The organism is Bacillus sp. AFS012607 (assembly GCF_002558005.1).
GTDB lineage: Bacteria > Bacillota > Bacilli > Bacillales > Bacillaceae_G > Bacillus_A > Bacillus_A thuringiensis_S.
The window spans coordinates 1-57,671 of sequence record NZ_NTVM01000022.1 but is presented as its reverse complement, the minus strand read 5'-3'; the positions used below and the strand labels follow the sequence as shown (position 1 = coordinate 57,671).

Sequence of the window (57,671 nt, the reverse complement as noted above, 5' to 3'; positions counted from 1 at the left end):
TTCATTAAATCCACTCGAGTTTCCAGGTTATGAAGAGAAACTAGAGAGCGATCGTAAGAAGACTGAATTAAACGAAGCGGTTGTAACTGGTGAAGGAACAATTGATGACATGCTTGTTGTTGTTGCAGTAATGGATTCTCGTTTTCGAATGGGGAGCATGGGCTCTGTGGTAGGAGAAAAAATCGCCCGTGCGGTTGAAAAGGCGTACGACTTACAAGTTCCATTTATTATCTTTACTGCTTCGGGTGGTGCCCGTATGCAAGAAGGGATATTAAGTTTAATGCAAATGGCAAAAACAAGCGTAGCTTTGAAAAAGCATAGTAATGCAGGAGGATTATTTATTTCTGTTATGACTCACCCAACGACGGGCGGGGTTTCAGCGAGTTTCGCTTCACTTGGTGATTATAATCTTGCAGAACCAGGTGCACTTATCGGATTTGCTGGTAGACGTGTAATTGAACAAACGGTGCGTGAGAAACTACCGGAAGATTTCCAAACGGCAGAATTCTTACTAGATCATGGTCAATTAGATGCGGTGGTGCATCGTGATGATATGAGAGAATCGCTTCGCAAGATTTTAGAAGTTCATCAAGGAGGGGGAATGGCTGTATGGCAGAGCTAGAATTTGAAAAACCAGTTGTTGAGCTAAGAAATAAGATTCGTGAACTGAAAGACTATACGAAAAACAGCCAGATGGACTTCAGTGAGGAGATTCGTATTTTGGAAGACAAGCTAGAAAATTTAGAGGAAGATATATACGGTAATCTGAAAGTATGGGACCGTGTTCAAATTGCTCGTCATGCAGAACGACCGACAACGCTCGATTATATTGAGCACTTATTTACTGATTTTTTCGAATGTCATGGAGATCGTCTATTTGGCGATGATGCAGCGATTGTCGGCGGCATTGCGAAATATAAAGGGATGCCTGTAACTGTAATTGGGCATCAGCGCGGAAAAGATACGAAAGAAAATATTCGCCGTAACTTTGGAATGCCTCATCCAGAAGGATATCGAAAAGCATTACGCTTAATGAAGCAGGCGGAAAAGTTCAATCGTCCTATTATTTGTTTCATTGATACGAAAGGGGCTTATCCTGGTAAAGCTGCTGAAGAACGTGGTCAAAGTGAAGCTATCGCCCGCAATTTATTTGAAATGGCAGGTTTAACTGTACCTGTTATTTGTATCGTTATTGGTGAAGGTGGTAGTGGCGGTGCGCTAGGCCTTGGAGTGGGAGATTACATTCATATGCTAGAAAATTCCACTTATTCTGTTATTACACCAGAGGGTGCAGCGGCAATTCTTTGGAAAGATGCAGGAAAAGCAAAGGAAGCTGCAGAGGCAATGAAAATTACAGCAGCAGATTTGAAAGAATTAGGTGTAATTGATGAAATTATTCCAGAGGCAAAAGGTGGAGCTCACCGTAATCTTTCAAAACAGTCAGAAAATATAGATTTAATGATTAGAAAAACTTTTGAACAATTAAACGGGATTTCGAAAGATGAATTAATCGAAAAACGTTATGAAAAATATATGAAAATTGGGCAAGTTTCGTTTTCAAACGCTTCCATTGGGATAAAATAAGAAAAGCGTGCGTTCCTCTTCGCGAATGCACGTTTTTATTATGAAAAGACACATCTTCTCCATTGTGTTTTTATATTTTTTCGTGTTATTTTATTATAAGGCAAATAATCTTTATGAGGTGAGTACAAATGAAACGTATTGGTGTATTAACAAGTGGTGGAGATTCACCTGGTATGAATGCTGCCATTCGTGCAGTTGTTCGTAAAGCGATTTTCCATGATATTGAAGTATATGGTATTTACCATGGATACGCTGGATTAATTTCTGGTCACATTGAAAAATTAGAACTTGGTTCTGTTGGCGATATTATCCACCGCGGTGGTACGAAATTATATACAGCAAGATGTCCTGAGTTTAAAGACCCAGAAGTACGACTAAAAGGTATCGAGCAATTAAAGAAACATGGTATCGAAGGACTTGTTGTTATTGGTGGAGATGGTTCTTACCAAGGCGCTAAAAAATTAACTGAACAAGGATTCCCGTGTGTTGGTGTACCAGGTACAATCGACAATGATATCCCTGGAACAGACTTCACAATTGGTTTCGATACAGCTTTAAACACTGTTATTGATGCAATTGATAAAATCCGTGACACAGCTACATCTCATGAACGTACATATGTTATCGAAGTAATGGGACGTCACGCTGGTGATATCGCATTATGGGCTGGTTTAGCTGATGGTGCAGAAACAATCTTAATTCCAGAAGAAGAGTATGACATGGATGATGTTATCGCTCGTCTGAAGCGTGGTAGTGAACGTGGTAAAAAACACAGTATTATCGTTGTAGCTGAAGGTGTTGGAAGTGCAATTGACATCGGTAAGCACATTGAAGAAGCAACAAACTTTGATACTCGTGTAACTGTATTAGGTCACGTACAACGTGGTGGATCACCAAGTGCACAAGACCGTGTATTAGCAAGTCGTCTTGGCGCAAGAGCAGTTGAATTATTAATTGCTGGTAAAGGTGGACGTTGTGTAGGTATTCAAGATAACAAACTTGTTGATCATGATATTATCGAAGCGTTAGCTCAAAAGCATACAATCGATAAAGATATGTATCAATTATCTAAAGAATTATCCATCTAATTGACGTAATGTCAGATATTTGGGAACGGTTTCATAATTTTCGGAGGTGCAATATGCGTAAAACTAAAATTGTATGTACTATAGGTCCTGCTAGTGAAAGTATTGAAAAATTAGAGCAATTAATCGAAGCAGGTATGAACGTTGCTCGTTTAAACTTCTCTCATGGTAGCCATGAAGAGCACGGAGCTCGTATTAAAAACATTCGTGAAGCTTCAAAGAAAACTGGTAAAACAGTTGGTATCTTACTTGATACAAAAGGTCCAGAAATCCGTACTCACGACTTCGTAGACGGACAAGCTGAGCTTGTAACAGGTGCAGAAGTAGTTCTTTCTACTGAGCAAGTATTAGGTACTGCAGAGAAGTTCTCTGTATCTTATGCTGGTCTTTATGACGATGTAGACCCAGGTTCTCGCATTCTAATCGATGACGGTCTTATCGAACTAGAAGTAATCGAAAAAGCTGATGGAAACATCCGTACAAAAGTTCTTAACAGCGGAACTGTAAAAAATAAAAAAGGTGTTAACGTACCAAACGTAAGCATTAAGCTTCCTGGTATCACTGAAAAAGACGTAAAAGATATCATCTTCGGTATCGAGCAAAAAGTTGATTTCATCGCAGCTTCATTCGTACGTAAAGCGTCTGACGTATTAGAAATCCGTGAATTATTAGAAGAGCATGGTGCTCAATACATCCAAATCGTACCGAAAATCGAAAACCAAGAAGGTATCGACAACATCGATTCAATCTTAGAAGTTTCTGACGGTTTAATGGTAGCTCGTGGTGATATGGGTGTAGAAATTCCACCAGAAGAAGTACCATTAGTACAAAAACGTCTAATCAAAAAATGTAACGTGTTAGGTAAACCAGTTATTACTGCGACACAAATGTTAGACTCTATGCAACGTAACCCACGTCCAACTCGTGCGGAAGCAAGTGACGTAGCTAACGCAATCTTCGATGGTACAGATGCAATCATGCTTTCAGGTGAAACAGCTGCTGGTCAATATCCGGTAGAAGCAGTAACAATGATGGCTAACATTGCAGTACGTGTTGAAAAATCATTACAATACGAAGATATGTTCAAAAAACGTATTAAAGAGTTCACTCCAACAATTACAGATGCAATTAGCCAATCTGTTGCGCATACAGCACTTGCTCTTGATGTAGCTGCAATCGTAGCTCCAACAGAAAGTGGACATACTGCGAAAATGATCTCTAAATACCGTCCAAAATCTCCAATTGTAGCTGTAACATCTGACGAGCAAGTAGGACGTCGTCTTGCGCTTGTTTGGGGTGTACAAGCGTTTATGGCTGAGAAGCGCGCAGCTTCAACTGACGAAATGTTAGATACAGCAATTCAAACAGGTATGGATGCAGGTCTAATCGGACTTGGAGATACTGTAGTAATTACTGCTGGTGTTCCAGTTGCTGAAACTGGAACAACAAACTTAATGAAAATCCACGTTGTTGGTGAAGAAGTTGCTAAAGGACAAGGAATCGGTCGTAAAGCTGCAAAAGGTAAAGTAGTTGTAGCAAAAACAGCTGCTGAAGCTGTAGCGAACGTAAACGAAGGTGATATCCTTGTTACAACAAGTACTGATAAAGATATGATTCCTGCAATCGAAAAAGCTGCTGCTTTAGTTGTAGAAGAAGGTGGCTTAACAAGCCATGCGGCTGTTGTAGGCGTATCAATCGGTATTCCTGTTATCGTTGGTGTAAACGGCGTAACAGCAACTTTAAAAAATGGCCAAGAAGTAACAGTTGATGCAGCACGCGGAATTGTTTATAATGGACATGCGGAAGTGCTATAAGTAATACGGAGAGAAGGATCGGAGTCCTTCTCTTTTTTTTACACAAAAACGAGATAGAATTAGTTTAAAGCGCCTAGAATTGCTTTTAAAAGCGGTTTGTTATGAGTTTTAGTATGAAAGGGTATCTATATTTCGTATGATGTATATAGGCGTTGTGAGGGTGTTAAAAGTGAGTTGTGAGAGGGGTGTAGAACTATGAAGTGGTTACTATTCTTGTTTATTTTAATACCGGCGATTGAGATTACGGTCTTAATTGGATCAAGTCATGTAATAGGTTTATGGTCTACGTTCGCTATGATTGTATTTACAGGTGTTGTAGGTGTGTATTTGGCGAAAAGACAAGGATTTAAAGTGCTTGGAGAGATTCAATCTAAGTTGAATAGAGGGGAAATGCCAGGTGAGGCAGTACTAGATGGTATTTTTGTATTTATAGGAGGTATTCTCTTGGTGCTTCCTGGGTATGTGACAGATGTGCTAGGGTTTATCTGCGTGATCCCTATTACGAGAGCTTTATTGAAGCCGCTTGTTATGAAGTGGATGGAATGGAAATTTAGAAAGAACTCTACTATTATCATTCAGAAGTAGCACTTAGATTATAACAATCTAAGTGCTATTTTTTTGTCTTGTAAGAGGAGAGGGGTTTTCTGATTGAGGCTTCGCTTTACTGCGCTATTTGTGGGGGATTTCTATCTCAAAGTTGGGTTGCTCGTAAGTGTCTGATGTGGGGGCGAATGATGAGTGGGGATGAACAAAACGTCCGCTTATTATATTTGCTATATAATTTTCGTTTGAACTCTTGTTGTGCTTCGATTAAACGTGTAATTTTTAAATGCTATTAATTTGGATGAATAAGATGGAGAGAAATGCAGCTAAATTAAAGTTTTGCTTTCATATAAAAGGTGGGGATTGTTAGTTGAAGCCTTATTCTATGTGGTTTTGTATATTTATTCATTTACATAAAAAGTAATAAATGTAAGTAATAAATACAGATAAAATAGAATAAAAATGTATTTTTGATTAGAAAATGTGTTTTTTATGCAAAAAAACAAGAGGATTATCCTTTTTCTGGGTAATGCTCTTGTTACATGTGAGTAGTGTGAAAAAATAAGTGAAAGGAATAATCAGTGGGAAATTCCCACTGATTACAGCTTGTTTTTTATATGAATTAGAAACTTTTATTTTGAAGGTGAACCTTTAATATATTTCCACAAGTCATGGAAGACATTAGCTTTGTGTAATGTATTAAGTAGTACTAAGGTGACTGGACCGATGATTAATCCTAAAAAGCCAAAAAGCTTAAAGCCGACAAATAGAGCGACGAGTGTTGCTAATGGATCGAGACCGATGTTAGATGAAAGTACTTTCGGTTCCATAATTTGTCTTTGGACAATCACGACGATGTATAAAATGAGAAGACCAATGGCGAATGCGGTATCGCCAGTGAAAAATACGTATATAACCCATGGAACGAAGACTGCGCCTGTTCCTAAATATGGTAGTAAATCTACAACTCCTGTAATAATCGCAATAGTAATGGCGTATGGTACGCGTAATATTAAAAGTCCGATCAGTACAATGACGGTTGTCATAGATACGAGTGTAAGTTGTGCTTTCACAAAACCAAATAAAGCTTTTTTTAAGTCGACAAAAATAGTTTTTCCGTAGCCATGTACACGATTTGGTAGTAATTTTCTTGTTTTTTGAGCAAGACGGTGCCAATCGTAACTAATGAAGAAAGTGGCTAATAAAATGAATACAAGGACAGTTAACGTTGTTGGCAGTGCACTAATGAAATTTGTTAATCCGCTTATAATGGCGGTTAAAAGTTCTTTCATTTGTGTTGTTGCTTCTGTTCCTAAGTTTTGAATGTTTTGTGTAATTGTATAGCGCTGTGGTTCTCCAAGATGATTAAATTTAGAGATTAAATCATCGTAGAGAGGCATAATATGATTAAGTGCAAATTGCTGAGCGAATGTAACGATATCCGGAAACTTTACTGTAACAAGTTGGAGTAAGTATGTTGTGGCAGATATTGCTTCAGTCACAAGATATGTAACAAGTCCAACGATAGCTCCAAATACGAGAATTAAGCTAACGAGTACTGCTAGTGCGCGAGGGAATTGTAGTTTTTGATTAAGGAAATTGACGACAGGATTAATCAAATAAGCAAATGCAAAAGCGATAATAAAAGGATAGATAAGCCCTGACATGTATAGTAATACATAGAACCCAGCTATCGTTGCTACAATGACAAATATGAGTCGCAATATCATATATAGTAAGTTTCGGTTCAAAGATGTATACCTCCCATTCCGATTTGGATTATCCTAATTCGTTCAACTTATAACTAGCGTGCTCTGCTGATTAAAGTCTTACTTTAGCGGCAGTAAATCTCCCGCCAAAGCCAAATTGATGAAGGCCAATAATCAGTGGAAGATGCCCAACTGATTAAAGTGTTACTTTATGTTATAGTGGAATGATGGATTTAGCCTGCTTTTTTCGGTATATGAATGGCTGTGAAAGCCTATTCGTGATGCTACTACTATATGGTAAAAACTTCATTTTCTCTTCTTTTTATTTTACCTGTTTCTTATTAGAAAAGAAAGAAGAGACGACTGTTTTCAAAAATGTATACATGCTTAAATTTTTTTGGTGAAAGTCTCTTTTTAGAATGTATAAAAAATTGAAGGTGTTATCGATAAATAGGCATCTGTATAGCATGTATAACGATAGGTTTAAAGGTATTTTTGTTTGGAAATGAGTTCATTATTTTCAGAAAGGAAGTGTAAACATGATTAGTCAGTCAACGTTATTTTTATTCATACTACTTATTATAGGACTTATTGCTAAAAACCAATCGCTTACTGTAGCTATTGGGGTGTTATTTCTATTAAAATTTACGTTTTTAGGAGATAAGGTCTTTCCTTATTTACAAACGAAAGGAATTAACCTAGGTGTAACGGTCATTACAATAGCGGTGCTAGTACCGATTGCGACGGGGGAAATAGGTTTTAAACAACTTGGAGAAGCGGCGAAATCGTATTATGCGTGGATTGCTTTAGCTTCAGGTGTAGCAGTCGCTTTGTTAGCGAAAGGCGGCGTGCAATTGTTGACAACGGATCCTCATATTACAACTGCGCTTGTTTTTGGGACAATTATAGCGGTTGCGTTATTTAATGGGGTTGCTGTTGGTCCGTTAATTGGGGCTGGAATTGCCTATGCGGTTATGAGTATTATACAAATGTTTAAATAAGGAATTTTATAGTAATATAAAATTTTTGAATTCTTTCTGTTCACAAAAGTCAGATAATTGTTTATAATAGGATTAGAAACTTTGAAAAGTTACATAACAGCAGAGACTTTACACCAGATAAAATAAAAACAACATAAAACAANNTTGTTTTATGTTGTTTTTATCATAAAACTCTTCGGAATGTATTTTCCTCACTAACTTGTTGTTTTGAGCGTGAGGATTCGGGGAGACATTCACGCTCATGCTTTCCATGTAAACCATGGACAATAAGAGGGGAACATCGCAACAAATTTGCATGATCGTGCATTTTGCTTGCCTAAAGAGTGAACGGGCGTTCATAATTCATAAGGGGAGCAAATAGATATAAGGAGCAAGGTTGGGAGAATTTTCAGGAAAAGGAGAGAATGTCATGACTGTTATTCGAGGTTTAGAAGGGGTAGTAGCAACAACATCATCTGTGAGCTCTATTATTGATGATACATTAACTTATGTTGGGTATAATATTGATGATTTAGCTGAGAATGCTACGTTTGAAGAAGTAGTGTACTTATTATGGCACCGCAAGCTTCCTAATGAAAAAGAACTAGCGGAATTTAATGAAATTGTATCTGAATACTATAAAGTTCCAGGTGAGATTTTAACATATTTGAAACAAGTAGATTTAAAAATTGCACATCCGATGTCTGTTTTACGAACTGCAATTTCCATGCTATCATTATACGATGAGAGCGCTGAAATTATGGATGAAAAGTCTAATTATTTGAAAGCGGTTAAATTACAGGCTCAAGTAGGAACTTTAGTTGCTGCTTACGCGAGAATCCGTAAAGGTTTAGATATTGTTGAGCCAAGAAAGGATTTATCATTAGCTGCAAACTTCTTGTACATGTTAAATGATCGCGAGCCAAATGAAGTTGAAATTGAAGCTTTTGATAAGGCACTTGTACTTCATGCAGATCATGAGTTAAACGCTTCTACATTTACTGCACGTGTTTGCGTAGCTACACTTTCAGATGTATATTCTGGTATTACAGCAGCAATTGGTGCATTAAAAGGTCCTCTTCACGGTGGGGCAAATGAAAATGTAATGAAGATGTTAACTGAAATTGGCGAAGAAGAAAATGTAGAATCATATATTCATAATGCTCTTCAAAATAAAGTGAAAATCATGGGCTTTGGCCACCGTGTGTATGAGCAGGGTGATCCACGTGCAAAACACTTACGTGAAATGTCTAAGAGATTATGCGTGCTTTTAGGAGAAGACAAATGGTATAATATGTCTATCAAAATTGAAGACATTGTAACAAAAGAAAAAGGTCTTCCACCAAATGTTGATTTCTATTCAGCTTCTGTATACCATTGTTTAGGAATTGACCATGACTTATTTACACCTATTTTTGCAATTAGCCGTATGTCAGGCTGGTTAGCTCATATTCTAGAACAATATGAAAATAACCGTTTAATCCGTCCACGTGCTGATTATAATGGACCAACGCATCAAGTGTATGTTCCAATCGCACAAAGATAAGCAAAAAACACTATTTTGATAGTGAAAATACGCTTTCAAAAGTCTGATTTTTTCGGAAAGATGTAATGATTAGAATATTTTAATTTGACTAACGGTTTGAACTGAGGGGTTATTCCCTCAGTTTCATACATATGAAATTTCAAACATGGGGGTTATCACATTGACGACAGGTGAAAAAATTACTGTAACTAATGGTGTTATGAATGTACCAAACAATCCGATTATTCCATTTATTGAAGGAGATGGAATTGGTCCTGATATTTGGGCAGCTGCATCTCGCGTAATAGAAGCAGCAGTTGAAAAAGCTTATGATGGTGAGAAGAAAATCGTTTGGAAAGAAGTGCTTGCAGGGGAAAAAGCATTCAACCAAACAGGCGAGTGGTTACCAGAAGAGACTTTAAATTTAATCCGCGAATATTTAATCGCAATTAAAGGTCCACTTACAACTCCAGTTGGCGGTGGTATTCGTTCTCTAAACGTAGCACTTCGTCAAGAATTAGATCTATATGTATGTCTACGTCCAGTTCGTTATTTTGAAGGTGTTCCTTCACCTGTAAAACGTCCGGAAGATACTGATATGGTTATTTTCCGTGAAAATACAGAAGACATTTATGCTGGAATTGAATATGCACAAGGATCTCCAGAAGCAGAAAAAGTTCTTGCTTTCTTAAAAGAAGCAATGGGTGTTAATAAAATCCGCTTCCCAGAAACATCTGGTATTGGTATTAAACCAATCTCAGAAGAAGGGACAAAGCGTCTTGTTCGTGCTGCAATTCAATATGCAATTAACGAAAAACGCTCTTCTGTTACATTAGTTCATAAAGGAAACATTATGAAATTTACAGAAGGTGCTTTCAAAAACTGGGGTTACGAAGTAGCGGAACAAGAATTCGGCGACAAAGTATTTACTTGGGCTGAATATGATCGCATTGTTGAAAAAGATGGTAAAGATGCAGCGAATAAAGCGATGGCAGACGCTGAAGTGGCTGGAAAAATCATCGTAAAAGATTCTATTGCAGACATCTTCTTACAACAAATTTTAACTCGTCCACGTGAGTTCGATGTTGTTGCAACAATGAACTTAAATGGTGACTATATCTCTGATGCACTTGCTGCACAAGTAGGTGGAATTGGTATTGCACCTGGTGCAAACATTAACTATGTGACTGGACATGCTATCTTTGAAGCTACACATGGTACAGCTCCAAAATATGCAGGTTTAGATAAAGTAAACCCATCTTCAGTTCTTCTTTCAGGTGTATTATTATTAGAACACTTAGGATGGAACGAAGCTGCGAAATTAGTAACAGATTCAGTTGAGAAAACAATTGCATCAAAAGTAGTAACATATGACTTCGCTCGCCTAATGGAAGGCGCAACAGAAGTGAAATGTTCTGAGTTTGCTAATGAGCTTATTAAAAACATGGATGTAGCGATAATCAAAAACGCATAATTAAAGCGGGGGGTAAATTATGACAATCAAACGCAAGAAGGTTTCAGTCATCGGTGCAGGATTTACAGGAGCAACAACGGCATTCTTATTAGCACAAAAAGAACTTGCAGATGTTGTATTAGTGGACATTCCACAACTGGAAAATCCAACAAAAGGGAAAGCGTTAGATATGTTAGAAGCGAGCCCAGTACAAGGTTTTGATGCTAACATTATTGGAACATCTGATTACGCAGATACTGCTGATTCTGACGTTGTCGTTATTACAGCAGGTATTGCACGTAAGCCTGGTATGAGCCGTGATGACTTAGTAGCAACGAACTCTAAAATTATGAAAAGTATTACGCGCGACATTGCAAAACATTCACCAAATGCAATTATTGTTGTGTTAACAAATCCAGTTGATGCAATGACATATTCTGTATTTAAGGAAGCAGGATTCCCGAAAGAGCGTGTAATCGGCCAATCGGGCGTATTAGATACAGCTCGTTTCCGTACATTCATCGCACAAGAATTAAATCTTTCTGTAAAAGACATTACAGGATTTGTTCTTGGTGGACATGGTGACGACATGGTACCTCTTGTGCGTTATTCTTATGCAGGCGGTATTCCGTTAGAAACGTTAATTCCGAAAGAGCGTTTAGAAGCAATCGTAGAACGTACACGTAAAGGTGGCGGTGAGATTGTAGGCTTATTAGGAAACGGTAGTGCATATTACGCACCAGCAGCTTCTTTAGTTGAAATGACAGAAGCAATCTTAAAAGATCAACGCCGTGTATTACCAGCTATTGCGTACCTTGAAGGTGAGTATGGTTATAGTGACCTTTACTTAGGGGTACCAGTAATTCTAGGTGGTAACGGAATTGAAAAAATTATTGAATTAGAACTTCTTGCAGATGAAAAAGAAGCGTTAGATCGCTCTGTAGAATCTGTACGTAACGTAATGAAAGTTCTTGTTTAATAATTGAATAGTAGTGAAAAAGATTCGGGATTCCGAATCTTTTTCTACTATTTACCGAATTGTTTTTTTGAAATAATATGAAAACGCTATCATTTGTAATATCCTATAATGAAACTGTAGATTTATACTATACATTGCCCTCATCATAGTAAATTTCGGATAAGGTATCGCTTTTAGTAGGATAATAAGGTGAAAAAATCGGAGGGGGTTGTAACATGTTAAAGAAAAAAGTTCAAATTGGTCGTAAAATGGATGAAATTACAGTAGGAGAGAAATTATCTATCACTGAAAAAATTGAGGATAAAGATTTGTTATTGTACTTAGGGTTAACGAATGATGCCAATCCATTATATATTCAGCATGATTACGCATCCCAAACTCCGTATGAAAAGCCGATTGTACCAAGCATTATGCTAACGGGAATGATTACAACGGCAGTTACGAAATATTTACCGGGTCCAGGAAGTCATATTACTAGGAAGGACCTTACGTTCGTGAAGCATGTTCACCATTATGAAACGTTACAAATCCACTTTGAAGTTGTGGCTGTTTCTGAGGAGGAACATACAATTGATATGCTTGTATCTGCTCATGATGAAAAAGGAGAAACTGTTGTAAAGGGTTCATTAACAGTAACGCCACCTTATAAATCTGTTTCCATTATGGAAAAAGCATTAGATAATTTTTAAAAGATGAAAATATGAATAGCGCTAGCATACCTTGAATAAGGATGCTAGCGCTATTTTTAGTTGAAGAATCCTTCTTTGAACCCTTCAGCAAATTCTGAGCAACCCGTTTTAATCGTATCCCAGCTCGGAGCGTTGAAAGCAAGGATACATGTGACTGCTAAAGATAGAATGGGTAGTATTAGTCGCATAATAGACCTCCTGATTGTGTTAATTTATATATTAAGATTAATGATATAAATATCGGTAATTGAAGTCAATGAAAGGAGTGATTCTTTTAAGTGAGGTGGAAAAAAGAAGAAGTTATCTTTGAAACGATACGAGAAACTGAAGTGTGGGCCGATTCGATCGCGAATGAAATGTACGGGAGATTATTTGATGGATATGAAACGCTAGATTATAAAATAGCGTATGCTCTTTCGTTTTTCCTAGCACAAAATCAAGATTTTATCCCGCATTAACGGGCAGTAAGATCCCACCTCAAAATTCAGCGAAAGCAAAGAAGTTAGGTCGGGAATCAACTGCCCGTAAAAGCCCGATTGATTCAACTAATAATCAGTGGGGAATGAACAACCCCCACTGATTAAAGTTTCACTTTATAGTTCATACGGAAGTGAGCTTTAAAGAAGAGAGAGCAATCTATAAAGTTTGGCAAAATCCTGTGTAGTTGCAGGTGAAGCGTAATTACGTCTACTTTCTCAATTCTACACAAACGATCTCCATGAATAGACAATTATATTGAGAGGGACCTTGTTTTCTAGTATGATGAGAATAACGGGGGAAATACTAGGATGAAGAAGGTTTCAAGTCTATAACTTGGAGGAAAAGAATGAACAATCGTATTTTAGTAGTTGATGATGAGGAATTTATCTTAACTTTAATTGAATTTAATTTACAACAAGCTGGGTTTGAAGTTATAACAGCGATGGATGGAGAAATGGCGCTTCAAAAAGCGACAACAGAACGCCCAGATTTAATTATATTAGATTTAATGCTTCCGAAAATGGATGGTATGGAAGTGTGTAAAGAATTACGATTGCAGCGCGTTATGACGCCGATTTTAATGTTAACGGCAAAAGATGATGAGTTTGATAAGGTGCTAGGTCTTGAACTTGGGGCAGATGATTATATGACGAAGCCATTTAGTCCAAGAGAAGTTGTTGCTCGTGTGAAGGCAATTTTGCGCCGCACGAAATTACAACAAGAAGAACAAGTTGCAGAAGCGCCAGATGAAGATAGCATTACAATTGCAGAACTTAAAATTTTACCGGAGTTTTATGAGGCTTATTTCCAAGGAAGAAAGCTTGAATTAACACCAAAAGAATTTGAACTACTTGTGTATCTCGCGAAAAATAAAAGTCGCGTGTTGACGCGTGATCAATTATTAAGTGCTGTATGGAATTACGATTTTGCTGGTGATACACGAATTGTTGATGTTCATATTAGCCATTTGCGCGATAAAATTGAACAAAATACGAAAAAACCGACGTACATTAAAACGATACGTGGTTTAGGATATAAATTAGAGGAGCCAAAAGGGAATGAATAAATTTCGTTCCAGGCTTCTTTTTACATTTGTTTCTCTTATTGTATTTATTTTAGTTGGACTAGGCTTATTGCTAGAAACTGTGTTTGAAAACTACTATATAGATCATGCTAAAGAGAGAATGGTAAAAGAGACGGAGTATGTTGCGGCGTTAGCAGAAGAGCAAGGTTTTGATAAGGTCCTAAAAAATCCATACGTATTTGAAAAGTTAGAAGAAAAAATACCAGCTTCTATCGTATTTGTGAATGAAAAAAAGAAAGTTCAATATAGAAAAGGACAAGAATTGGCATTTAGTCCAGAGACGATTCAAGAACTTTCTTCGGAAGTGGCAAAACAACGAAGTAAAGTGATTACGAAAGAGACAGATCGAAAGAATCAATTTTATCATACGGTGTTCGTTCAAGATGTAGAAGGAAAACAAGGATACATTTTGGTGAAAAGTACAATCGATCCTTTAAGAGACGTACATCAAAAAACGTGGGGATTATTAATTATCGGATTTGTCATTGCTTGTCTCGTAGTTGTATTTTTAGGTATGAAAATTACAGGGCAATATATTAGGCCGATTGAATCAGTTACGAAAGTTGCAATTGAATTGGCGAAGGGTAATTATAAAGCACGTGCATACGAAAGTCATTCGGACGAAACAGGAATGCTGAGTAAAGCAATTAATATTTTAGCTCGTAACTTACAAGAGATGACACTGGAACAAGAAATGCAGCAAGATCGTCTGCATACGTTAATTGAAAATATGGGAAGCGGAATGATTTTAATTGATAGCCGCGGATATATAAACCTTGTAAACCGCTCTTATAAGGAAACTTTTCACGTAACAGATGAAGAATATTTAGATCGCTTATATTATGAATCGTTTCATCATACAGAAATTATTGAGCTTGTAGAAGAAATCTTTATGACAGAAGTGAAAGTGCGTAAACAAATGTTATTGCCACTTGGAATTGAGCGGAAGCACTTTGAAGTATATGGAGCACCGATTATCGGGACAAACCATGAATGGAAAGGGATTGTTCTCGTATTCCATGACATAACAGAGTTAAAGAAATTAGAACAAATGAGAAAAGACTTTTTAGCGAATGTTTCTCATGAATTAAAGACACCGATTACTTCTATTAAAGGTTTTTCAGAAACACTCTTAGACGGAGCGATGGATAATAAAAAATTCTGCGAACATTTCTTGCACATTATTTTAAAAGAAAGTGAGCGCATGCAAGGGTTAATTGAAGATTTATTAGATTTGTCGAAGATCGAACAACAAGGATTTAAATTAAATATGGGAACCGTTGATATGAAGGGGCTGCTTGAAGATATTCATATGGTGCTTGATAATAAAGCAGGAGAAAAAGAAATCTCTTTACAAGTGAATGTATTAAAACGTGCCTCTGTTATTGGAGATCCAAGTCGTCTGAAACAAATCTTTATTAATTTAATTAATAACGCGATCGTATATACACCGGCTGGAGGCGTTGTTTCAGTAGAGTTAGCGGAAGATAAATATAATGCTTATATAAAAGTATCGGATACTGGAATTGGTATTAGTAAAGAGGAAATTCCGCGTATTTTTGAACGCTTTTACCGAGTGGATAAAGCGAGAAGTAGAAATACTGGTGGTACAGGCCTTGGATTATCAATTGTAAAGCATTTAGTAGAGGCGCATCAAGGTACGATTACAGTAGATAGTGAAGTTGGAGAAGGGACAACGTTTACAGTTGTTTTACCGAAATCAGCAACTGAAAAATAGGATGAAGGATGTTTACAATATATTAACAATGTCTTAATTAAATATTAATAAAGCTCTGTTAATATAATACATGAAAACCCCTTCATCCAAGGAGTAATTTTGGACGAGAATAGTTAAACTGTTCTCGTCACTTCCCTTTATGCCAATATAAGTCTGTTTTATATATGAAAGAAAAGAACCGTTATTTTTCTTCTCTCTATTAGTCATGTTAATATAGAGAGAGGAAAGGAACGGTTTTTTTCTGTGAAAAAAATCATTTCAAATTTGCATGGGGAGGTTTCTGATTTGGAAAAAAAGGTCGTATTAGTAGATGGTAATAATATCGCGTATCGTGCTTTCTTTGCACTACCGCTTTTAAATAACGACAAAGGTATACATACGAACGCAATTTACGGTTTTACAATGATGTTAATGAGAATATTAGAGGAAGAAAAACCGACGCATATGTTAGTAGCATTTGATGCGGGTAAAACGACATTCCGTCATAAAACATATAGTGAGTATAAAGGCGGACGTCAAAAGACCCCACCTGAATTATCAGAACAATTCCCGTTTATTCGTGAGATGCTTGATGCATTCAACGTACCGCGTTATGAATTGGAAAATTATGAAGCGGATGATATTATGGGAACGCTAGCAAAAGAAGCAAGCGAACAAGGAGCAAGTGTAAAAGTTATTTCAGGAGATAAAGATTTACTTCAACTTGTTTCTGATAACACGCTTGTATGTATTCCGCGAAAAGGGATTACGGAAGTAGATGAATATACGAAAGAAGCTTTATTTGAGAAATATAGCTTATCACCAAAGCAAATTATCGATATGAAAGGTTTAATGGGAGACCAATCAGATAATATTCCGGGTGTACCAGGAGTTGGTGAAAAAACTGCGATTAAATTGTTAACACAGTTTGGAACGGTTGAAGAAGTGTATGACAATCTAGATCAAGTAAGCGGGAAGAAATTAAAAGAAAAACTGGAAGCAAATAAAGACCAAGCTCTTATGAGTAAAGATCTTGCAACTATCATTACAGATGCGCCGATTACAGTGCATGTGGATGATATGGAATATAAAGGATATGAAGCAAGTGATGTCGTTCCAATGTTCGAGAGTTTAGGATTTACATCTCTTTTAAATAAATTAGGTGTTACGCCAGAAGAAACGGCTCCAGCTGAATTAGATGATATTACATTTGATATTGTGGAAGAAGTTACCGAAGAAATGCTTCAGCAAGATAGTGCGCTTATTGTTGAAGTACAAGAAGATAACTATCATAAAGCAGATATTCAAGGTTTTGGTATTCAAAATGAAAATGGTTGCTACTTTATTCAAAAGGACATTGCTCTTAAGTCAGATGCATTTAAAGACTGGCTTGCAGATGGAGAGATGAGAAAGCATACATTTGATGCGAAGCGTGCAATCGTTGCACTGAAATGGAACGGTATAGATATACAAGGGGTTGACTTTGATCTATTAATCGCTGCTTATTTACTTGATCCGGCTGATACAGATAAAGATTTCCGTACTGTAGCGAAAATGAAAGAAACGCATGCTGTGAAATCTGACGAAGAAGTTTATGGAAAAGGCGCGAAGCGTGCTGTTCCAGAGTTAAAAGTAGTAGCGGAGCATGTAGCTCGTAAAGTGCATGTATTATATGATGTAAAGCAAACATTCGTTGAAGAGTTAGAGAAGAATGAGCAATATGAACTGTTTACAGAGTTAGAATTACCACTTGCGCGTGTATTAGCTGATATGGAAGTAAAAGGTGTAAAAGTTGATACAGAGCGTCTTCGTAATATGGGAGAAGAACTTGCAGGCAGATTAAAGGAAATGGAACAGGAAATTTATAAGCTTGCGGGAACAGAATTTAATATTAATTCACCGAAGCAGCTTGGTGTTATTCTGTTTGAGAATTTAAACTTACCGGTTATTAAAAAGACGAAAACAGGTTATTCTACGTCAGCTGATGTACTAGATAAGCTTATGGATCACCATGAAATTATTCCAAACATTTTACATTATCGTCAATTAGGGAAACTAAATTCAACTTACATTGAAGGTTTACTGAAAGTTGTACATGAAGATTCATCTAAAATTCATACTCGTTTTAATCAAGTGTTAACACAAACAGGTCGATTAAGTTCGACGGATCCGAACTTGCAAAATATCCCGATTCGATTAGAAGAAGGAAGAAAGATTCGTCAGGCATTTGTTCCATCAGAAGAAGGTTGGATTATGTATGCGGCTGATTATTCACAAATCGAGCTGCGTGTATTAGCTCATATTGCAAATGATAAAGGGCTAGTTGAAGCATTCCAACATGACATGGATATTCATACGAAAACAGCTATGGATGTATTTGGCGTTGAAAAAGATGAAGTAACTTCAAATATGAGACGACAAGCGAAAGCTGTTAACTTCGGAATTGTGTATGGTATTAGTGATTATGGTCTTTCGCAAAACTTAGGGATTACAAGAAAAGCAGCAGCGGAATTTATTGAAAAGTATTTAGAAAGTTTCCCTGGTGTACAAGAATACATGGAGGACATCGTAAAAGATGCGAAACAAAAAGGATATGTGGCCACATTATTAAATCGTCGCCGTTATATTCCAGAAATTACGAGTCGTAATTTCAATTTACGTAGCTTTGCTGAGCGTACAGCGATGAATACACCAATTCAAGGTACTGCAGCAGATATTATTAAAAAAGCGATGATTATTATGGCAGATCGTTTAGAAGAAGAAGGCTTACAAGCGCGTCTTCTTCTACAAGTACACGATGAATTAATATTTGAAGCACCAAAAGAAGAAATTGAAAAATTAGAGCAGCTTGTACCTGAAGTAATGGAGCATGCAATTGAACTCGCAGTTCCGCTGAAAGTTGATTATTCTTACGGTCCAACTTGGTACGACGCAAAATAAGGAAGTGATGAAATGCCTGAATTACCAGAGGTTGAAAACGTCAGACGGACACTTGAAAATCTTGTAACAGGAAAAACGATTGAAGATGTTATTGTTACTTATCCAAAAATAGTGAAACGACCGGATGATGCAGAAATCTTTAAAGAAATGCTAAAAGGCGAGAAGATTGAAAATATAAAGCGAAGAGGAAAGTTTTTGCTTCTATATGTAACAAATTATGTTATTGTTTCACATTTGCGTATGGAAGGTAAGTTTTTACTACATCAAGAGGATGAGCCGATTGATAAACATACGCACGTCCGTTTCTTATTTACAGATGGAACTGAATTACATTATAAAGATGTGAGAAAGTTTGGTACGATGCATCTCTTTAAGAAAGGTGAAGAGATGAATCAAATGCCTCTTGCTGACTTAGGTCCGGAGCCGTTTGATGCTGAATTGACACCGCAGTATTTACAAGAAAGATTGCAAAAGACAAATCGTAAAATAAAAGTTGTGCTATTGGACCAGCGTCTTTTAGTAGGGCTTGGAAATATATATGTTGATGAAGTTTTATTCCGTTCTCAAATTCATCCGGAACGGGAAGCTTCTTCTTTAACAGTAGAAGAAATTGAGCGGATTTATGAGGCTACCGTTACAACGTTAGGTGAAGCGGTAAAACGTGGCGGAAGTACAATTCGGACGTATATCAACTCACAAGGGCAAATTGGTTCATTCCAAGAACTCCTAAATGTATATGGAAAAAAAGGAGAGCCGTGTGTAACTTGTGGTACGATATTAGAAAAAACAGTAGTTGGCGGGCGAGGAACGCATTACTGCCCAATTTGTCAGCCTAGAATATAGAAAAGAGATAACATCGGATAGGCATTTGTCATATACATACAGCAGAGCTATGTATAAGGGAGGAGCTTACCGATGTACCTTTATTTATCTCTTATTTTATTAGCTTTTACATTAAGCTTAGATAGCTGTAGTGTAGGGCTAACATATGGGTTAAGAAGCGTAAGAATTCCACTAAAATCAATTATAATTATCGGAATCTGTTCAGCGGCTGTTATGCTTGTTTCAATGGGAATTGGACATATGATCGCGAAAATATTTTCACCTGTTATCGCAACGCGTATCGGTGGGCTTGTTCTTATTGGAATAGGGATTTGGGTGTTATATCAATTTTTTCGAAGTGAGAAAAAAGAAGAACCGAAGCAAGAGGAGAAGGTCTGGAAATTAGAGATTGCCTCGCTAGGGCTAGTAATTCAAATTTTACGGAAACCGACTGTAGCAGATTTTGATAAATCAGGCACCATTTCTGCAGGAGAAGCATTACTTCTTGGTATCGCTCTTTCTGTAGATTCATTTGGTGCCGGAATTGGTGCATCTTTATTAGGGTATGCACCCGCTATGATGGCGATATTAGTTGCAGTTATGAGTTCTTTGTTTTTGTTTATTGGAATGAAACTTGGGACGGTTTTATCGAATATGAAGTGGTTACAAAAATTTACATTCCTGCCTGGAGTATTACTCATTATTATTGGAATTTGGAAAATGTAAGTATGGGCGTGGAACATTAGTTTCGCGCCTTTTATTATGAGGAGGATTATGATGACAGTAGTAATTGGATTAACAGGAGGCATTGCAAGTGGAAAAAGTACAGTGTCTCAAATGTTTCGTGAATTGAGCATACCAGTTATTGATGCAGATATTATTGCGCGAGAAGTTGTAGAGCGAGGAAAACCAGCATATAACAAAATAGTAGAAGTATTTGGAACGGAAGTGTTGCAAAAAGACGGAGAACTGGATCGGCCGAAATTAGGGAGTGTCGTTTTCTATAATGAAGAAAAACGATTGCAGTTAAACAAAATTGTTCATCCTGCAGTACGTGAGGAAATGAATAGACAAAAGGAAATGTACATAAAAGAAAGTATGCAAGCGATTGTGTTAGATATCCCTCTTTTATTTGAAAGTAAATTAACAAGTCTCGTTGACCGTGTTTTAGTTGTAGCAGTTACTCCTGATACACAATTAGAACGTTTGATGAAACGAAATGGTTTTTCCGAAGAAGAAGCAACGGCGCGTATTCAATCTCAAATGCCGTTAGCGGAAAAAGTGAAAAATGCAGATGAAGTGATAAATAATGATGGCACAATTATGGGAACGAAAACACAATTGCAGGTGATTTTAAAGAAATGGAACATTATTGACTAAAAAATTGTGAAATTAATGAAAATGCTTAGTGACATATCCCCTTTTTGTGTTATACTATTATTGGGATTGGAGATAAATAGTATAACGCATTCAAGGGGGATAACATATTATGACTCGTGTGGCAATTAATGGATTTGGACGTATTGGGAGAATGGTATTTCGTCAAGCAATAAAAGAAAGCGCATTCGAAATTGTAGCAATCAATGCAAGCTATCCATCTGAAACGTTAGCACACTTAATTAAATATGATACAGTTCATGGTAAGTTTGACGGAACAGTAGAAGCATTTGAAGATCACTTATTAGTTGATGGAAAAATGATTCGCCTTTTAAACAACCGCGATCCAAAGGAATTGCCTTGGACAGATTTAGGTGTTGAAGTTGTAATTGAAGCAACTGGTAAATTTAATTCAAAAGAAAAAGCAATTCTTCACGTTGAAGCTGGAGCGAAAAAGGTTATTTTAACAGCGCCTGGTAAAAATGAAGATGTAACAATTGTAGTTGGTGTGAATGAAGACCAATTAGATATTACAAAACATACTGTTATTTCAAATGCATCTTGTACAACAAACTGTTTAGCGCCTGTTGTAAAGGTGTTAGATGAGCAGTTCGGAATTGAAAACGGTTTAATGACGACTGTTCACGCTTATACAAATGACCAAAAAAATATTGATAACCCACATAAAGATTTAAGAAGAGCGCGTGCTTGCGGACAATCAATCATTCCGACAACGACAGGTGCCGCGAAAGCGCTAGCAAAAGTTCTTCCGCACTTGAACGGAAAACTTCATGGTATGGCACTTCGTGTACCAACGCCAAACGTGTCTCTTGTTGACTTAGTAGTAGACGTAAAACGTGATGTGACAGTTGAAGCTATTAATGAAGCTTTCAAAACGGTTGCAAACGGTGCGTTAAAAGGTATTGTAGAATTCAGCGAAGAGCCTTTAGTATCTATCGACTTTAATACAAATACACACTCAGCTATCATTGATGGTTTATCTACAATGGTAATGGGTGATCGTAAAGTGAAAGTACTTGCTTGGTATGATAACGAGTGGGGCTACTCTCGTCGTGTTGTAGATCTTGTAACGTTAGTTGTTGAAGAGTTAGCGAAACAAGAAAATGTGCAACACATTTAAGTGAATAAGGGGGAGGGCAAGGCAATATTTGCCCTCTTTTTTTATTTTTTTCTGAAAAGGAAAAAAATTATATGAGTATATTTTAAAAAGTGGACATACCACGAAACGTTGTGATTACTGCATTTGTGAATCGTTTATTTTTTTTAGGGAAAAGTAAAGAGGAAAATATGACAGAAAATCGAAAAAACTGTTGTTGCAAAATGAAAATAAACAAAGTATACTAACACTCGTAAACTTAAGAGCTGAGGTACGTAGTCACTACTTAAAGGGTTAGGACCTCTCTGGACTAACTTTCCCCCGTGGTAGTGGAGCAAGCCAAATTGCAAATTAGTTTTCAATTCGAACAGTTAGAATAAATTTACAAGGGGGAACTGTAGAATGGATACTATGGATACGATGGGTCGTCACGTGATCGCTGAACTTTGGGATTGCGATTTCGACAAGCTTAATGACATGCCGTATATTGAACAATTATTTGTGGATGCAGCACTAAGAGCTGGTGCTGAAGTGCGTGAGGTTGCTTTCCATAAATTTGCACCACAAGGTGTAAGTGGAGTAGTAATTATCTCGGAATCACATTTAACAATTCATAGCTTTCCGGAGCACGGTTACGCGAGTATTGATGTTTATACTTGTGGGGATCGTATTGATCCAAATGTTGCTGCAGAATATATTGCAGAAGGTTTAAACGCGAAAACGCGTGAGAGCATCGAGCTTCCTCGAGGCACTGGTAGCTTCGAAATTAAGCAGAGAGAAACAAAAGCTCTTTAAAAAAGAACATAATTGATTTAAAATGTAAAGAGGTGTATAATGCACCTCTTTTTTAGTTTATAAAAAAGAGGTAATATAACGTACTGGTTAGTTGAATAAATTGTACTCTTGCAAATGAGGTAGTGCCCTATATACCATCTTATTTTTAAGGATGAGATGATAAAGTGATGCGCTGAAACTTAAAGTGGTAAGAGAGTTAGAATGAGTTATATAATATTGTATATATATTTTAGGTGAAGTGAGTAGAGAAAAATAAAGAGTATAGTGTAAAGGAGTGAATGAATTGCGTTGTCCATCCTGTTCTCATAATGGTACAAGAGTGTTAGATTCGCGTCCGGTAGACGAGGGGCGCTCTATTCGAAGAAGGAGAGAGTGTGAAAGTTGCTTAAGTCGCTTTACGACCTTTGAAAGGGTAGAAGAGTCACCTCTTATCGTTGTAAAAAAAGAAGGCACACGAGAAGAGTTTAATAAAGAAAAGATTTTACGTGGTTTAATTAAAGCGTGTGAAAAAAGACCAGTATCTTTAAGACAATTAGAAGAAGTAACACAAAGCGTGGAACGTGAACTGCGTAATTTAGGTATATCAGAAGTGAAAAGTGATATGATTGGTGAAATTGTTATGGAAGAACTTCGCGATATTGATGATGTTGCTTACGTACGCTTTGCTTCTGTATATCGTCAATTTAAAGATTTAAATGTATTTATTGAAGAATTAAAAGATATACTGCAAAAAGAAAGAGAGTAGAAGTTGTATTTTATTCTCTTTACATACCGTAAGTAATAGGATAAGAGAGCTAGAAGCGTAAGCTAATAGCTCTTTTTCACTAAGAATTTATATAATGAAGATAGAACGAATGAAGTAGAGGATAGATTGGATGAGAGAAAGGAAAAGCAATAATGGAAAAACAGTCATGGATGGAGCTATTGCCGATTGATCGTTATAAAGTAAGTGCGAAAGGGCTACTGCATAATTACGACCGAAAAGTATTAACGATGTTGTATCAGCCGTTAATAGGTAGTAGAGCTTTTAGCTTATACATGACACTATGGGGGGAGCTAGAGCAAGATCGTGTATTTGGAAAAGAGAATACACATCATTCCCTTATGGTGACTATGCAAATGCAACTTCCTGAAATATATGAGGAACGAGTAAAGTTAGAGGCAATTGGGCTTTTGAAGGTATATATTAAGAAAGAAAAAGATATTCGAATGTTCATATATGAGTTGCAACCACCTTTATCTCCAAAGCAGTTTTTTGATGATATTGTTTTAAGTATCTTTTTATACAATCGATTGAGTCGGACAAAATATAATCAAGTAAAGCAATATTTCTTAGAAGAAGAATTTGATTTTGCTTCTTATGAAAATGTTACGCGCTCTTTCAATGATGTGTTTGGTTCGTTTAATCCAGGACAGCTTGAGCATGCGCAAGAAGATCTTCGTATCCCAAAAACGACAACTATGCCAAGTAACGAGAAGGGAGACGCTCCGAAAGTTTGGAATGATTTCTTTGATTTCTCTTTATTTGTAGATGGATTGTCCGCTCTTGTTCCTAAAAAGTCGATTACAGGTCAAGTAAGAGACTGCGTTATAACACTTGCTTACGTGTATGGTGTAGATGTGTTATCGATGCAAAATATCGTTCTTGGTGCGGTGACAGAGATGCAAACAATTGATATGGAAAGGCTTAGAAAAGGAGCTCGCGATTGGTATCAATTTGAAAATGGTCAAGCATTACCGGTATTAAGTGAAAGAGTACAGCCTCATGCTGCACGTACGATGAAAGAGAAAGAGCCTTCATCGCAAGAGGAGATGCTAATAAAGCAGCTAGAGGAAATCTCGCCAAAACAATTATTGAAAGAGATTTCTGGTGGTGCAGAGGCAACGAAAGCGGACTTGCAAATCGTTGAAGATGTCATGATTAATCAAAAATTGACACCAGGAGTTGTGAATGTACTTATTTATTACGTTATGCTACGCTCAGATATGAAACTTGCGAAAACGTATGTCGAGAAGATTGCTGGGCATTGGGCACGTAAAAAGGTTGGTACAGTAGCGGACGCGATGGCGTTAGCGAAAGAAGAGAACCGTCAATATCAAGAGTGGGCTGAGACGAAGAAAAAAGGCCGTACGGCGAAGAAAACGGTACGGAAAGAAATGGTACCAGATTGGCTTAAGGAAGAAGAGCCGAAGGAACAAGAGAAAGAAACGGCGAAGAAAGATGTAAGTGTAGAAAAAGATGCAAGTACGTTAGAAGATGAACGAAAACGATTAGAAGAAGTGTTAAAAAAATATAAGCGTGATTAATAGAAGAGAATGAACGCTCTTTGAGGTGAGAAAATGGAGCATATTCAAAATTCATTTGCAAAATTAATGGGAAATGAAAAATTTAAAAATAGATATGAAGTATTAAAGGCAGAAGTAATGGCGCATCCGCGTGTGAAAGAATTTATAGACGAACATAAAGGTGAAGTAACGACTTCTATGATTGAGCGCAGTCTTGTGAAGCTATATGAATATATTGGACAAAGTGTAGGTTGCGTGGATTGTCCGGATTTAGGTTCATGTAAAAATATGCTGCAAGGGTACGAGCCAAAGCTTGTTATTCAAGGGAAAATGATTGATATTCAATATGATCGCTGCGTTAGAAAAGTAGCACATGACGAGAGAAAGAAATATGAAAAACTCGTTCAAAGTGTATATATGCCAACGGATATTTTACAGGCAACTATGGAAAACTTAGACCCTTCTGATTTAAATGCACGTATCGATGCAATTGGTGCAGCGAATGAATTTTTAAGTACATATGAACCAGGTAAAAAAGCACAAGGTTTATATTTGTACGGTAAATTTGGTGTAGGAAAAACGTACCTTTTAGGAGCAATTGCGAACGAGCTTGCTCGAAAGAAAATAAGTTCGATGCTCGTATACTTCCCAGAATTTTTACGTGAAATCAAAAGTTCGATTCAAGATAATTCGATTGGTGAAAAGATTGATGCGGTTAAACGCGTACAAGTTTTAATGTTAGATGATATCGGGGCAGAAGCAATGTCAAGCTTTGTGCGTGACGATGTGCTTGGTGCAATCTTGCAATTCCGTATGTTAGAAAACTTACCGACGTTCTTTACGTCTAATTTTGATTTTAAACAACTGGAACACCATTTAACGTATACACAGCGTGGTGAGGCTGAAGAAATGAAGGCAGCACGTATTATGGAACGAATTAAATATTTAGCGAAACCAATTCCGATTGGTGGGAAAAATCGTCGTCATAAGTAAAAGAGCAAGCTGAGAAGCTTGCTCTTTTGTATTATAGTGATATTTTCTTTTCAAATATGAGGTCGAAATATTCAGGTTGTCCAGAACTGCCAATCGTAGGGGCAACAATCTGTACGAACCTCCAGTCATCTCTAGCATGTTCTTGAATAATTTCTTGGTAGTCTTCAGCTAGTTTTGAGCGAGTGAGCCCCCAATGGAATTCGACTTTTACGAATTTATATTCGAACATTCACATACCCCCTTTTAGTGATAAATAAAGTATACAATAAAAAATTCATAGTAGCTTGTATCATTTTTTTCTCCCTCCCTTAATATATATAAAATTAGCAAGCCAGATTGAGTGGATTTTCTAACGATAGGAAATGTAATTCTACTAAGAGTGAACTTCACGCGGAAAGGACTCTTATAGGATTTGTAACGTATAGATACAGTCCTTTAGAGCAGGGATAAAAGGGGGGACAAAAGTGATTGAAATTTGCTTCGAAGAAAAAAATGATGCTATGCACGTATATAGACAATTGCTGAAAAGAGCGGAAGTGTTATATAAGGAAACGAGTGTGTATTTACAGGAGCAAAAAGTGGTGATTCACATACCAGTACATGAATCGAATTATATTGAAAAGATCTTATTGCCAGTAATGGTGTATTTCATTGTGAATGTGAAACAAAATGAGTGGATTTATACGATCTTAAAAGAAAAGTTTTTTTATGAAGAACAAGAAGAGTGTCATCAAATATTGCACATGGCACATGAGATTTTAAAGGGAAGAAGAAAAGGTGTAGCTCAGGATTTAACTCGTAACGCATTTGAGTCATATATTAAGTCTTCTTTAAATAATTGGCTTTGTGATCCGCTCTCATTCTCGTTTTCATCATATATCCGTTTTCGTCTTCGTACATATAGGGAAATGGTGGCTAAACTTGCGGAAGTGGCAATTGATGAGTATAAGATGGAGCAAGAATACCAAATGTTCATTGAAACGCTTCGGCAACAAGTGAGTAGCCGTAAATCACGCTTGTCCTGTGTGCATCTTATTTTTGATGAAAGCTTTATCTTTTATGATGATAAAGGTAGACGTTTAAAACAGGAGAAGTTGGTCCAATATATAGATGAAGAATTATTAAAGCAAAATGATGTATATATTGATACAAAAGTAATTGCGCCGCTTCTTTCTATTTCGCCAAAAAAGATTTATTTATATACGAAGGAACAAGACCATAATATGATTATTACTTTGCGAAATGTGTTTCAAGAACGGGTCCAATTACATGGATTACATGATTTTGAGCGCAATGTGAAAAATTTAAAAAATAAAGGTAACGCCCTTGATTTTCTAAGTTTTTGAGCATATAATTACCTACATAAATGAAATATATCGAAATGTCATGATGAGGACATGAGTAGTTTTCTACGATTTTCAGAGAGGGAAGCCTTAGGGTGTGAGCTTCCTAGTACGGGATTATTACTTACCACCTCTAAACTTTAGCAGTGAACGATTCTTTTAGTAATTGCTAACGGACAACACCGTTATGTTGAACTTGAGCAATTAACGATCATGTTAATTGGAACAAGGGTGGAACCACGAATTCAACACTCGTCCCTTTTTATGGGATGAGTGTTTTTTATTTTGAGAAAAAGAGGAGTGACCAGTGATGGCAGATGTAGTTAAAATTACTTTCCCTGATGGAGCTGTGAAGGAGTTTCCAAAAGGCGTAACAACTGAAGAAATCGCAGCTTCTATTAGCCCAGGCTTAAAGAAAAAAGCTGTAGCTGGAAAATTAAACGATGAGATGATCGATCTTGTTACACCAATCGAAGAAGATGGTGCAGTTTCTATTATTACATTAGATTCTGAAGATGGCTTATATATTTTACGCCATTCAACAGCCCACCTTTTAGCCCAAGCGTTAAAACGTTTATATAAAGATGTTAAGCTTGAGCTTGGCATTGGCCCAGTAATTGAAAATGGCTTCTATTACGATATCGATATGGAAGAAGCAATTACAGTTGAAGACTTCAAGAAAATCGAAAAAGAAATGCAAAAAATCGTGAACGAGAACTTAGAAATCGTTCGTCATGAAGTACCACGTGCAGAAGCACTTCGTCGCTTTGAAGAAATTGGCGATGAGTTAAAATTAGATTTAATTAACGACCTTCCAGAAGATGCAGTTATTTCAATATATGAGCAAGGCGAATTCTTCGACCTTTGCCGTGGTGTTCACCTTCCATCTACAGGGAAAATTAAAGTGTTTAAATTATTAAGCGTTGCAGGTGCTTACTGGCGCGGCGATAGCAATAATAAAATGTTACAACGTATTTACGGTACTGCATTCGTTAAGAAAGCAGAACTAGATGAGCACTTACGTATGCTTGAAGAAGCGAAAGAGCGCGATCACCGTAAATTAGGTAAAGAATTAAAACTATTTACTAATAGCCAAAAAGTAGGACAAGGTTTACCACTTTGGTTACCAAAAGGTGCAACAATTCGTCGTATTATCGAGCGTTACATCGTTGATAAAGAAGCAAGCTTAGGTTATGATCACGTATACACTCCAGTATTAGGAAGCAGAGAGTTATATGAAACTTCTGGTCACTGGAACCACTACCGTGATGGCATGTTCCCATCAATGGAAATGGATAATGAAGAATTAGTTCTTCGTCCAATGAACTGTCCTCACCATATGATGGTTTATAAAAATGATATTCACAGCTACCGTGAATTACCAATCCGTATTGCGGAACTTGGAACAATGCATCGTTATGAAATGTCAGGTGCGTTATCTGGATTACAACGTGTACGCGGAATGACTTTAAACGATGCGCACATTTTCGTTCGTCCAGATCAAATTAAAGAAGAGTTAAAACGTGTTGTAAACTTAACTCTAGAAGTGTACAAAGATTTCGGTTTAGAGAACTACTCATTCCGTCTATCTTATCGTGACCCAGCAGATACTAAAAAGTATTATGCGGATGATGAGATGTGGGAAAAAGCACAAGGTATGTTAAAAGAAGCTATGGATGAAATGGGTCTTGATTACTATGAAGCTGAAGGTGAAGCGGCATTCTACGGTCCAAAACTGGATGTTCAAGTTCGTACTGCTCTTGGAAAAGACGAAACACTTTCAACTGTACAATTAGACTTCTTACTTCCAGAACGCTTTGAATTAACTTATGTTGGTGAAGACGGTAAGCAACATCGTCCAGTTGTAATTCACCGTGGTGTTGTATCAACTATGGAACGCTTCGTAGCCTTCTTAATTGAAGAATACAAAGGTGCATTCCCAACTTGGTTAGCTCCAGTTCAAGTACAAGTAATTCCAGTTTCTCCGCAAGTACATTTAGACTATGCGAAGAAAGTACAAGACGAATTGCGTCGTGCTGGTATCCGTGTTGAATTAGACACTCGTGAAGAGAAGATTGGTTACAAAATCCGTGAAGCACAAATGCAAAAAATTCCGTACATGCTTGTAGTAGGTGACAATGAAGTAACTGAAAACGGCGTAAACGTACGTAAATATGGTGAACAAAAATCAGAAACAATCGCATTAGATGCTTTTGTTGACATGATTAAAGTAGAAGGAAAACGATAAGAAAAAGCCGCGGTATACCGCGGCTTTTTTATGTAATATACTTGAGGGGAATTAGAAAAAATACCCATGTAACACTTATCGTAAAAAAGTATTGCAAGTATGTTAGTTGTTTGTTACAATATTTCTTGTTGTTAGTAAAACACATCGCGTCTTCTTGACAGACGTCATGTCCTATGATAAACTCATCAAGGATAATAGAATATTGTTTTGTGGAACAAGTAGAAGCACCCGCTTCTCACCTGATGGACGCATTCGCAGTTAGCAGGTAAATGTATTTCTTACTTAAGATTTTACAAGTGTGGGTGTCGTATGCCCGCACTTTTTTTGTCGGGTTCTATGACTACAAAATATGTTCTGAGAAAACCTTGGAGGTGGCTTACTATTAGCAAGGATATGATGATTAACGAGCAAATTCGTGCACGTGAAGTACGTTTAGTTGGCGCAAATGGCGATCAACTTGGAATCAAGTCTCGTAATGACGCTTTAGACTTAGCTGCAAATCTTAATCTTGATTTAGTATTAGTTGCTCCAAATGCGAAACCGCCAGTATGCCGCATTATGGACTACGGTAAATTCCGCTTTGAGCAACAGAAGAAAGAAAAAGAGCAGCGCAAAAATCAAAAAGTAATTAGCATGAAAGAAGTTCGTTTAAGTCCAACAATTGATGAACACGACTTTAACACAAAACTTCGTAATGCTATCAAGTTTTTAGAGAAAGGCGACAAGGTTAAAGCGTCAATTCGCTTTAAAGGACGTGCCATTACTCATAAAGAAATCGGTCAACGTGTTTTAGATCGCTTCTCAGAAGCTTGTGCTGAAGTTAGTACAGTTGAATCTAAGCCTAAAATGGAAGGACGCAGTATGTTCTTAGTTTTAGCACCGAAAAACGATAAGTAATAGATAGAGGAGGAAATACCTATGCCTAAACAAAAAACTCATCGCGGCGCTGCAAAGCGTTTCAAAAAGACTGGATCAGGTAAACTGAAACGTTCTCACGCTTACACAAGCCATTTATTCGCTAACAAATCTACAAAAGCTAAACGTAAACTACGTAAAGCTGGTGTAGTAAGCGCTGGTGACTTCAAACGCATTCGTCAAATGCTTGACAACTTAAAATAAGTTCGGCTGATATATAGAACAATTAGGAGGTAATATTATGCCAAGAGTAAAAGGTGGTACAGTTACTCGTCAACGTCGTAAAAAAGTTATAAAATTAGCAAAAGGTTACTACGGTTCAAAAAATACATTATTCAAGGTTGCTAACCAACAGGTTATGAAATCTCTAATGTATGCATTCCGTGACCGCCGTCAAAAGAAACGTGACTTCCGTAAATTATGGATTACACGTATCAACGCAGCAGCTCGTATGAATGGTCTTTCTTACAGCCGCTTAATGCACGGTCTTAAAAATGCTGGCATCGAAGTTAACCGCAAGATGCTTGCTGACTTAGCTGTTCATGACGAAAAAGCTTTCGCTGAATTAGCAACAGTTGCAAAAAACAACATTAACTAATTAATTAGTTGAAACCTTAGAAGAATTTTCTTCTAAGGTTTTTTGTTTGTATTCAGAGAGAAGTTTGAAGTTCTAAAGATTAACGGATGTGCTGTTATCGATATGACAAAATTAATATAAAAACTATAGCGGTATAGAAGAATATATATGTGAAGTCAGGAGAATCCTCCTGGCTTTTTTTAATTCTGCTCTTTTGGAAAGAAGAGTATCTTTCCTAGCCGAAACGACACTGCTATAATGGAAAGATGATATGGAACTTTCATCAGATGAACAATTTAAGAGCGATGACTGAAACGTATTTGTAAATTAAGGACAAGCTATTTTATAAAGAGGTAGATAGCTGACTTATTCATAAGAACTGAAACATAATAATGAACTTTGAGATGAAACAACATTGTTGCGTAAAATGCGATGTTGGAGGAGGACAATAGAATGGACTTACTACAACTATTTAAATTACAAAAAGAATTAGATGACCGTATTGCAAAAGAACATGATTTACAACCGAAAAAATTGTTAAAAGAAAAAATGTTAGCTCTTCTTGTAGAAATTGGAGAACTTGCAAATGAAACACGTTGTTTTAAATATTGGAGCAACAAACCAGCTTCGGAACGTGGAGTAATATTAGAAGAATACGTAGATGGTTTGCATTTTATTTTATCAATCGGAATTGATTTAGGGATTGATAAAAACTTCCTATTCTATAAATGTGCACAAACGAATAAAACACAAGTGGAAATTTTCTTAGACACATACGCGAAAGTAATTCGTTTTACAGATCAACCATCTATTACAAACTATATTGAATTATTTACGAGCTATCTTCGACTTGGACAAGCGCTTGAATTTGAGCAAGAAGAGATTGAAAAAGCGTATTTAGATAAAAATGAAGTAAATCATCAGCGTCAAACACAAGGATACTAATTTAATTTTTGAATATTTCAATTTAATTATTGTATAATGAATTGACTGAAGAAAAAGGAGGGTGTTGGCAATGACAAAATTAGACGCGACATTGACAATGCTAAAAGAATTAACAGATGCACGTGGTATTGCCGGTAACGAGCGTGAACCACGCGAAGTAATGAAGAAATATATCGAGCCATTTGCAGACGAGCTTTCTACTGATAATTTAGGAAGTTTAGTTGCGAAAAAAGTAGGGGAAGAAAACGGCCCGAAAATTATGGTTGCAGGTCATTTAGATGAAGTTGGCTTTATGATTACGCAAATTGATGACAAAGGTTTCCTACGCTTCCAAACGGTGGGTGGCTGGTGGTCACAAGTTATGCTTGCACAGCGCGTGACGATTGTAACGCGTAAAGGAGATGTAACAGGTGTAATTGGTTCAAAACCACCGCACATCTTACCTCCAGAAGCACGTAAAAAGCCAGTTGAAATTAAAGACATGTTCATCGATATCGGTGCTTCTAGCCAAGAAGAAGCAATGGAGTGGGGCGTACGACCAGGAGATCAAGTTGTACCTTACTTTGAATTCCAAGTGATGAAGAATGAAAAAATGTTACTTGCAAAAGCATGGGATAACCGAATCGGTTGTGCGATTGCAATTGACGTATTAAAACAATTAAAAGATGAAAAGCATCCAAACGTTGTATACGGCGTTGGAACTGTACAAGAAGAAGTTGGTCTTCGTGGTGCAAAAACATCTGCGAATTATATTAAACCAGATATCGCGTTCGCAGTAGATGTTGGTATCGCTGGAGATACACCGGGTGTAACGTCAAAAGAAGCGCAAAGTAAAATGGGCGATGGACCACAAATCATTTTGTATGATGCTTCTGTTATTGGACATACAGGTTTACGTGATTTCGTAGTTGATGTTGCTGACGAATTACAAATCCCATACCAATATGATTCAGTAGCGGGCGGGGGAACTGATGCGGGTGCGATTCATATTGCTGTAAACGGTATTCCTTCTATGGCAATTACAATTGCAACGCGCTATATTCATTCTCATGCAGCAATGTTACACCGTGATGATTATGAAAATGCAGTAAAGTTAATTGTAGAAGTTATTAAACGTCTTGATAAGGATGCTGTACATAACATTACATTTAATTAATAGAAAAAGCGAAGGAGATTTTCCTTCGCTTTTTTATGTTTTAAAAAGGTCGTTCTAATCCTGCTGCAGTATGAGCGCCTAAAATAATTAAACGAGTTAATTGCATCGCCATAAAATGCGGGGTATATATCATTCCTCTTTTTAACCATGACATAATCATTCCGATGTGAGCCCCTGTCACATAACTAATCAAAATATCACGAGGAACCATAAGATCTTCGTCATCTGGTTGGGAAATAGACAAGCTTAATGTTAAATGCACTTGTATCGTTTTCATCATTTTATAAGAGTAGTTTCCGGCAGCTTTATCCCCAAGCATAACGTTATAAAAGTTTACATTTTCTGCGATATGTTCGAATAAAGCCAAAAATGTAGGATGAGGTGAATCGAATGTAAGTTGAAAATCTTCTTTATTTCTATTTTTCGGTTTAATTACTTCTGCTAGCTTCTCTAACATTTCTTCAATACTTTTGTCTAATAGGTCATATTTATCATGGTAATGGCTATAAAATGTAGCGCGATTTACAGGAGCACGTTCTGCGATATGTTGCACAGTTACATTTTCAAAGCCTTTTTCGCCTACTAAAGCGACAAAAGCATCCTGAATGAGTTGTCTCGTTCGCTTTACACGTGGATCATTTGTATTTTTAATAGACATTTTACTTCTCCTCGTTTAATTTTCTATACTTAAACAACATATTGGTATTATATTGTTGTTTAAGCAACATTTCATACGTAAATTGTCGGTTGTAGATTCAAAATAATTATTTATAATTATAAACGATAGTCCTTCAGAAATCAGCACCGCTCGCAGGTAGATAAGTTTCGATTTACGCTGCAGATGGTGTGATTTTTTCGTTAAAAGGTTAATATAATTAACAATTAAACAATCTAAACAATAAGGACATAAATAGTTTAGAAAAAAATTATATGCGATATAAGGAGAGGAATGCAATGAATCAGTTTCGAAGAATGGTAATTATCAACATTATCACATTAATTGTACTAGTTGGCGGCGGTATTGGCGGTTATTACTATTACAACCAAACGGAAAATTACTTAAAAACAGACAATGCAAAGATCGATGGAAAGGTAATTCCGGTTGCTTCACCAGTAGCAGGGAAACTAACTGACTGGAAAGCTGAAGTTGGAAAAAATTACAATGAGAACGATAAATTAGGAGCTGTTACTGTAGCAGCAGCTAATGGAGAACAAACAGTAGATGTAACAATTCCACAAAATGCAACGGTTGTACAATCAAACGCAACAACAAATGCTTTCGTTGGAGCAGGTAGCCCGATTGCTTACGCATTTGATATGAACAATTTATGGGTAACAGCAAACATTGAAGAAACAGATGTTGATGATGTTCAGAAAGGTCAAGACGTAGACGTGTATGTAGATGCATACCCAGATACAACGTTAACTGGGAAAGTAGAACAAGTTGGTTTAACAACAGCAAATACATTCTCGATGTTACCATCAAGTAATTCAACAGCGAACTATACGAAAGTAACACAAGTAGTGCCAGTTAAAATTTCATTAGATCATAGCAAATCAGTAAATATTGTTCCTGGAATGAATGTGTCAGTTCGTATTCATAAGTAAGGGGGAGATGAGATGTCCTCAATTGCAATTGTAGGATATGCACTATTTTGTATAATCGTCTTCTTCCTTGTAAATCGTCTTTTACGAAAGAAAAAAACGAACGTGGGAGAAGAACAAGTCCCAGCCGTAAGTAAAATAGAAGTAAGTAAGCTAGAAGCAGTAGAGAAAGAAAGTGAACAAAAGCAAGAAGCCGAAATTTCTAATGTAGTTGAATTAGAAACAGGCAAGCAAGAAGAAGTAAAACAAGAAAAAGAAATGCCGAAAAAACAAACGTCTATGCCTATAGAGGATGTAAATGTAAAAGCAGTTGTAACAGTATTAATTCTCGGCATGTTCGTTTCTATTTTGAACCAAACAATCATTAACGTTGCATTGCCTCCGTTAATGAATGAATTTAACGTATCAACTTCAACGGCGCAATGGTTAATTACAGGGTTTATGCTTGTAAATGGTATTTTAGTGCCGATTAGTGCCTTTTTAGTTTCACGATTTACGTATCGTAAATTATTTGTAGCGGCAATGTTATTCTTCACAGTAGGATCTATCATTTGCGCTACTTCAGGAAACTTTACAATGATGATGACAGGCCGCGTAATTCAAGCAGTTGGTGCGGGTATTTTAATGCCGGTTGGTATGAATATTTTTATGACATTGTTCCCGCCTCATAAGCGCGGAGCGGCGATGGGATTACTAGGTGTTGCAATGATTTTAGCACCAGCTATCGGACCAACTGTAACAGGTTGGGTGATTGAAAACTATAGCTGGAACTTAATGTTCTATGCGATGTTTATTATCGGTTTAATTATTACGTTCCTATCTTTAAAATTCTTTACACTAGCTCAGCCAGTGTCTAAAACGAAATTAGATATATTCGGTGTTGTTAGTTCAAGTATTGGACTAGGAAGCTTATTGTACGGATTTAGTGAAGCTGGAAATAATAGTTGGACTAGTGCAGAAGTCATTATTTCACTTGTTATCGGTGTAATTGGTTTAGCGTTATTTATTTGGAGAGAGTTAACAACGGACAATAAAATGCTTGATTTACAAGTATTTAAATATCCAGTATTTACTTTTACTTTAGTAATTAACGCAATCGTTACGATGGCATTATTCGGGGGTATGTTATTGCTTCCAGTATATCTGCAAAACATTCGTGGCTTTACGCCAATTGAATCTGGTTTACTACTTCTTCCAGGATCATTAATTATGGGGATCATGGGACCAGTAGCGGGTAAATTATTCGATAAATATGGCATTCGTCCATTAGCGATAATTGGATTGGCAATTACGACGTATGCGACATATGAATTTACAAAATTATCGATGGATACACCGTATAGCGTTATTATGACGGATTATATTATACGTTCAATTGGTATGTCATTCATTATGATGCCAATTATGACAGCTGGTATGAACGCACTGCCGATGAAATTAATTTCTCACGGTACAGCAACGCAAAATACGTCAAGACAAGTAGCTGGTTCAATCGGAACAGCGATTTTAATCACACTTATGACGCAACAAACAACTGCTCACGTAGCAGATTACGGCAACATGTTAACAACATCAAACCCAATTTTAGTTGATAAAGTACACGGTATGGGGCAAAGTTTAGCAGCGATTGCCGGATCAGCTCAAGCAGGAGATGCGATGAGCACACAACTATTATATGGACAAATTTCAAAGCTATCTGCAATTAACGGTATTAACGATGCCTTCTTAATTGCAACGATACTAGCAGGTATTGCTTGGGTGTTATCGTTCTTCTTACAATCAGGCAATAAACCAAATAGAAAAGCAGGGAATTAAATTTCCTGCTTTTTTGTTTTCTTATAAAAAGATGCAATTAGATATAGAATGAATCACCTGCAGACATGAGTTCCCAGAAAATAACTCCTAATAGTCCCGCAATAAAAATAATGAATCCCATGTTGCGTATACTTTTAATTTTCATTTGTAATCCCCTTACCCCTGCTAATAATCCAGTTAAAGAAAACAGTATCCAGTATAAAGTAGTTGAAATAGGGAGGATTGTCTCGCTATTCACCCCCATGCTCCAAAAAACAAAAGGTAGCGTTACAAAGGAAAAGCTAAGTACCCCATTAAACCAACAAATAATTTCCGATGTTTAATACTAGTAATAATTAAAAAAATACCACCGAAAAATCCGCATAAGACAAGAAGTGGCATATAAACAATCCAAAGGAAGCTAAACATATATAATCTCCTTTTATGTAATGAGTTATATTTTACTACATCAGGTTCATTTTGGATATTATTAATAAATATGTATAAATTGATAGAAATGGGTAGTAATGATACGGATTATCCAAAAGTGCTAATTGAAGAAGAGTTTGAAGTTGTGATAAAAGAGTAAAAAGAGGTATCGTGATGATACCTCTTTTTAACTGAAGAATGCCAACGTATTATTTATAATATGAAATAACATAGCTGGAAGAATGGATTTTGTTTTCTTACATAAAATAGCCATTAATAATCCCATGAAGAAAGTAATTACCATTACTCCAAGTGAGTATGTATGAGCGATACCAAAGAAGAAACTTGTTAAGACTGCTGCAATCCAAAATGGAAAGCGCTCAGAGAAGAAATGAAGTATAAAACCACGGAAAATAAGTTCTTCAAAAATTGGTGTGAGTATTGCAAATCCGAGAAGTAATAGTATTTGATATTGCTTAAAAACGTCTAAGTTTAGTGCGGAAGATTGTTGCTTTGTTGCGTCTTGGAACACATAATTTAATAAGAAGTAGTTGATTATGATGTTTATAGCGAAGAAAAGAAGTAAATATACGTATGTGCGCCATTCTTTCAGTGCTTTAAAGTTAAAAGAGTTCAGTAATAATCTTTTCGCAGGTTTGAATTTAAAAATAAAGAATAACAACATGGCTAGTTGTAACCCTATACTTGCGGTGTTTGCAATAGATTCATACAGGGCAATTTGCTTTTTATTTGTAAGACTAGCCGTATAAATTGTTAAGGGCATTATTGCTAGGAACAAGGTAATGAGTCCAGTTCCGAAAAAAGCGAATAAAACGGAGCTAATAAATTGTCCCCATGACATAGAGTGTTTCTGTTCATCAGAAAGTTGTGTAGCGGATTGCATCTGTGAAATCACCTCTTTATATTTGTATATTAAATTATAGATTAATTTGTTTCTGAATGTAACATTTAAATATTACATACAAAGGTGTATTTTTCGTAAAATAATAAAAGAGGTATCACCCTGTAGTGATGCCTCTTTCTCATTGATAACTATGTTTTGCCTTGTTATTCAATTTTGCTTGCTCTATTTGCAATTCACGCTCTACCAATCGATCTAATTGCTGAATAGCTTTAAGTGCTTTTTCATAAGAAATCGTTCTATAATGATGAGCTCCGCCTGGTTCTTCATCTGCTTCGTCTGCCCATTTAATAATGCTTTGAAGAGATGTTCTTTCAATTTCTTGTTCCACTAAGAAAGAATCTGTATGCAGAAGAATCGCGATAGAAATTTCTTTTGCTAGTTTTGGATGTTCTCCCAATCTAATAAGCAATTTATGTGCTCTTTCTGCACCTTTAATTGCATGGATATCATTCTTTTTATATAAGTCATAGTCCCATTCGCCGCCTGTGTACCACGTATGATGTCCGATATCATGAAGGAAACCGGCTTTTGTCGCAGCATCGACTGAGGCGTGGTGCTTTTTAGCTAAGTGAAACGCATGGTAAGCGACAGCGATCGCGTGGACCATTCCGGAACGGTTTACGTATTTTTGTGTAATGTGATGTTTAAAAACTTGTTCAAGCGTAATACGGTGCATAAAACATTCACTCCTTTTATCTAATGATGTATACGAAGAAAAATCGATCGGTTTAAATGTATTTTGAACATTGTACTCCATCATAGTTCGTTAGTAAAGTAGAAATGTTTAGGAGAAGAAAAATTTTTTTCGTAAAAAAATCACCTTAGCTTATGCGAAGGTGATTTTCAAATTGCTTATTTTTTTAATCCTTGCTCTAGTGTTTCTAACATTTCGTGCTTTTCATTTTCATCAGCGTTTTTCCAAATGACTTCAAATAAGACGCCAAGACCTGGAAGCATTTTTTCTTCACCGCTTTGAATTGCATCGACAATTGTTTCTTGTAATTGATCTTGTGAATTACCAGATACATTCGCTAATACGGCACCGCGTAAATTAAAACTCATTGTTTTCACCTCTTCTTCAGAATTGAAACTGACGTTAGTTTTTGTTCTTTTTTATGTAAATATGTATGAAAAATAGGCTATAATGATAAGACAAGAAGAGAGGGAACTACATATTATGAAAAACATTGATTCAGTACAAAATCCGCGTGTAAAGCAGTGGAAAAAGCTGCAAACGAAAAAAGAACGCGATAAAAAAGGTTTATTTTTTGTAGAAGGATTCCACTTAGTCGAAGAAGCTTTGAAGGCAGGAATTGTAACAGAACTTATCGTTTCAGATCAGACAGACCTTCCGAAAGATTGGACAGTTAATGATGTAGAAATGTATATCGTGCCTGAGGCTATTGTAAAAATACTTCGTGAAACAGAAACGACGCAAGGTGTATTTGCTGTTTGTGAGAAGCATGAGAAAGAAGTAGCTCTTACTGATGGGAAATTCCTTTTATTGGATGGCCTGCAAGACCCAGGTAATTTAGGAACAATTATTCGTACAGCTGATGCAGCTGGTATTCACGCCGTTGTGCTTGGAGAAGGTTGTGTTGATGTTTACAATAGTAAAGTACTCCGCTCTACACAAGGTTCTATTTTCCGCTTGCCAATTGTAAAAGGGAACTTAGAAGAATGGGTAGACAAGTTAAAAGAAAATAACGTTCCTGTATATGGAACAGCTCTTGAAAATGGAGTTCCGTATGGTGAGGTAACTCCGGCCGGAAGTTTTGCATTAATTGTTGGAAATGAAGGAAATGGCGTACGCCAAGAAATTCTTACAAAAACGGATCAAAACTTGTATATTCCGATTTACGGCGGGGCAGAATCATTAAATGTTGCGGTTGCAGCAGGGATTTTAACGTATTATTTACAAAGCCCAGTTGCGAACAAATAAAAAACTTCTTATAATAAGTTGAAGTACATTATATTAAAAGTTAAATAACGAAAAACGTTGATAGAGAAGAGTAGCTTACAAAATCGCCATATAGGGAGAGAGTGCCGTAGACTGAAAGCATTCTTATGGTAGACGGAAGTGAATTCACCTCTGGAGTTGACGCCAGGACCATGTATATGTAAAGGCGTTCCGGTCAGAATTGATCGTTATAACTAATGAGTGGGCAGACTTGTTCTGTCAATTTAGGGTGGTACCGCGAATTTACCTCGTCCCTTTTTGGGAGCGAGGTTTTTTTATTTTTAAAATTAGGAGGGTTCCAAAATGGAAGCACGTTTAAAAGAGCTAAAGCAAAAAGCGTTAGAGCTTATTGAAGAAGCGAAAGAGCTAAAGGGCTTAAACGACGTACGCGTAGCGTATTTAGGAAAAAAAGGTCCAATTACAGAAGTATTACGCGGCATGGGAAAATTATCAGCAGAAGAGCGTCCACGTATGGGAGCATTAGTGAATGAAGTACGTGAAGCGATTCAAACGCGTCTAGAAGACAAAATTAGCAACTTAGAAAAAGCAGTAATTGAAGCGAAATTAGCTACGGAAACAATTGATGTTACATTACCAGGTCGTCCTGTTGAAACAGGTTGTCACCATCCGTTAACAGCTGTTGTTGAACAAATTGAAGATGTATTCATCGGTATGGGTTATGAAGTAGCTGAAGGAACAGAAGTAGAAAAAGACTACTACAACTTCGAAGCACTAAACTTACCGAAAGATCACCCAGCACGTGACATGCAAGATACATTCTACATTACAGAAGAAACGTTACTACGTACACATACATCTTCTGTGCAAGCACGTACGATGGAAAATAATAAAGAAAAAGGCCCAATCAAAATTATTTGTCCTGGTAAAGTGTATCGCCGCGATGATGATGATGCGACGCATTCACATCAGTTCATGCAAATTGAAGGCCTTGTAATTGATAAAAACATTCGTATGAGTGACTTAAAAGGTACACTGCAAGTATTCGTGAAAAAGATGTTCGGTGAAGATCGTGAAATCCGTCTTCGTCCAAGTTTCTTCCCATTCACAGAGCCATCTGTAGAGATGGATATTTCTTGTATGATGTGTCATGGCAAAGGTTGCGGCACTTGTAAAGGAACTGGCTGGATTGAAATTCTAGGCGCAGGTATGGTTCACCCGAACGTACTTGAAATGGCTGGTTATGATTCAAAAGAATATCAAGGTTTCGCATTCGGTATGGGCGCAGAGCGTATCGCAATGTTGAAATACGGCGTAGATGACATTCGTCATTTCTATACAAACGATGTACGTTTCTTACAACAATTCAAACGAGCGTAAGGGAAGGAGAGGATAAATATGTTCGTATCATATCGTTGGTTACAAGAGTATGTAGATATTAAAGATGTAACAGCACAAGAACTAGCAGACAAAATCACGAAAAGTGGTATTGAAGTAGAAGGCGTTGAAGTATTAAATAAAGGTGTAAAAGGTGTTGTAGTTGGTCACGTATTAGAATGTGAAAAACACCCAGAAGCTGATAAATTAAGCAAATGCTTAATCGATATCGGTGAAGAAGAGCCAGTTCAAATTATTTGTGGAGCTGCTAACATTGCAAAAGGTTTAAAAGTGCCAGTTGCAAAAGTTGGTGCTGTACTTCCTGGTAACTTCAAAATCAAAAAAGCAAAACTACGTGGTGAAGCTTCTCACGGTATGGTTTGTGCTCTTCAAGAGCTTGGCATTGATGGAAAGTTAGTTTCAAAAGAATATGCAGATGGTATCTTTATCTTCCCAAGTGACGCTGAAGTTGGTGCAGATGCACTTGAAATTTTAAACTTACACGATGAAGTACTTGAGCTTGGTTTAACACCAAACCGTGCAGATTGCTTAAACATGTTAGGTGTTGCATATGAAGTAGCTGCTATTTACGGCCGTGAAGTAAAACTTCCAGCTATCGACTTACAAGAAACAGCAGAAAAAACTTCTGATTACATTTCTGTAAGTGTAGAAGCGAAAGAAGAAAATCCATTATACATTGCAAAAATGGTGAAGAACGTAAAAATTGGTCCATCACCAATGTGGATGCAAACTCGTCTTATGGCAGCTGGCATTCGTCCAATTAGCAACGTAGTTGATATTACAAACTACATTTTAATGGAATACGGTCAACCGTTACATGCATTCGATTACGATAAATTAGGTTCAAAAGAAATCGTTGTTCGTCTTGCAAAAGAAGGCGAAAAAATTGAAACATTAGATGATCAAGAGCGTACATTACAAAGCCACCATCTTGTAATTACAAACGGAACAAAAGCTTTAGCTGTTGCTGGTGTAATGGGTGGGGCGGATTCTGAAGTTACAAATGAGACAGTAAACGTTCTAATTGAGTCTGCATACTTTGCAGGTCAAACAGTGCGTCGCACATCAAAAGACTTAGGTCTTCGTAGTGAATCAAGTGCACGTTTTGAAAAAGGAATCGACCCAACACGTACATTTGAAGCAATTCAACACGCAGCTGCCTTAATGGCGAAATATGCTGGCGGTGAAGCACTTGAAGGTGTAGTAGAAGCTGATAACTTACAAGTACAAGAGCGTACAGTATCTGTTACTGCTGAAAAAGTAAACCGTGTATTAGGTACAAATATTTCTGCGAGTGAAATGGGTACAATGTTCGCGAACTTGAAATTTCCATTCACAGAAGTAGAAGGAACATTCCATGTAAATGTACCAGCACGTCGTCCTGATATTACAATTTCAGAAGACTTAGTAGAAGAAGTGGGCCGTCTATACGGTTATGACCACATTCCAGTTACATTACCTTCTGGAACGATGACTCGTGGTAAATTAACATCAGCACAAACGAAACGTCGTAAAGTACGTCGCTTCTTAGAGGGTGCTGGTTTATATGAAGCAATCACGTATTCATTAACGAGCGCTGACAAAGCGAAACAATACATGATTGAGCCAAACGAAAAGGCACCTGTAAACCTTGCACTTCCAATGAGTGAAGAGCGTAGCCAACTTCGTTTAAGCTTAGTGCCACAATTGCTAGAAGCAGTTTCATACAATGTTGCTCGCAAAAACGACAGCGTTGCTTTATACGAAGTAGGTTCTATCTTCTTACCAACAGAAGCAGGAGAACTTCCGAAAGAAGAACAACACCTTGCAGGTGTTATGACAGGTCTTGCTCTTCACCATGCATGGCAAGGTGAGAAGAAAGTAGTAGACTTCTTCGTTGTGAAAGGTGTACTAGAAGGACTATTCGACGTACTTGGCGTTTCAAACCAAATCACATATGCACCAGCGAAACGTGAAGGTATGCACCCAGGTCGTACAGCTGACATCGTATTAGATGGCGAAGTAATTGGTTTCATCGGTCAATTGCACCCAGAAGCAGAAAAACAATTAGATGTGAAAAATACATTCGTATTTGAACTATCTCTTGTAAAAATATTCGGTGCAGATGCTGAAGAAACTTACTACTCAGCAATTCCGCGTTTCCCATCTATGACACGTGACATGGCTGTTGTAGTAACAAAAGAAACAAAAGCTGGTGAAATGAAGCAAGTCATTGCTGAAGCTGGCGGAGAACTTTTGAAAGACGTAACACTATTCGACTTATACGAAGGTGAAAAAATGGAAGAAGGCAAGAAATCACTTGCATTCTCTATGACTTACTTCGATGCAGAACGTACGTTAACAGATGAAGAAGTAACAGAAGCGCATAACCGTGTATTAACAACGGTAGAAGAGAAATTTGGTGCGGAGTTACGTAAGTAATTAGAAAATTGCCGGATTCATTCCGGCAATTTTTTTATTGCACAATCGTCGACAGATGTCGGTAAGTCGATATATTACAAAAATCGCTTATATATTTTATGGCATCTTGCATCTTTCTCTCGAATGTAGTACATTAATTTTAGTTTAACAAAATGAAAGACGATGATAAGGAAAAGTAGTATATACTATAATCCAAAGCGAGTCAGGGGCGGTGAGAGCCTGATGAGGCGGTATATGTGAAGAACACCTTGGAGTTGCTAACCGAAATTGAATCTTGTATTCAAGAGTAGACTTAGACGGGAAGCCGGCCTGTTACAAACCGGGAAGTATGTATTACATACGAGTTAAAGTTGGTCTTTATGACAAATTGGGTGGTACCGCGAAGTTTAACCTTTCGTCCCTTTATGGATGAAAGGTTTTTTTGTATTTAAATATATCAGCAAAGGAGAATTTCACTATGGAAAACACATTAGTAAAAAGTCTGTATAGAGATACAGAAAAGTATGCAGGTCAAACAGTACAAGTATCAGGGTGGATTCGTAATTTACGTGATTCAAAAGCATTTGGTTTCATCGAATTAAACGACGGTAGCTTTTTCAAAAGCGTTCAAATCGTTTTCGATACAGAATTAGAGAACTTTAAAGAAATTGCAAAGCTTCCACTTAGCTCTTCAGTGAAAGTAGAAGGTAAAGTAATTGCAACGCCTGGAGCGAAGCAACCATTTGAAATTAAAGCAGAAAAAATTGATATCGAGGGCTTATCAGATTCTGATTACCCACTTCAAAAGAAGCGTCATACGTTTGAATACTTACGTACAATCGCTCACTTACGTCCAAGAACAAATGCATTCTCTGCAACGTTCCGCGTACGTTCTATCGCAGCATTTGCGATTCACCAGTTCTTCCAAGAGCGTGGATTCGTACATGTTCACACACCAATCATCACTGGTAGTGATACAGAAGGTGCTGGCGAAATGTTCCGCGTAACAACACAAGATTTAAACAACGTACCAAAAGGTGAAGACGGACAAGTTGATGAGTCAAAAGACTTCTTCGGTAAAGAAACAAACTTAACAGTAAGTGGACAGCTGAACGCTGAAGCGTATGCATTAGCATTCCGTGATGTATATACATTCGGACCTACATTCCGTGCAGAAAACTCAAACACAACTCGCCACGCTGCTGAGTTCTGGATGGTTGAGCCTGAGATTGCATTCGCTGAGTTAGGCGATGTAATGGATCTTACAGAAGATATGCTGAAATATGCAATGAAATATGTATTAGAGCATGCACCAGAAGAAATGGACTTCTTCAACAGCTTCGTTGATAAAACAGTTCTAGAGCGTATGAACAACGTGATTAACTCTGACTTCGGTCGCATCACATATACAGAAGCAATTAAAGTACTTCAAGAATCAGGTGCTGACTTCAAGTACCCAGTAGAATGGGGTATTGACTTACAAACAGAGCATGAAAGATACTTATCAGAAGAGATCTTCAAACGCCCTGTATTCGTAACTGACTACCCGAAAGACATTAAAGCGTTCTACATGCGTATGAATGAAGATGGAAAAACAGTAGCTGCTACTGACCTTCTAGTTCCTGGCATCGGCGAATTAATCGGCGGAAGTCAACGTGAAGAAAGAATGGACGTTTTAGTAGACAGAATTAAAGAATTAGGTATGAACGAAGAGGACTACTGGTGGTACTTAGAACTTAGAAAATACGGCGGTACAAAACACGCTGGATTCGGTCTAGGTTTCGAGCGCTTCCTAATGTACATCACTGGTATGGCTAACATCCGTGACGTAATTCCATTCCCAAGAACTCCAGGTTCTTCTGAGTTCTAAAATATGAAAAAAGCGAGAGGATTTCCTCTCGCTTTTTTGTTTGCATAGTTTATGACCCCGTAGCAAAAAGTAACGCGAAGGGGTGAGTATAAAATGAGTAAAAAAGTGAAAAAAGATCATTCAAGATCGAGCCTAGGTTCTCCGGAAGTAGAAGGACAAGGAACGACGACACATGAAACAGGTTCTCATAAGGTATCTTCATCTAATAAGAAGCAGAAACAAAGCTAACATAAAAAAGGAGAGTCTTAGGGGCTCTCCTTTTTATGTATTACATCTTGTTATCGTTAATCTCTTTTGTAATTTGATCTATGTCTTTGTCTAATCGATCTAAATAGAAAAACCATAGTAAACTCATGAACACGTGATAGATGGCCATAACGCTAAGGCTATCAGATATGTTTTCGAATGTGGATTTAGTAGTGAAGAAAGTGCCCCAAACATTAGAAATAATGAAGTAAGAAAGTGGACCTACGAGATGTACGAAAACATATAATAACTTTTTCACTTTTACAGCGTTTATATAAATTCCCTCCTTTAAATTATTGAATGCAGGCTTTTCACTTAGTATCTGAATGTTTTCTCTAATTTTGAACTGTCTTTCGTGTGGATCGCCTAGTAAAATATTTAGAATCATTTGTAGAAGTAGCAATGGGAATCTCCTCATATGTTAGAATAATCTGTATATTGTAATTGTCACAAAACTATAAGGACAATAGTAGGGTGAAACAAAAAACAGGAGTTTGTAGGCTCCTGTTTTTGTCGATACTATTTTAATAAGCGAAACGCCTTCTCCGTATTAGCGAAATGCAGTTTCACAAACTCGGGTAATCGTTCTTTACCAAGCTTTTGAATTAATTTAGCTGCAGCAATATCAACTTGTTTACCAGCACCTTTTGGAAGTGGCATACCAGCTTTTTTGCTTAGTTCGTCAAACTGTTTTACGAATGAGTAGCGAGCTAAAATAGAAGCAGCGGCTACTGCTAAATGGACGCTTTCACCTTTCGTCGCGAAATAAACATTTTCACGCTGTACCTGTTTTTGTTTTGCTAAATATTTATAGTATGTATCAGGTTGTGTGAATTGATCGATTAAGACGCCTTCAGGTTTTGTAGGTGCCATTTTACCTAATAAGTTTGTAATAGCTTTATTATGTAGCAAGGCTTTTAGCTTACCTTGGTTGTTTCCTTTATCAAATAGCTCGTTATATTTTTCATTATGAAGGACAAGAGAGCTGTAAGGAACAACATGTAGAAGTTGTTTCGCAATGGCAGTAATTTGATCGTCATTTAAGTTTTTAGAGTCTTTTACACCAAGTTCTTTTAGTAGTGGAATTTGCTTTGCATCTACATATACAGCAACGACTGTCATCGGTCCAAAGAAATCTCCCGTACCAACTTCATCAGACCCTACAATAGACATTGTACTGATGGAAGCAGGCGGTGCATAACGATGTGAATCGACAGTTTTTTTTACAGCTGTTTTGGGTGTTTGAGAGACAGTTTGCCAACGAGAAGCTTCTGCTTCAGCGCGGCCTCCTTGGAACATTACTTTTCCAGATTTATACGCTGTAATCGTGCAAGATGGTACCTTTGCCATGAAGATCCCGCCTTGCGGAGTTTTCGGGCTAAGCGAATGTTTATATTGTTGTTTCATGTCTTCAATTACTGTAGAATTTGTTTGAATTACGATAGAATTTGACATAATGGTCGCCCCTTTTTTTATATTGTTATTTTTATCATATCGGATTGTTCTTTCTGTTTCCATATTATGAAGGTTCATGGTATGATAAACTTTAGGATTCTGTACGTGATTGGAGGCCGGTGAGTTGTCACAACAAAAGGGAAAGAAAAGTCGAATTAATGTAGAAATCTATGGTCAACAATATTCAGTTGTTGGCGATGAAAGTACAAGTCATATCCGCATGGTAGCAGCGATTGTGGATGATAAAATGCGCGAACTCAATGCCAAGAATCCTTCGCTTGACACGAGTAGACTAGCGGTATTGACGGCGGTAAACGTCATACACGATTACATAAAATTAAAAGAAGAACATGAGAAATTGAAAGAAAGTATGACAAAAAAAGGAATGGAATAACATGATTGATATTATTATCATTTTACTGCTTGTTATGGGATTTTTCCTCGGCTTACGCAGAGGGTTTATTCTGCAACTTGTAAAGTTAACAAGCTTTATTATCGCATACCTTGTTGCATACTGGTACTGTAAAGATTTAGCGCCAGCACTTGCGAAATTTATTCCGTATCCATTTGATAAAAACGTATCTGTTCCAGAATGGATTGATGCAAATAATATTGAGACAGTATTTTATCAAGCGCTTGCGTTTATCATATTGTTTATTATCACTAAAATTGCACTTTCATTACTTGGTAATTTGTTAAATATGTTTGCAGAAATACCGGTTTTAAAGCAAGTAAATGCGTTTGCGGGGGCAATCCTCGGATTTTTAGAAGTATATATTATTTTGTTTGTCTTAATTATCATTGGAAACATACTTCCGATTGAACAAGTACAAACACCATTACAAAAATCATCAATTAGCAAAATAATTGTAGACGATACACCGATTCTATCTGAAAAGGTGAAGGAACTATGGCAGACAGGTAGCAGAGTATAACTTCTCTTTTTTCGGAAAGAGAAGTTTTTTTCTATGAAAGAAAGGCGGGGCAATGATGAAAGTAAATAAAAAACAAGTTATCAAATTATTAGAGACAATCGGGCTTTTTATGGAACTAAAGGGTGCGAATCCATTTAAAATATCTGCATTTCGTAAAGCGGCAGCAGCATTAGAAAGTGACGATCGTAGTCTTTCTGAAATTGAAGATTTCACAAAGATTCCAGGCATCGGAAAAGGAACAGCAGCCGTTATTCAAGAATATATAGAATCGGGAACATCTGAAGTATTACAAGAACTTGAGAAAGAAGTACCAAGTAGCTTATTGCCGTTATTAAAACTACCAGGACTTGGTGGTAAGAAGGTAGCTAAGTTATATAAAGAACTTGGTGTTGTTGATATGGAATCGCTAAAAGCTGTTTGTGAGGAAAATAAAGTACAGGCTTTAGCAGGTTTCGGTAAGAAGACAGAAGAGAAAATATTAGAAGCAATCGATCAAGTAGGCTCTCGTCCAGAGCGTTTACCAATCGCGATGGTATTGCCTATTGCCGGGGAAATAGAGGAGAAATTGTCGAATATTGCTGAAGTAATTCGTTTCTCTCGCGCTGGTAGTTTGCGCCGCGCGAGAGAAACAGTGAAAGATTTAGATTTTATCATTGCAACGACAGAACCAGCAGCGGTACGTGAGCATTTACTACAATTCGATAATATGATTGAAGTAATCGCAAGTGGAGATACGAAAGTTTCGGTTCGTCTTCAATATGAATATGATATTTCAATCGATTTTCGTTTAGTAAAACCAGAAGAGTTTATTACAACTCTTCACCATTTCACAGGATCAAAAGACCATAACGTAAAAATGCGTCAAATCGCAAAAGATAGAGGCGAGAAAATTAGTGAGTACGGTGTAGAAAACTTGGAAACAGGTGAAGTGAAAACATTTGAGAATGAAGAAGACTTCTTCGCTCATTTCGGTCTGCCATTTATTCCGCCAGAAGTGCGTGAAGATGGAAAAGAAATTGAATTAATTAAAGAGTATCCGAACTTAATTCAGTTTTCCGATATACAAGGTGATTTACATATGCATACAACTTGGAGTGACGGTGCTTTTTCTATTGAAGAAATGGTACAAGCGTGCCGTGCTCGTGGATATAAGTTTATGGCGATTACTGATCACTCGCAATATTTGAAAGTAGCGAATGGTTTAACGAAAGAGCGTCTTCGTGAGCAAGCGAAAGAAATTGAACGTATGAATGAAAAGTATCCAGACATTACAATTTTACGCGGAATTGAAATGGACATTTTACCAGATGCCTCGCTTGATTTTGATGATGAAGTATTAGAAGAATTAGACTATGTCATTGGAGCGATCCACTCTAGCTTCTCACAAGACCGTGAAACGATTATGAAGCGTCTGCGTACTGCACTTGAGAATAAACATGTCACAATGATTGCTCATCCGACAGGACGTCTTCTCGGGCGCCGTGAGGGTTATGATGTAGATACAGATTTATTAATTGAACTCGCAAAAGAGACAAATACAGTTTTAGAATTAAATGCGAATCCGAACCGTCTAGATTTAAGCGCGAAATTATTAAAACAAGCACAAGATGCTGGTGTAAAAGTAGCGATTAATACGGATGCTCATACACTTGAAATGTTAGAAGATATGGAAACAGGTGTAGCTGCAGCACGTAAAGGTTGGATTCAAAAAGATAACGTGATTAACACGTGGGATATTGAACGTTTATTAGACTATATTAAACGTAATAAGTAACACAAGGGGGACCTGCAACATGTTAGAAAGAACGTTGCGTGTATTAGAATACAATAAAGTAAAAGAACAATTACTTGAACATACAGCCTCTTCACTTGGCCGTGATAAAGTGAAGCATTTAGTGCCGAGCACTGATTTTGAAGAAATTGTAGAAATGCAAGATACAACGGATGAAGCAGCGAAAGTCATTCGTTTAAAAGGTAGTGCACCATTAGGTGGCATTACGGATATTCGTTCAAATGTGAAGCGTGCAAAGATTGGAAGCATGTTAAGCCCGAATGAACTACTTGATATTGCGAATACGATGTATGGTAGTCGCAATATGAAACGTTTCATTGAAGATATGGTTGATAACGGTGTCGAGCTTCCGATTTTAGAAACTCATGTCGCTCAAATTGTATCTTTATATGATTTAGAAAAGAAAATTACAAATTGCATCGGTGATGGCGGTGAAGTAGTCGATAGCGCGAGTGATAAACTGCGTGGTATTCGTACTCAAATTCGTACTGCGGAAAGTCGTATTCGTGAAAAGTTAGAAAATATGACGCGTTCTTCAAACGCGCAAAAGATGCTGTCTGACTCGATTGTAACGATTCGTAACGAACGTTACGTAATCCCAGTAAAACAAGAATACCGCGGCGTATATGGTGGTATTGTTCACGATCAATCTGCTTCTGGACAAACGTTATTTATTGAACCGCAAGTCATTGTAGAATTAAATAATGCACTACAAGAAGCACGAGTGAAAGAAAAACAAGAAATTGAACGTATATTATTAATGTTAACAGAAGAAGTGGCAGTAGAAGCCGATATCGTTTTATCAAACGTAGAAGTAGTTGCAAATCTTGATTTCATCTTTGCGAAAGCTTTTTATGCGAAGCGAATTAAAGCAACGAAACCAATCGTAAATAACGAGCGTTATATGGATTTAAGACAAGCTCGTCATCCGCTAATCGATCCAGAAATTATTGTGCCAAATAACATTATGCTAGGTAAAGATTTCACGACAATTGTTATTACAGGACCGAATACAGGTGGTAAAACAGTTACGCTGAAAACAGTTGGTATTTGTGTATTAATGGCGCAATCTGGTCTTCACATTCCAGTAATGGATGAGTCAGAGATTTGTGTATTTAAAAACATCTTTGCTGATATTGGTGATGAGCAGTCGATTGAACAAAGCTTAAGTACGTTCTCCTCACATATGGTGAACATTGTAGATATTTTAGAAAAAGCTGATTTTGAAAGCTTAGTTTTATTTGATGAATTAGGTGCTGGAACAGACCCGCAAGAAGGTGCTGCACTAGCAATTTCGATTTTAGATGAAGTATGTAACCGCGGTGCTCGTGTTGTTGCTACGACGCATTACCCAGAATTAAAAGCATACGGATACAACCGTGAGCAAGTTATTAATGCGAGTGTTGAGTTTGATGTAAATACATTAAGTCCAACTTATAAATTATTAATCGGTGTACCAGGTCGCAGTAACGCCTTTGAAATTTCAAAGCGCCTTGGATTATCTGATCGCGTTATTGATCAAGCACGTAACCACATTAGTACAGATACAAATAAAATTGAAAATATGATTGCGAAGTTAGAAGAAAGCCAGAAGAACGCAGAGCGTGACTGGAACGAAGCAGAGGCACTTCGCAAACAATCTGAGAAACTTCATCGTGAGTTGCAACGTCAAATTATTGAGTTTAACGATGAGCGTGATGAAAAATTATTAAAAGCGCAAAAAGAAGGGGAAGAAAAAGTCGAAGCTGCGAAGAAAGAAGCAGAAGGTATTATTCAAGAACTTCGTCAATTGCGTAAAGCACAGCTTGTAAATGTGAAAGATCATGAGCTTATTGAAGCGAAGAGCCGTCTAGAAGGCACAGCGCCAGAGCTTGTGAAGAAACAAAAAGTAAACGTAAAAAACACTGCGCCGAAACAACAGTTACGGGCAGGTGATGAAGTAAAAGTATTAACGTTCGGTCAAAAGGGTCAATTACTTGAAAAAGTAAGTGATACAGAGTGGAGCGTACAAATCGGTATTCTGAAGATGAAAGTAAAAGAATCTAACATGGAATACATTAACACACCGAAGCAAACAGAGAAAAAAGCAGTCGCAAGTGTGAAGGGTAGAGATTACCACGTTTCATTGGAACTTGATCTTCGCGGTGAACGTTATGAAGATGCAATGATGCGCGTTGAAAAATATTTAGACGATGCCCAGCTTGCAAGTTATCCTCGTGTATCAATCATTCACGGTAAAGGAACAGGAGCGCTTCGCCAAGGTGTACAAGATTACTTGAAGAAGCACCGCGGCGTGAAGAATTACCGTTACGGTGACATGGGCGAGGGAGGCCTAGGCGTAACAGTTGTCGAATTAAAATAGAAAACAACGAAACAAAGGGGAAACCATTATATGTTTATGGACAAACTTGCAAAAGTATTGTTAGCTTGTTGTGGAATATTTTTGGTGATTGGGGTTATTTATTTAGTTGTTTTTGCGAATTGAAAAAGCGTCAATCGTGGCATAATGATATTGCCATAGATTGACGCTTTTAATATATGTGAAAAGGAATAAAACATGAAAATCAACCAATACATAAGCGAAGCAAAATCCTGCTCAAGACGTGAAACAGATCGCCTCATTAAAGCTGGACGCGTGGCTGTTAACGGCGAAATATGTACGCACGGTGCACTCGTGAGCGATGGTGATGTAGTAACGATTGATGGGCAGGTTATTGCAAAAGAAGAGAAAGAGAAGGTGTATATAGCCTTTCATAAGCCGGTCGGAATTACTTGTACAGCAGCCGATCATATTGAAGATAATATTATTGATTATATCAATTATCCAGAGCGAATCTTTCCAGTTGGGCGATTAGATAAAGCATCAGAAGGACTTATCTTATTAACGAATGACGGTACGATTGCGAATCAAATTTTACATGGTGATCATGAGCACGAGAAAGAATATGTTGTCACAGTCGATAAACCTTTTACGGACTGGTTTATTAATGAGATGTCCAGCGGTGTAAAGATTAAAGATGGTATGACGAAGCCGTGTAAAGTGACGAGAGTCGATCAATCAACATTTCGTATCATTTTAACGCAAGGGATGAACAGGCAAATTCGTAGAATGAGCCGTGCTTTCGGGTTTACTGTAATAAAGCTAAAGCGAGTACGCATTATGAATATAGAGCTAAATGAGCTTGAAGTAGGAAAGTGGAGGAGCGTTACATCGGAGGAATTAGACATTCTAATAGATCAGTTATAGGGAGGAAAAGTTTTCTCCCAATATTTTTTTGTCAGAAAAAATAAAACTATTGATTTTTTAAAAAATAGCCCATATAATAAAAAACAACAAGTTTCGACAAGATATTTTATAAAAGTAATGATGAGGACATGAGTTGTATTTTACGATTCTCAGAGAGGGGAGCCTTAGGCTGTGAGCTTCCTAATACGAAAAGACAAGCTTACCACCTCTAAACTTCAAGAGTGAACTGCATACATGATGCATTGTAATTCTTGACGGATAAAACCGTTATCAATTTACACGAGCTATAAAATGAGCTTATTTTGCTATAAATTCATTTTATTAGAATAAGGGTGGAACCACGATTTCAACACTCGTCCCTTTGTTAGGGACGGGTGTTTTTTGCGTTCTTTTACGGGGAAGTGTGCTTGAAAGAGGATATGTGACGGATTATTTTTCAGAATATTTTGTTAATTAATTATTTTAGGAGGTTAGTAGAAATGAAATCATCTTTAAAGTTTTCAGAGATGTTTGCAATAAGTTTAATGTTATTTGCACTGTTTTTTGGTGCAGGTAATATGATTTTTCCACCAGCGTTAGGGCAAGGTGCTGGAACGGACGTATGGATCGCGCTGTTTGGTTTTATTGTAACAGGCGTTGGACTACCTTTATTAGGCGTAATTGTTATAGCTTTAAAGGGAGATATTAATGAGCTAGCAGGACGTGTACATCCTATATTCGCACTTGTTTTTATCACTGCCATTTATTTATGTTTAGGCGTATTCGTAAGTGTGCCGCGTACAGGAACAGTAGCTTATGAGATGAGTGTTGCACCGTTTTTACCAAGTGAGATAGCAGGTCAGTCATATCCACTTGTTATCTTTACACTTATTTTCTTTGCAGTAACTTTCTATTTAGCTTTAAATCCTTCGAAATTAGTGGGGCGTATTGGTAAAGTGCTAACTCCAATATTATTAGCTGTTATTGCAATTATCGTAGGTAAAGCACTTATTACACCAATTGGAGAATTTGGTGCACCGACAGAAGTGTATAGTGCTCCTCTCTTCAAAGGATTTATTGATGGATATTTAACTTTAGATGGACTTGCAGCACTTGTATTCGGAAATGTTGTAATTCATGCGTTAAAAGAAAAAGGCATTACAAATAAAAATAGTATTGCAAAAGTAACAATCTTTGCAGGATTTATTGCAGCGCTTGGTCTACTACTTGTGTATTTAGCGCTTGCTTATCTTGGAGCTTCTAGTGTGTCACTTGGAATGGGCGCAAACGGAGGAATTATTTTAACAAATGTGGTGAATCATTTATTTGGCAGTTACGGAACTTTATTACTAGGGATCGCAATTACAGCAGCGTGTTTAACAACTTCTGTAGGTATTGTTGCAGCTTGTGGTGATTACTTCTCTTCCTTATTACCAAAGCTTTCTTATCAAAAAGTCGTTTTCATTTTCTGTGTATTAGCATTTATGGTAGCAAATCTTGGGTTAACTCAGTTAAATGCATTAGCATTACCAATCTTAATCGCTATTTATCCAATTGGAATCGTACTTATCGTATTATCACTTGTTGAAAACTACGTTCGTCTTCCATTAGCGATGTATGTGGGGGGGATTGTAGGAGCATTTGCAATCAGTTTCTTTGATGGATTACACAATGCAAACCTTCAAATTGCAGCGCTAGCACCTATTTTAGATAAGATTCCATTATATAGTGTAGGAATTGGTTGGTTAGTTCCAGGCATAATCGGTATAGGATTTGGTTATATAGTTTCTAAGTTTCAAAAGCAGGAAATTGCTGTAGAAAAATAGAGAAAAGAGGCTTTCTATAATAGAAAGTCTCTTTTTTTGTAGAAAAAGCCATATATAGAGAAATTCAGATATTAAAAATTTTATACGTAATATAGTTGACAAAAAATTTATGAGTAGGCTAAGATTGACTTAGTTGTGGAAATATTGGAAGGGAAGTGAGGGATAAGGGGTTTCTATAACTATAGTGTTGTTATGGGAAGAGGTGAAAGAAGAGGCGAAGAGATAGTTTATTTTTTTTGATTTATATTGAGAATGATAATCAATAAAAAAGTTTTATAATTTTTTCTCAGTTTCTATGCCTTTGTATAAGGAATAGGGTGAGATATTATTTTTAATATTCAATGAGAATGATAATCAATAATACTTATGTTACATAAAAGAATGCTAATTAAATAATAGGTAAAAGAGATTATTTTTTTCTTATAAATTGAGAATAATTATCATTTTCAAAAAGTGAAATGAAAGATAACCAAGGAGGAAACAAGAAAAATGAAAAAGGTTTCTGTATTACCCGCTTTTATTATAACGTTCGTATGTATGCTAGCTTTTCTTGTAATGCCATACGGAAATGCTTCAGCAAAACTAGCTGATGGTACTTACGATATTAATTACGTAATTCAAAAAGCGGAAAATGATTCAGCTTCAATGGCAAATGACTATTTTGAAAAGCCAGCAAAATTAGTAGTGAAAAACGGTGAGATGAGAGTACAAGTTCCGATGAATCATAGTGCTTGGATTACAGAATTTAAAGCACCAGAGAACGGGGATTTTGTTGATGCGAAAGTTGTTAGTAAAGATGAATCGGCAGATAAAAGAACAGTAGAGTTTAAAGTAGATGATTTATCCAAACCGGCAGCTGTAAAAATTCATGTTGTTGTACCAAATGCAAACTATGACCACCACTACACAATTCGTTTTGCTTTTGATGCAAATGTAAAAGCTGTAGGTGGCGATAACGGCGTAGCTGCTACTACAAAAAATAATGATCAAGCGAAAACAGATACACAAGTAAAAGAAGAGAAAACAAAAGTAGAGAGTAAGGAAACAGCTAAAGAAGTGAACAAAGAAACAAAAAATGAAAATGGAAAAGCTGAAAAAACAGATAATCCAAAAACAGGCGATGAAGCACGTATTGGATTGTTTGCAGCGTTAATTCTTATTTCAGGTGCTTTCTTAATTCGTAAAGTGAAGTTGAGTAAATAAATCTTTTGAAGGGTGATGAATATATGTTTAAACAATTTAAAATGATTATTGCCGTATTTGGTGTTTTATTTACGTTTATCGCAACACTAGGTTTACAAGATGCAAAGGCTGCTACAAAACTAGCTGATGGAAAATATAATATTGCTTTTACTGTATGGAAAGGCGATAAAGATGAATCGTCTAGAATGAATAGTTATTTTGAAAGCCCAGCAACATTAACAGTTAAAAATGGAAAACAATATGTTTCATTTAAAGTGAAAGATAGTGCTTCTATTAAAAGTTTCCAAGTAGAAAAAGATGGTCAATTTGTAGAAACAACCGTGTTAAGTGAAAACAAAAAAGATAATACTAGAGTTGTAGAATTTGAAGTTGCTGACTTGTCAAAAAAACTAAATGGCAAAGTGAAAATTAATATTCCAATTATTAATTATAATGCTTCGTATGATATTCGCTTTGTATTTGATGGGAATAGTATTAAATAATTTTCAAAAGGGAGAGTCGTTCCATTGAACAGGTATACAAAAATTATTGTTGCTATGTTTTTAATAATATTTACATTTGTATCAACATTACAACCACTTGCAGTTCAAGCAGCTACCAAGTTGGCTGACGGTGAATATTCAATTGGCTTCAAAGTTTTAAAAGATACATCAGATGAAGAATCAATGATGAATCAATATTCAGTAAGCCCGGGAACTTTAAAAGTGAAGGGTGGGAAAAAGAAAGTATCCTTTACATTAACAAATAGTTCATGGATTACGAAGTTTGAAACAGAAAAAGCAGGTAAGCTAGTTGCGACAAATGTAATTAGTGAAGATAAAGAAAAAGATACAAGAGTAGTAGAATTTGATGTAGAAGATGTAGAGAAGGTATTAAATGCAAAAGTAAAAGTAGATATTGATTTTTTAAATTATCATCATGAGTACGACGTTCGTATTGCATTTGATCAAAATAGCATTACACCAATTCATGTAGAAAAACCAAATGAAAAAGAGGACCCAGCTAATAAGCCAGATCCAAATGAAACTACCGATCCAGGTCAGAAGCCCGACCAAAAGCCTGACCCAGATCAACAACCAAATTCTAACACAATTACAGATGGTGCGTACAGCATTCCATTTAAAGTGTTAAAAGATCAAACAGATGAAGAATCTAAGATGAATACTTACATGGTAAATCCAGGAGTATTAAAAGTAGAAAACGGTAAGAAAAAAGCAATTGTAACACTAAAAAGCAGCTCATTAATTAAAAATTTCCAAACGGAAAAAGATGGCGCATTTGTTGATGCAAAAGTAGTGAGTGAGGATAAGGAAAAAGATACAAGAGTAGTAGAGTTTGAAGTAAACGATTTATCTAAAAAACTAAATACAAAAGTATTTATCGAAATGGCATCAAGAAATTATAAGCAAACGCATGATGTACAACTTTTATTTGAACAAGATAAACTTGAACAAATTAAAAATGAAGAGAAACAACCAGAAGTAGAAAAACCA

The 57,671-nt window shown here is 36.8% G+C and carries 54 protein-coding genes, 1 pseudogene and 5 other annotated features (1 of these 60 running past the window's edge); of the genes and pseudogenes, 45 read left to right on the top strand and 10 right to left on the bottom strand.

Translation table 11 applies throughout. The features are described from left to right. The 5 genes from accD to CN409_RS23525 form a co-directional block, all read left to right on the top strand. Positions 1–622, top strand: partial view of an acetyl-CoA carboxylase, carboxyltransferase subunit beta gene (accD, locus tag CN409_RS23545; protein WP_000942858.1) — the 3' portion only. 248 nt of this gene lie to the left of the window's left edge; only the last 622 of its 870 coding nucleotides appear in the window; its start codon lies beyond the left edge, outside the window; it ends in the stop codon at positions 620–622. After that, a complete protein-coding gene (gene accA / locus CN409_RS23540) occupies positions 610–1,584 on the top strand; it encodes an acetyl-CoA carboxylase carboxyl transferase subunit alpha (protein ID WP_000818789.1) in 975 nt (324 codons plus the stop codon). The genes accD and accA overlap by 13 nt, the downstream gene beginning before the upstream one ends. A gap of 128 nt (positions 1,585–1,712) precedes the next feature. Then, on the top strand, positions 1,713–2,672 hold the full coding sequence (pfkA, locus tag CN409_RS23535) for a 6-phosphofructokinase (RefSeq protein ID WP_000821157.1): 960 nt from the start codon (positions 1,713–1,715) through the stop codon (positions 2,670–2,672). 53 nt (positions 2,673–2,725) lie between these two features. Further along, on the top strand, positions 2,726–4,483 hold the full coding sequence (gene pyk, locus CN409_RS23530; protein WP_001232667.1) for a pyruvate kinase: 1,758 nt from the start codon (positions 2,726–2,728) through the stop codon (positions 4,481–4,483). A gap of 195 nt (positions 4,484–4,678) precedes the next feature. After that, complete coding sequence (locus CN409_RS23525; protein WP_097981788.1) at positions 4,679–5,068, top strand: FxsA family protein; 390 nt, start codon at positions 4,679–4,681, stop codon at positions 5,066–5,068. A gap of 590 nt (positions 5,069–5,658) precedes the next feature. Here CN409_RS23525 and ytvI read toward each other — a convergent pair. Next, positions 5,659–6,777, bottom strand: a complete 1,119-nt coding sequence (gene ytvI, locus CN409_RS23520; RefSeq protein WP_001081375.1) for a sporulation integral membrane protein YtvI — start codon at positions 6,775–6,777, stop codon at positions 5,659–5,661. A 497-nt stretch (positions 6,778–7,274) separates the two neighbouring features. Here ytvI and CN409_RS23515 point away from each other — a divergent pair, with 497 nt between their 5' ends. From CN409_RS23515 to CN409_RS23490, 5 genes are all read left to right on the top strand, one after another. Then, positions 7,275–7,736: a DUF441 domain-containing protein gene (locus CN409_RS23515; RefSeq protein WP_000625507.1), complete on the top strand. Its 462-nt coding sequence runs from the start codon at positions 7,275–7,277 to the stop codon at positions 7,734–7,736. Between the two features lie 376 nt (positions 7,737–8,112). Beyond that, on the top strand, positions 8,113–9,261 hold the full coding sequence (gene citZ, locus CN409_RS23505) for a citrate synthase (RefSeq protein ID WP_000503651.1): 1,149 nt from the start codon (positions 8,113–8,115) through the stop codon (positions 9,259–9,261). A 160-nt stretch (positions 9,262–9,421) separates the two neighbouring features. Then, positions 9,422–10,714, top strand: coding sequence for an NADP-dependent isocitrate dehydrogenase (gene icd, locus CN409_RS23500; protein WP_000206893.1), 1,293 nt, complete (start codon positions 9,422–9,424; stop codon positions 10,712–10,714). Positions 10,715–10,733: 19 nt separating this feature from the next. Next, a complete protein-coding gene (mdh, locus tag CN409_RS23495) occupies positions 10,734–11,672 on the top strand; it encodes a malate dehydrogenase (RefSeq protein ID WP_000153232.1) in 939 nt (312 codons plus the stop codon). Between the two features lie 215 nt (positions 11,673–11,887). Then, positions 11,888–12,361 (top strand): MaoC family dehydratase, encoded by a 474-nt coding sequence (locus tag CN409_RS23490; RefSeq protein WP_000914181.1) that lies wholly within the window; start codon positions 11,888–11,890, stop codon positions 12,359–12,361. Positions 12,362–12,417: 56 nt separating this feature from the next. Here CN409_RS23490 and CN409_RS32585 read toward each other — a convergent pair whose 3' ends face one another. Then, on the bottom strand, positions 12,418–12,549 hold the full coding sequence (locus CN409_RS32585; RefSeq protein WP_001237011.1) for a hypothetical protein: 132 nt from the start codon (positions 12,547–12,549) through the stop codon (positions 12,418–12,420). Positions 12,550–12,639: 90 nt separating this feature from the next. Here CN409_RS32585 and CN409_RS23480 point away from each other — a divergent pair, with 90 nt between their 5' ends. The 12 genes from CN409_RS23480 to dnaI all read left to right on the top strand — a co-directional run bounded on the left by CN409_RS23480 (position 12,640) and on the right by dnaI (position 25,972). Then, a complete protein-coding gene (locus tag CN409_RS23480) occupies positions 12,640–12,819 on the top strand; it encodes a hypothetical protein (RefSeq protein ID WP_063675802.1) in 180 nt (59 codons plus the stop codon). 368 nt (positions 12,820–13,187) lie between these two features. Then, a complete protein-coding gene (gene phoP / locus CN409_RS23470; RefSeq protein WP_001065220.1) occupies positions 13,188–13,907 on the top strand; it encodes a two-component system response regulator PhoP in 720 nt (239 codons plus the stop codon). Further along, a complete protein-coding gene (gene phoR / locus CN409_RS23465) occupies positions 13,900–15,663 on the top strand; it encodes a sensory box histidine kinase PhoR (protein ID WP_001032097.1) in 1,764 nt (587 codons plus the stop codon). Before phoP ends, phoR begins: the two co-directional genes overlap by 8 nt. 285 nt (positions 15,664–15,948) lie before the next feature. Continuing rightward, a complete protein-coding gene (gene polA / locus CN409_RS23460; protein ID WP_000412808.1) occupies positions 15,949–18,582 on the top strand; it encodes a DNA polymerase I in 2,634 nt (877 codons plus the stop codon). A 12-nt stretch (positions 18,583–18,594) separates the two neighbouring features. Then, entirely contained in the window at positions 18,595–19,425 is an 831-nt protein-coding gene (gene mutM, locus CN409_RS23455) for a DNA-formamidopyrimidine glycosylase (protein ID WP_001114475.1), read from the top strand. Between the two features lie 72 nt (positions 19,426–19,497). Next, positions 19,498–20,130, top strand: coding sequence for a sporulation membrane protein YtaF (ytaF, locus tag CN409_RS23450; protein WP_000281729.1), 633 nt, complete (start codon positions 19,498–19,500; stop codon positions 20,128–20,130). A 51-nt stretch (positions 20,131–20,181) separates the two neighbouring features. Continuing rightward, a complete protein-coding gene (coaE, locus tag CN409_RS23445; RefSeq protein ID WP_000219323.1) occupies positions 20,182–20,784 on the top strand; it encodes a dephospho-CoA kinase in 603 nt (200 codons plus the stop codon). Positions 20,785–20,893: 109 nt separating this feature from the next. Beyond that, a complete protein-coding gene (locus CN409_RS23440) occupies positions 20,894–21,922 on the top strand; it encodes a glyceraldehyde-3-phosphate dehydrogenase (RefSeq protein ID WP_000198979.1) in 1,029 nt (342 codons plus the stop codon). 387 nt (positions 21,923–22,309) lie between these two features. Further along, positions 22,310–22,693 carry an adenosylmethionine decarboxylase gene (gene speD / locus CN409_RS23430; protein ID WP_002003660.1) on the top strand — a complete coding sequence of 128 codons (384 nt, stop codon included), beginning with the start codon at positions 22,310–22,312 and terminating at the stop codon, positions 22,691–22,693. Positions 22,694–22,976: 283 nt separating this feature from the next. Next, positions 22,977–23,438 carry a transcriptional regulator NrdR gene (nrdR, locus tag CN409_RS23425; protein ID WP_001203687.1) on the top strand — a complete coding sequence of 154 codons (462 nt, stop codon included), beginning with the start codon at positions 22,977–22,979 and terminating at the stop codon, positions 23,436–23,438. 152 nt (positions 23,439–23,590) lie between these two features. Then, entirely contained in the window at positions 23,591–25,000 is a 1,410-nt protein-coding gene (locus CN409_RS23420; RefSeq protein WP_000415033.1) for a replication initiation and membrane attachment family protein, read from the top strand. 33 nt (positions 25,001–25,033) lie between these two features. Further along, the gene (gene dnaI / locus CN409_RS23415) at positions 25,034–25,972 is read left to right on the top strand and encodes a primosomal protein DnaI (protein WP_000400117.1); all 939 of its coding nucleotides are present in this window, start codon (positions 25,034–25,036) and stop codon (positions 25,970–25,972) included. A gap of 31 nt (positions 25,973–26,003) precedes the next feature. Here the strand turns inward: dnaI and CN409_RS23410 are convergent, their stop codons facing one another. Then, complete coding sequence (locus tag CN409_RS23410; RefSeq protein WP_000464454.1) at positions 26,004–26,201, bottom strand: DUF4177 domain-containing protein; 198 nt, start codon at positions 26,199–26,201, stop codon at positions 26,004–26,006. Between the two features lie 235 nt (positions 26,202–26,436). On the opposite strand from CN409_RS23410, the gene ytxC reads away from it, so the two are divergent. The 7 genes from ytxC (at position 26,437) to CN409_RS23375 (ending at position 33,156) form a co-directional block, all read left to right on the top strand. Beyond that, complete coding sequence (gene ytxC / locus CN409_RS23405) at positions 26,437–27,318, top strand: putative sporulation protein YtxC (protein WP_000569624.1); 882 nt, start codon at positions 26,437–26,439, stop codon at positions 27,316–27,318. A gap of 31 nt (positions 27,319–27,349) precedes the next feature. Further along, positions 27,350–27,578: a binding site (T-box leader), on the top strand. A gap of 47 nt (positions 27,579–27,625) precedes the next feature. Beyond that, positions 27,626–29,563, top strand: coding sequence for a threonine--tRNA ligase (gene thrS / locus CN409_RS23400; RefSeq protein WP_000786077.1), 1,938 nt, complete (start codon positions 27,626–27,628; stop codon positions 29,561–29,563). Positions 29,564–29,773: 210 nt separating this feature from the next. Next, positions 29,774–29,894: a sequence feature (ribosomal protein L20 leader region), on the top strand. A 62-nt stretch (positions 29,895–29,956) separates the two neighbouring features. Continuing rightward, positions 29,957–30,460 carry a translation initiation factor IF-3 gene (infC, locus tag CN409_RS23395; RefSeq protein WP_000973215.1) on the top strand — a complete coding sequence of 168 codons (504 nt, stop codon included), beginning with the start codon at positions 29,957–29,959 and terminating at the stop codon, positions 30,458–30,460. 21 nt (positions 30,461–30,481) lie between these two features. Continuing rightward, complete coding sequence (gene rpmI, locus CN409_RS23390; RefSeq protein ID WP_001125945.1) at positions 30,482–30,682, top strand: 50S ribosomal protein L35; 201 nt, start codon at positions 30,482–30,484, stop codon at positions 30,680–30,682. Positions 30,683–30,719: 37 nt separating this feature from the next. Continuing rightward, positions 30,720–31,076 (top strand): 50S ribosomal protein L20, encoded by a 357-nt coding sequence (gene rplT, locus CN409_RS23385; RefSeq protein ID WP_001138362.1) that lies wholly within the window; start codon positions 30,720–30,722, stop codon positions 31,074–31,076. Between the two features lie 432 nt (positions 31,077–31,508). Then, positions 31,509–32,000 carry a dUTP diphosphatase gene (locus CN409_RS23380; protein WP_000365052.1) on the top strand — a complete coding sequence of 164 codons (492 nt, stop codon included), beginning with the start codon at positions 31,509–31,511 and terminating at the stop codon, positions 31,998–32,000. A 70-nt stretch (positions 32,001–32,070) separates the two neighbouring features. Then, positions 32,071–33,156 (top strand): M42 family metallopeptidase, encoded by a 1,086-nt coding sequence (locus CN409_RS23375; RefSeq protein ID WP_000163554.1) that lies wholly within the window; start codon positions 32,071–32,073, stop codon positions 33,154–33,156. Positions 33,157–33,196: 40 nt separating this feature from the next. On the opposite strand, the gene CN409_RS23370 is transcribed toward CN409_RS23375, so the two are convergent. After that, positions 33,197–33,814, bottom strand: coding sequence for a TetR/AcrR family transcriptional regulator (locus tag CN409_RS23370; RefSeq protein WP_000023661.1), 618 nt, complete (start codon positions 33,812–33,814; stop codon positions 33,197–33,199). A gap of 296 nt (positions 33,815–34,110) precedes the next feature. Between CN409_RS23370 and CN409_RS23365 the strand changes: the two genes are divergently transcribed. Beyond that, positions 34,111–34,764 (top strand): HlyD family secretion protein, encoded by a 654-nt coding sequence (locus CN409_RS23365; protein ID WP_001071417.1) that lies wholly within the window; start codon positions 34,111–34,113, stop codon positions 34,762–34,764. 12 nt (positions 34,765–34,776) lie between these two features. Continuing rightward, a complete protein-coding gene (locus CN409_RS23360; RefSeq protein ID WP_000094778.1) occupies positions 34,777–36,576 on the top strand; it encodes a DHA2 family efflux MFS transporter permease subunit in 1,800 nt (599 codons plus the stop codon). Between the two features lie 37 nt (positions 36,577–36,613). On the opposite strand, the pseudogene CN409_RS23355 reads toward CN409_RS23360, so the two are convergent. The 4 genes and pseudogenes from CN409_RS23355 to sspI form a co-directional block, all read right to left on the bottom strand. Beyond that, positions 36,614–36,984, bottom strand: a pseudogene (locus CN409_RS23355) (DNA-binding protein). A gap of 187 nt (positions 36,985–37,171) precedes the next feature. Beyond that, positions 37,172–37,888 (bottom strand): CPBP family intramembrane glutamic endopeptidase, encoded by a 717-nt coding sequence (locus CN409_RS23350; protein WP_001190242.1) that lies wholly within the window; start codon positions 37,886–37,888, stop codon positions 37,172–37,174. Positions 37,889–38,027: 139 nt separating this feature from the next. Continuing rightward, entirely contained in the window at positions 38,028–38,585 is a 558-nt protein-coding gene (locus tag CN409_RS23345) for an HD domain-containing protein (protein WP_000554806.1), read from the bottom strand. A gap of 176 nt (positions 38,586–38,761) precedes the next feature. Beyond that, entirely contained in the window at positions 38,762–38,971 is a 210-nt protein-coding gene (gene sspI / locus CN409_RS23340; protein ID WP_000009509.1) for a small acid-soluble spore protein SspI, read from the bottom strand. 82 nt (positions 38,972–39,053) lie between these two features. Between sspI and CN409_RS23335 the strand changes: the two genes are divergently transcribed. The 5 genes from CN409_RS23335 to CN409_RS23315 all read left to right on the top strand — a co-directional run bounded on the left by CN409_RS23335 (position 39,054) and on the right by CN409_RS23315 (position 45,723). Next, on the top strand, positions 39,054–39,851 hold the full coding sequence (locus CN409_RS23335) for a TrmH family RNA methyltransferase (protein ID WP_003309975.1): 798 nt from the start codon (positions 39,054–39,056) through the stop codon (positions 39,849–39,851). A 48-nt stretch (positions 39,852–39,899) separates the two neighbouring features. Next, positions 39,900–40,128: a binding site (T-box leader), on the top strand. 44 nt (positions 40,129–40,172) lie between these two features. Continuing rightward, on the top strand, positions 40,173–41,207 hold the full coding sequence (pheS, locus tag CN409_RS23330; protein ID WP_000388222.1) for a phenylalanine--tRNA ligase subunit alpha: 1,035 nt from the start codon (positions 40,173–40,175) through the stop codon (positions 41,205–41,207). Positions 41,208–41,225: 18 nt separating this feature from the next. Continuing rightward, positions 41,226–43,646 carry a phenylalanine--tRNA ligase subunit beta gene (gene pheT / locus CN409_RS23325; protein WP_000498180.1) on the top strand — a complete coding sequence of 807 codons (2,421 nt, stop codon included), beginning with the start codon at positions 41,226–41,228 and terminating at the stop codon, positions 43,644–43,646. 153 nt (positions 43,647–43,799) lie between these two features. Further along, positions 43,800–44,051 (top strand) — a binding site (T-box leader). 52 nt (positions 44,052–44,103) lie between these two features. After that, positions 44,104–45,495: an asparagine--tRNA ligase gene (asnS, locus tag CN409_RS23320; protein ID WP_000432189.1), complete on the top strand. Its 1,392-nt coding sequence runs from the start codon at positions 44,104–44,106 to the stop codon at positions 45,493–45,495. A 93-nt stretch (positions 45,496–45,588) separates the two neighbouring features. Next, a complete protein-coding gene (locus tag CN409_RS23315; RefSeq protein WP_000039593.1) occupies positions 45,589–45,723 on the top strand; it encodes a YuzL family protein in 135 nt (44 codons plus the stop codon). Between the two features lie 40 nt (positions 45,724–45,763). Here the strand turns inward: CN409_RS23315 and CN409_RS23310 are convergent, their stop codons facing one another. After that, positions 45,764–46,015: a hypothetical protein gene (locus CN409_RS23310; RefSeq protein WP_141527738.1), complete on the bottom strand. Its 252-nt coding sequence runs from the start codon at positions 46,013–46,015 to the stop codon at positions 45,764–45,766. Positions 46,016–46,260: 245 nt separating this feature from the next. Then, positions 46,261–47,196, bottom strand: a complete 936-nt coding sequence (gene rnhC / locus CN409_RS23305) for a ribonuclease HIII (protein WP_000071595.1) — start codon at positions 47,194–47,196, stop codon at positions 46,261–46,263. 124 nt (positions 47,197–47,320) lie between these two features. On the opposite strand from rnhC, the gene zapA reads away from it, so the two are divergent. The 9 genes from zapA to CN409_RS23255 form a co-directional block, all read left to right on the top strand. Further along, complete coding sequence (gene zapA, locus CN409_RS23300) at positions 47,321–47,590, top strand: cell division protein ZapA (protein ID WP_000082701.1); 270 nt, start codon at positions 47,321–47,323, stop codon at positions 47,588–47,590. A 1-nt stretch (position 47,591) separates the two neighbouring features. Continuing rightward, positions 47,592–48,131, top strand: a complete 540-nt coding sequence (locus CN409_RS23295; protein ID WP_000565409.1) for a CvpA family protein — start codon at positions 47,592–47,594, stop codon at positions 48,129–48,131. A gap of 55 nt (positions 48,132–48,186) precedes the next feature. Further along, on the top strand, positions 48,187–49,905 hold the full coding sequence (polX, locus tag CN409_RS23290; RefSeq protein ID WP_000867525.1) for a DNA polymerase/3'-5' exonuclease PolX: 1,719 nt from the start codon (positions 48,187–48,189) through the stop codon (positions 49,903–49,905). A 19-nt stretch (positions 49,906–49,924) separates the two neighbouring features. After that, complete coding sequence (locus CN409_RS23285) at positions 49,925–52,285, top strand: endonuclease MutS2 (protein ID WP_000893725.1); 2,361 nt, start codon at positions 49,925–49,927, stop codon at positions 52,283–52,285. Between the two features lie 195 nt (positions 52,286–52,480). After that, complete coding sequence (locus tag CN409_RS23275; protein WP_097981785.1) at positions 52,481–53,170, top strand: 23S rRNA pseudouridine(2604) synthase RluF; 690 nt, start codon at positions 52,481–52,483, stop codon at positions 53,168–53,170. 108 nt (positions 53,171–53,278) lie between these two features. Further along, positions 53,279–53,534, top strand: a binding site (T-box leader). A 115-nt stretch (positions 53,535–53,649) separates the two neighbouring features. Then, the gene (brnQ6, locus tag CN409_RS23270) at positions 53,650–54,975 is read left to right on the top strand and encodes a branched-chain amino acid transport system II carrier protein BrnQ6 (protein ID WP_000842652.1); all 1,326 of its coding nucleotides are present in this window, start codon (positions 53,650–53,652) and stop codon (positions 54,973–54,975) included. A 489-nt stretch (positions 54,976–55,464) separates the two neighbouring features. Next, positions 55,465–56,178, top strand: a complete 714-nt coding sequence (gene isdC / locus CN409_RS23265; RefSeq protein ID WP_000757958.1) for a heme uptake protein IsdC — start codon at positions 55,465–55,467, stop codon at positions 56,176–56,178. A 23-nt stretch (positions 56,179–56,201) separates the two neighbouring features. Beyond that, on the top strand, positions 56,202–56,660 hold the full coding sequence (locus tag CN409_RS23260) for an NEAT domain-containing protein (RefSeq protein ID WP_000476176.1): 459 nt from the start codon (positions 56,202–56,204) through the stop codon (positions 56,658–56,660). Between the two features lie 24 nt (positions 56,661–56,684). Then, positions 56,685–57,671 (top strand): NEAT domain-containing protein (locus CN409_RS23255; RefSeq protein WP_170955804.1); only part of this gene is annotated, 987 nt, incomplete at its 3' end.

Coding starts and splice junctions, on each gene's coding strand:
- accA (WP_000818789.1), top strand. CDS start 610: ATGGCAGAGCTAGAATTTGAAAAACCAGTTGTTGAGCTAAGAAATAAG.
- pfkA (WP_000821157.1), top strand. CDS start 1,713: ATGAAACGTATTGGTGTATTAACAAGTGGTGGAGATTCACCTGGTATG.
- pyk (WP_001232667.1), top strand. CDS start 2,726: ATGCGTAAAACTAAAATTGTATGTACTATAGGTCCTGCTAGTGAAAGT.
- CN409_RS23525 (WP_097981788.1), top strand. CDS start 4,679: ATGAAGTGGTTACTATTCTTGTTTATTTTAATACCGGCGATTGAGATT.
- CN409_RS23515 (WP_000625507.1), top strand. CDS start 7,275: ATGATTAGTCAGTCAACGTTATTTTTATTCATACTACTTATTATAGGA.
- mdh (WP_000153232.1), top strand. CDS start 10,734: ATGACAATCAAACGCAAGAAGGTTTCAGTCATCGGTGCAGGATTTACA.
- CN409_RS23490 (WP_000914181.1), top strand. CDS start 11,888: ATGTTAAAGAAAAAAGTTCAAATTGGTCGTAAAATGGATGAAATTACA.
- CN409_RS32585 (WP_001237011.1), bottom strand. CDS start 12,549: ATGCGACTAATACTACCCATTCTATCTTTAGCAGTCACATGTATCCTT.
- phoP (WP_001065220.1), top strand. CDS start 13,188: ATGAACAATCGTATTTTAGTAGTTGATGATGAGGAATTTATCTTAACT.
- phoR (WP_001032097.1), top strand. CDS start 13,900: ATGAATAAATTTCGTTCCAGGCTTCTTTTTACATTTGTTTCTCTTATT.
- mutM (WP_001114475.1), top strand. CDS start 18,595: ATGCCTGAATTACCAGAGGTTGAAAACGTCAGACGGACACTTGAAAAT.
- ytaF (WP_000281729.1), top strand. CDS start 19,498: ATGTACCTTTATTTATCTCTTATTTTATTAGCTTTTACATTAAGCTTA.
- coaE (WP_000219323.1), top strand. CDS start 20,182: ATGACAGTAGTAATTGGATTAACAGGAGGCATTGCAAGTGGAAAAAGT.
- CN409_RS23440 (WP_000198979.1), top strand. CDS start 20,894: ATGACTCGTGTGGCAATTAATGGATTTGGACGTATTGGGAGAATGGTA.
- speD (WP_002003660.1), top strand. CDS start 22,310: ATGGATACGATGGGTCGTCACGTGATCGCTGAACTTTGGGATTGCGAT.
- CN409_RS23420 (WP_000415033.1), top strand. CDS start 23,591: ATGGAAAAACAGTCATGGATGGAGCTATTGCCGATTGATCGTTATAAA.
- dnaI (WP_000400117.1), top strand. CDS start 25,034: ATGGAGCATATTCAAAATTCATTTGCAAAATTAATGGGAAATGAAAAA.
- CN409_RS23410 (WP_000464454.1), bottom strand. CDS start 26,201: ATGTTCGAATATAAATTCGTAAAAGTCGAATTCCATTGGGGGCTCACT.
- thrS (WP_000786077.1), top strand. CDS start 27,626: ATGGCAGATGTAGTTAAAATTACTTTCCCTGATGGAGCTGTGAAGGAG.
- infC (WP_000973215.1), top strand. CDS start 29,957: ATGATGATTAACGAGCAAATTCGTGCACGTGAAGTACGTTTAGTTGGC.
- rpmI (WP_001125945.1), top strand. CDS start 30,482: ATGCCTAAACAAAAAACTCATCGCGGCGCTGCAAAGCGTTTCAAAAAG.
- rplT (WP_001138362.1), top strand. CDS start 30,720: ATGCCAAGAGTAAAAGGTGGTACAGTTACTCGTCAACGTCGTAAAAAA.
- CN409_RS23380 (WP_000365052.1), top strand. CDS start 31,509: ATGGACTTACTACAACTATTTAAATTACAAAAAGAATTAGATGACCGT.
- CN409_RS23375 (WP_000163554.1), top strand. CDS start 32,071: ATGACAAAATTAGACGCGACATTGACAATGCTAAAAGAATTAACAGAT.
- CN409_RS23370 (WP_000023661.1), bottom strand. CDS start 33,814: ATGTCTATTAAAAATACAAATGATCCACGTGTAAAGCGAACGAGACAA.
- CN409_RS23365 (WP_001071417.1), top strand. CDS start 34,111: ATGAATCAGTTTCGAAGAATGGTAATTATCAACATTATCACATTAATT.
- CN409_RS23360 (WP_000094778.1), top strand. CDS start 34,777: ATGTCCTCAATTGCAATTGTAGGATATGCACTATTTTGTATAATCGTC.
- CN409_RS23350 (WP_001190242.1), bottom strand. CDS start 37,888: ATGCAATCCGCTACACAACTTTCTGATGAACAGAAACACTCTATGTCA.
- CN409_RS23345 (WP_000554806.1), bottom strand. CDS start 38,585: ATGCACCGTATTACGCTTGAACAAGTTTTTAAACATCACATTACACAA.
- sspI (WP_000009509.1), bottom strand. CDS start 38,971: ATGAGTTTTAATTTACGCGGTGCCGTATTAGCGAATGTATCTGGTAAT.
- CN409_RS23335 (WP_003309975.1), top strand. CDS start 39,054: ATGATAAGACAAGAAGAGAGGGAACTACATATTATGAAAAACATTGAT.
- pheS (WP_000388222.1), top strand. CDS start 40,173: ATGGAAGCACGTTTAAAAGAGCTAAAGCAAAAAGCGTTAGAGCTTATT.
- pheT (WP_000498180.1), top strand. CDS start 41,226: ATGTTCGTATCATATCGTTGGTTACAAGAGTATGTAGATATTAAAGAT.
- asnS (WP_000432189.1), top strand. CDS start 44,104: ATGGAAAACACATTAGTAAAAAGTCTGTATAGAGATACAGAAAAGTAT.
- CN409_RS23315 (WP_000039593.1), top strand. CDS start 45,589: ATGAGTAAAAAAGTGAAAAAAGATCATTCAAGATCGAGCCTAGGTTCT.
- rnhC (WP_000071595.1), bottom strand. CDS start 47,196: ATGTCAAATTCTATCGTAATTCAAACAAATTCTACAGTAATTGAAGAC.
- CN409_RS23295 (WP_000565409.1), top strand. CDS start 47,592: ATGATTGATATTATTATCATTTTACTGCTTGTTATGGGATTTTTCCTC.
- polX (WP_000867525.1), top strand. CDS start 48,187: ATGAAAGTAAATAAAAAACAAGTTATCAAATTATTAGAGACAATCGGG.
- CN409_RS23285 (WP_000893725.1), top strand. CDS start 49,925: ATGTTAGAAAGAACGTTGCGTGTATTAGAATACAATAAAGTAAAAGAA.
- CN409_RS23275 (WP_097981785.1), top strand. CDS start 52,481: ATGAAAATCAACCAATACATAAGCGAAGCAAAATCCTGCTCAAGACGT.
- brnQ6 (WP_000842652.1), top strand. CDS start 53,650: ATGAAATCATCTTTAAAGTTTTCAGAGATGTTTGCAATAAGTTTAATG.
- isdC (WP_000757958.1), top strand. CDS start 55,465: ATGAAAAAGGTTTCTGTATTACCCGCTTTTATTATAACGTTCGTATGT.
- CN409_RS23260 (WP_000476176.1), top strand. CDS start 56,202: ATGTTTAAACAATTTAAAATGATTATTGCCGTATTTGGTGTTTTATTT.